Genomic DNA, 55,953 nt, shown 5'->3' with positions numbered 1-55,953 from the left:
GGTGGTACCTTCCGGCCAGGACCCCGCCGGACTTGGAGTGCCCATGGAGCCAGCCGCGCTCGACGCACCGCCGGCCACCGTGCTCGCCGCCCTCTTACAGCAACTGAGGATGCGGCCGGAGCAGCTCATCGCCCGCATCAACGAACGGCGGGCCCGCCGCGGCTGCTCTCCCCTCAACCTGAAGGCGGCCTACCCCTGGCTACGCGAGGCCCCCTCTCACCCGCAGCCTGACAACCAGGCAGACGCCCTGGCCGTGCTCACCGCCAGGGCCGGACGGTGCATCACCGCGTCCGACATCGGATGGGACCAACCTCGTCCCCGGACTCGTCACCGTCACCTTGACGCGCCCGGCGACGCACCCCTGGAGGCTCTGCTCCACGAGATCAGCCAAGGAGACATCATGGACCGCCGGAACCTCCTCATGCTCACCGGATCCGCGGCCACTGCGCCCGCCCTCGCACTGCTGCTCGGCCCCATCGCGGAGGCCACCGCCGCACCGTCCACCACGCGTCTGAACGAGCGACTGGTCAGCTCGATCGAGAACGCCGTTCGGGACCTCCGGGAGATGGACGACTCCACCGGGAGCGCCAGCGGCGACCTCACCTGGGGCCTCGGCATCTGGCAGAGCACGTCCCGGGTCGTGGCACAGGCCCGCAGCCACGGGTCTCTCGCCGACCGGCTCCATACCGCCTACATCGAGCTCAGCGAACAGGTCGGCTGGATGCTCTTCGACGCCCGCCGCCACCCTCAGGCCCAACGCGTCTACCACACGGGAATGCGACTGGCCCGCGAGGCCGGAACGTCGCTGACCAGCCGCCACGCAACCGCCAACCTTGTTGCCTCCGCCGCGTATCAGGCCGCATGGCTGGGCCACCACAACGACTCCGCAGCACTGCTCGACATCGCCGCGCGAACGCCAGAGCTCCCGTCCGCCGTGGCCGCAGTGATCGCCGACCGACGCGTCTACGCCGCAGGGCAGCGACACGACCCTGACGCGATCCTCCGCTCCCGCGACGAAGCACTGCTCCACCTCGGCTCTCCCGACCAGCGCACGCCATGGTGGGCGACCTGGCTCACGAAGGACTCCGTGGACGCCGCCACCGGCCGGGCCTGGCTCGCCTGCGACCAGCCATCACGCGCCGTGCCCTTCCTGCGCCGCCGCGTCGAGACAGCTGCGCCCGACTACCCGCGCGACCACCTCTACGCCGTGCTCGACCTGGCCGACACCCTCCACCAGTGCGGCGACGGCGACCAGGCACGGCAATTCCTCGACCAGGCCGAAGGGCTCATCGACACCGTCAGCTCTCAGCGCATGGTCTATCGGTTCGAAGCCCTGTCGTCGGCCGTCGCCAGCGTGTGACAGCCGGATTCGACACCGGCACCGCAGCACCCGGCACGCGCTCCGGGGGGCAGGTCAGACGCAACGCCCCGCCCCCCCCCACTCCGCGACGTCCACCAGCCTCCGGCGCCTCCCCGGACGCGGCCGCCAGGGCACCAAACCCAGCACCGGATGACCAAGATCGGCCTGGACGCCGAAGCTCACCTAGGACGCGGTCGGCCCCCGAGCCGGTCGGCCCCGCACACTCCGCACGCCACGGCCCCGGGCTGGCGCAACGCCTCGACGGCCTGCGCAGTGGTCAGCTCCGCCGGTCCCCGCGAGGCGGTGAAGCAGCTGCTGTGGTGGACGATGGTGCGCCGTGGGCCGGTCTGGGTGTAGGCGTAGCGCGGGTGGTCGATCTTCCAGCGGTCGGTGCCGTCCCCACGGACCTGCGGCCAGTCGGCGTCCCCGCTCTTGCCGGGCCCGGTCCCCGGCTCCGCCGGGGGCGGCGTGGTCGGCTTGCGTCCGCTCCGGGATCGGGCGATCGCCGCAGGATGGCGCCGGACCGGGACGCCCTCGTAGGAGGTGTCGGGGACGGGGGCGACGTGGGTGGCCGGTACGGAGAAGGTGATGTCGGCGGGCTCGGCGACGTCCTGGCCGTGGACGTTGGCGTGGGCCCACAGGGTGAGGGAGACCTCGTAGAACCACTGGCCGTCGGGTGCCTGCCACCTGCGCAGCAGGCGCCCGATGATCTCTTGGCCGTCGTAGGTGCGCACCCAGATCTGAGGTGTCGGAGTTCGCTCCGGTACCTGCCCGTCGCCCGCCCCGGCGCGCCCGTTCACCGTTGTCCCTGTTACGCGGCCGCCCGGTCGCCGGCGGCTTTCTCGTGGGCGTGCTTGAGCGCCATCCGCGCCTCGACGACCGATCCCTTCTCCACCGTCTCCCAGAAGGGGTCGGTGGAGATGAGGACGGACAGCTCCCGGGCGCGGCCGCGCAGTGTGTCGACTGTCTGCTGCTCTTCGTCGGTCCAGCCGGGGCTGTCGGGGCATTCGGTGCGGTACCAGCGGTGGGGCTCGTTCCAGCCCGGCAGCGGGACGACGGACCAGGGCAGCCGGTCGGTGAGCGCGGCGAGCTCTGCGGTCACCTGGTGGAGCTCGATCTGGGCCGCGCGCAGGGCGGGTGTCCTGTGACAACGCAGGTTGAGCAGTGCCATCGAAGTTTGAGTGGTTCAGGTCACTTCCCCTGGTGGCTTTATCCGCGAGTGAACTGGACCAGAGGCGGGTGCTCGGGCCGGTTGCGCGTGAGATGCCATTCACGGGAGTAGACCATGAGGGCATTGAGACGGAGAACGATGTCGTGTTCGTCGATCAGCCGCACCCAGATCTGCCTTGGTGTGAGCCCTTCCGTGAGCATGGGGTCGATGATCGGCTTGAGTGGTTTCAAGCGCAGGGGAACTTGGCGGACCAACCTGTCCGGAGGTGGGTCAGAGGCGTCAAGAGCTCTTCGGACGGTTCGCCGGGAGACTTGGTGTCGTTGTGCCAGGACTCGAACGGTCAGGCCGCGGCTGCCGGCGTCACGGCGGATCCGGAAGTACAAACGCTGCTGTGCGTGTTCCTCAACGCTTTGTCCCTCGACGGGTTTGATGTCCATGAACGGTGTACTGACCGGCAGCAAGGTCCGTTCAAGGACGTTTTCAGGGATGCCGGAGAAGAGGGCGAGCCTGTCGATCTTGGGGGCGCCGACCCAGAGAGGGGGGCCGTGGACCAGGTCGTGGAGGTAGCTCGGCTTGAGGTGGTTGGCCCGTGCCAGACGGCAGATGAAGTCGTCGGGCCGTTCCCCAGGACGGGGCCGGACCCGGATGGGGAGAGGGGTGATCCTTCGCTCGGAGAGTTGTTGGTTCACCGCGGCCTCGCAGTTGTCGTCGCGGTCGCCTGGCTTTCGGCGCTGTAGTCCAACGGGACGGCGCCGAGGCTCCGCTTTGTGATCTTCTCGGTGCCGCTCAGGATGGCGTCGATGGCTGCCCCGCGGATCTGGTGAGACAGCGTGCCGATCATGCCGCCGGTCCGGTCGTGGAGGTATCTGTCGAGGACGGCGAGTGTCCCGGGTTTGTGATCGTGCAGCAGGAGCGTCCGTTCCAGGGCTGCCACCAGCCCTTTCCACTCGGCTCCGTAGGGGAAGGGGTGAGTGGGAATGAGAGTGAACCGGCTGGCGATCTGAGCACCGCGTGTGCCGGTCAGCAGGTTGCTCCGTTCGATATCGATCCCGGCATAAACGAAAGTGGCGGGGATGCGCTCGGAGAAATACTTGAGGGTGTCGGCGACTTCGGCCCCGTGCCGGGTGGTCAAGGAGATGTTGTGGAGTTCGTCGACGATGACGAGACCTGTGCGGGCGTCGGTGCAGACCCCGACGACAGCCTCGATGATGTCGGTGATGTTGAGCCCTCTGCGGACGGGCAGACCGAGGAACCGGCCGAACTCCGCCGCGACCATGCGGGCGGTGGCTGCGGGTGGGACAGTGATGTAGACGACGGGGATGCGCTCGGCCCGGTGGGGGTGACGGGCCCGGTCCAGCAGCTCGTGGGAGCGTCCGAGCTGGGTGACGGCGATGGTCTTGCCCGTGCCGGCGGGACCGGAGACGATCAGCCCCCGGCGTGCGCTGACGGCATGGCGATTGAGTAGGACCAGGCGCCGGCCGCTGGTCACGGTGTGACGGACGGTGGACGTGGCGACGACCAGAAGCCGGGCATGGTGATCCAGACGTTCTTCGTCCGCAGCCTCCTGCTCGGCAGGGGATAGTTCGGCGTACTCATGCGCTGGCCGAAGTGTTGGAGTATCCGGTTCCGCTGTGACGAAGGCCCGCCAGCCTTCCAGCGTGGTCAAGTGCTGGCCTGCCTCTGCCTCGGCGTCTTCGAGGAAACTGCCGGGTATGGCAGCGGGATTGGTCACGTGCGTCTCCACGGATCTTCGAACGGGTCAAACAGACCCAGCGGGATCACCTCGGCCAGTGGCTCGGTGTCCTCGCCGGGCGCTTCCCTGCGGGCGGGCGTTGGTTTGGCCGCGGCGGCGGGGCTACCGGGGCCGGTGGCGCGGGTCCGGGCGGCGACCCGCTTGTCCCGGGTTGTTCGCTTCGGTTTCGCCAGCCGGTCGGGGCCCGCGTGGGCTTTGGCCAGAAGGGCGGCGGCCGCGTCGGCGATCTCCGCCTCGGTGGCCTCAGGCAGGCCCTGGGCTGCGTGGTCCCAGGCCAGTTCGCCGAAGGGGACGGGAACCCGGTGCGGGTGTTTCCAGGTGGCCTCGATCCAGCCGCTGCCCGCGTGATGATCACGGACCCAGATCCGGGAGACGTCGTAGGGATCGTGGTGGACCGCCCACAGCCCCTTCTTCTCCTTGACCCCGGAGGGCTGGCGCCGTAGCCCGGCCAGGTCCGGGCTGTCGTAGGTGCGGCGTTTGATCTTGATGCCGTAGTCATTGACCGCCCGCCAGAGTGAGGGCAACAGTTCGATGTAGTCGTCGCCGGTGAGCGCGACCGGGACGTATCCGCAGGCTTCGACGAGCGCGGCGTACTTCTCGGTCGGAGTGAACGACCTGCTGGGAGCGGCCGGGTCGCGCAGTCCGTCGTGCGGGCGGTTCTGCCACTTGGTGACGATCCACTCGTCCAGGAGTTCCTGCAGTTCCAGCAGGGACCACAGGGGCTGCTTGTCGAGATGCCTGCCGCGGTGATCAGTCGTGTTGCCAGTGAAGCCGGGCAGGAACTGGGTGAACAGAGTGCCCACGGAGGCGAGCGTCTTCTCGATCGTGCCCTTCTCGAAGGGCGAGCCCTTGTGCGCGGGCTGGAGATCGATCTGGAGGAAACGGCAGGACGCCACGAAGTTGCGGGACATGAACGCCTTGCCGTGGTCACAGACGATCATCTCGGGGACGATCACCGGCCGGGCGGCGGCATGTTCAAGGCGCTCGTCGAGGGGCAGCAGCCGCCGGTGCGGCAGCACCGAGCGGGACATCCGCAGGGCATCGACCCAGCCCGGCCGCATCAGTTCCGGGGTCACTGTGCGGGCCAGCAGCACGCTGGCGTCGACCGCTTTCGTCGTGGGCCGCAGCACCGCCGCGGTCACAGTCCTGGTCGCGACGTCAACCATGCCGGTCAGCTCAACGGTGCCGGCCACTCCGTCGTCCAGGCGGACCAGCACGTCCAGCGGGGTGGAGTCGATCTGCATCACCTCGCCCGGCGCGAACGCGGGCAGCTCACCGAACGGCACGGTCGCCCCATGCGCCCGTGACCTGCGGGTTTTTGCCGATCCGGTGGTGTGGGTGCCGGTGGTGAGCTTGCCCAGCAGCCGGTAGAGCGTGCGGCGTGAGGGCAGTTTCGCCTCTCGGCCGTCCTCGCTGGCCTTGAGGATCTGCTCGGTCCGCCAGAGCAGGAAGGTGCCAGTGCGGGTCGAGGCGTCGGTAGCCTCGCTGATCGCCTGGCGCATCGCGTCCACAACCGCGTCGTCCACCGTGCCGTACTTCGGTGTCTTGCGGACCGGCCGGTGATCGGCCAGCCCCATCACCCCGTTCTTCTCGTAACGGCGCCGGTAGTTCGCGACCGTGCCCGCGGTCACCTTGTGCCCCGCTGTGGTGAGCTCGACAGCCTTCGCACGTTCCCGCGCGGTCAGCGAGCGCGACGGGTCATACTGCGGCTTCGGCTCCGTGCCCGCATCCGCGTCCGGCGGCAGGCCGCCCAGGACCTCCAGGATGCGGCCCTCCCACCACAGGGCCTTCTCCAATGCGGCCTGTGGAAGAGTCTCCAGCAGGGACACCGGCGGCAGCGGCATCCGGCCCGAGCTGTCCACGACCTCGAAGTCGTCGTCGGCGAACAGGACAGCCGGAAGAACAGCCCGCGGTGTGCCGCCCATGTCCGACAGCGTGACCGACCGGCCCGAGACCGCCAGGACCAAGCGGACCTGCCCGGCGAACCGGACTCGTTCCCCGACAGCCAGGCCCTCCGGCCGCCCCAGCCGCCCCATCACCGCCCCCTTGCCGTGTGGACCATGGAGTCGGATCCCAGCAGCCGCGAGGCCACGTCCGTCACCAGGACGCCGGACCACAGCAGATGGAACAGCACCGGCAACACCATCAGCGGGTCCCCCGCCCCCGCGGCCCCAAGCCGCAACGGTCGCGGCTCGCTGAAGGCCTCCACCAGCCGATCGGCGACGTCCTGGCGCAGGCATCGCCGTCTGCGGTAGCGCGACAACCACCGCATGTTCGCCATCAGCACCGGATCCGGAACCCCGGCCCGGACGAACTCCCAGTCCACCGCCCGACAGGCCCGCTCCGTCGACGCGAACGCCTCCGCCGCCGCCTCATCGACACGATCAGCGGCCCGGACATCGACCACCCGCCCTCGCCCGTCCATAAGGCGCACGAAGTAGTCGGGGGCGTGCCGACGCCGGCGCTGGCCGTCATGCCAGTGCAGCCAGAACGGCTGCGACCCGACCCCCGTCACCTGCAGATCAGCGTCCAGGAGGATCAACCGGTCCCGCTCCAGCCACGATTCGTAGCCGATGTGCTCGCCCGTCGTCGCGCAGAAGTACCAGCCCGCGAAGCTCTTCCCTCCCTTGGGCCGGCGGAACGGACGCACAGGCGCAGCCCGCTCGAAACTGACATCCCAGCAGGCCGCAAGCGACCGCCGAACCTGTACGCCATCCTCGAAGAACCCCAGGTCAAAAGCCCCAAGATCCAGATCTGCATACGCATCCGCGAGCTGTCCCACCACCACCCCTCACCAGCACCCCGTACCGATCAAACATCGGTGGCACGAACTTACTGATGATCAGTCTTCGGTGGCAAAGGTCAAACTTCGATGGCACAGGACACCGGCGGCCTCGAACCCGTGCGTCCGCACGGGAAGCATTTCAATCGATCAAACGTTCCCTCCCCCGTGTCGGCCTTATTTGACATTCACATACTGAGGAGACGTGCATGGTCAGCATCAGCGCGGTAGTGGGCATCGCGGTCGTGGCGTTCGGGATGGTGATCACCCCCGGGCCCAACATGATCTATCTGGTGTCCCGTTCGGTGTCACAGGGATACCGGGCGGGGCTGATCTCCCTCGCCGGTGTCGGGGTGGGTTTCCTCATCTATCTGATGGCGGCGACCGCGGGCATCGCGGCGGTGTTCTCGCTCGTCCCGGAGATCTATCTGGCATTGAAACTGGCCGGTGCGGCGTATCTGCTCTGGCTTGCCTGGAAGGCCGTGCGGCCGGGCGGGTCGTCCGTCTTCTCGCCCCGGGAGCTGGAGGCCGACCGGCCCCGCAAGCTGTTCGGCATGGGGCTGCTGACCTGCCTGCTCAACCCGAAGATCGCCATCCTGTACGTCTCGCTGCTGCCGCAGTTCGTCGAGCCGGAGAAGGGTCATGTGGCGGCACAGAGCCTGGTGCTGGGCCTCACCCAGATCGTCGTGGGCGTCGTCATGAACGGTGTCTTCGTGGTGACCGCGGGTTCCGTCGCCTCGTTCTTCTCCGGGCGCCCGCTGTGGGCCAGGATCCACCGCTATGCGATGGGCACCGCGCTGGCCGCCTTCGCGGTGCGGATCGCCGCCGACCGCTCGCGCGCCGTGGTCGCCGCGCCCTGACGGTCGGTTCCGGGGGCGGGCGGCCACCCCGACGTGCTGTCAGTCGTCCTTCTCGATCAGCCGGATGGCCTTCAGTGCGGCAGACAGGGCGCGGCTGTCACCGTCCTCACTGGTGGCGGCCACGTCCAGGGCCGTGTCCACGAACTTGATCGCGTGCGCGTCGCCGCTCAGGGCGGCCTCCTCGAAGACCTCCTCGGGGGTCATCGAGGAGGCGTCGGGGGACGCCGGCTGCGGGGCGTCCGCGGCGTAGACGGCGGTGATGGCCGCGCTCGCCGCCCACGCCACGGCGAACGACCGGCCCCACAGCTCGTGCGGCAGCACGGGCAGGACGCGCAGTACCGCGCTCGGCGCCGTCGTGGCGTGGACCAGCATGACCGGGTCGCCGTGGCCGTACGCGCCGTAGTGGAGGGTGGTCGCCCGCACGAGCGCGGTGAGTTCGTCGCGAATGGCTTCCGGGGCCGTGGGGACGTGCAGCGATTCGGCGGTCCGCAGCCAGCCCGGGGTGCCGGGCAGCAGCTGGTACCGCTCCACCGGGGGCCCGCTCGGATCGGTGGCCCGGGGAAGGGCCGCGAGGGCCTCGGCCGGCGTGGCTCCGCCCGAGGGGCGTACGGACACCGGCAGGAGCGTGTGCCGGGCCGCCCAGTATCCGAGGGCGTGGGCCAGTTCCGCGACGCGCGGCGCGTCCTCGCCCTCCACCAGGAGGGTGCGCACGGCATGGCCCACTCGGATGACGGGGTGGGCCGCGGCACCGGCGATGCCGGGCAGCAGCCGCGGCCACCATTCGATCAGCACCTCCCGCCAGGGACGCACGGCCACCTGGCGGGAGAAGTACGCGATCCAGTCGGTGACCCGGCGCGGATCGCCCAGCGCCTCGTGCCATGTGCCGTCGGAGATACGGGCCCGCGGGCTCGGGACGTCCTCCAGCCTGGCCTCGTACGCGTCGAGCCAGCGGTGGACGGTGCCGGCCTGGCCCCGGCGGGCCAGGGCCTCCACAGCCATCGGCCCGTGGTTGCTCAGGTACCCCCGGTACTCCGGACCACGGGCGTGCAGTCGTTCCAAGGCTTCGTCGAGTGTCCCGTTCGCTGTGTCCATGGCCCGAGGCTAGATCGGCGGCCGTCCCGGCCGTAACGGGCTCGGGCCCTACACCGGTGGTCGTACGCCGCGATCGGGCGGCGGGCCCGGGTCAGTCCCGGGGCAGGAGCGGCCCCAGGGGGCCGAGGTCGATGTTCAGGTCCTCGGGCCGGAGCCCGAACCTCTCCCGCAGATCCGCCATCCGGTCCTCGAGGAGCATCAGCGTGATGCCGATGCGCTCCTCCTGGTCCGAGGCGAGGTCACCGGTCTCCACCCGGCGCAGCGCCTGACGTTCCATCAACTGACGGAGCAGTTCGAGGACGGTGAGGACCAACTGCGCCAGATCGCGCTCCACCGTGTCGGGTCCGAGTTCCACACGCCGGCTCATGCGCCCTCCTCATCGTCGTCGAACACCTCGAACGGCGAGGCGACTTCGGGCCCGATCGAGCTGATCAGCGCGTTCAGGTCGATGCGCACCAGGTCGACGTCCGCGATGCGCAGGGTCAGGTCCCCGGTGAGCACCACCCCGCCCGCCAGCAGCCGGTCGAGCAGATCCACGAGGCTCACCTCACGTTGACCGTGCGGGGCGAGGCTCATCGTCCCTCGCTCCCCTCGCGGGCCGGGTCGCTCACGTCGGCGAACGAATACGGGGCCCAGGGGCCCGTCAGCTCGACGCGGATTCCGGAGCTTCGCGCGCCGATCCGCCGGACCTCTTCGACGAACGCCTCGCTCTGCTCGCGCGGCAGGAGGTAGGCGGCGTTGAGGACGTTGCCGCGTGGCACACCGGGCAGCCGGGCGTCCTGGAGCCGGTGCACCCGGACGTCCTCCGCACACCGGGACAGCTCCTCGTGGAGCCGCCGGGACCCGGTGTCCGCCTCCGACAAGATGCTCGACCGGGCGTTGCGTTGCCGCAGCCGCTGCCGCAGATAGTCCCGGCCCGAGGCTGCCTCCTTCGGACCCGCCGACCCCGCCGACCCCACCGACCCGGTGTCGTCGCGCGGCGTTTCCGGCGCTTCTCGCGCGTAGACCTTGACGCCCCATTCGACGCGCCCGTCCAGGCGCTCCAGACAGCGTGTGAAACGCTCGCGCCCGGAGTCGAGCAGACGCCGCACTCCCCCGTCGTCGTGGCAGACCGTCGCGAGGCGGAGCGGCAGCGGGGAGGTGACCGCGGTGAGGGCTCCGATCACGGCTTCGTGGGCGCGGGCCGTCGAGGTGAGCCAGTCGAGGTCCTCCAGCCGGGCGCGGAGCGGTTCCTCGGAGAAGTCGTCGGCCGGTACGTCGCCGAGGACGGCGAGGAGCCCGTCGTGCGCCAACAGACGAGGGGGCGCCCCGGCGACCCCTGCCAGCCCCTCGGGCAGGGTGCCGTCGAACGGGCGGGTCACGGCGTAGACATAACGCAGCTCGGTCATCCGGATACCTCGCGTTCGGCCGGCCGGTCGGACGACCCCGCCTCCAGGGCCGCGATCCGCTGCTTCAACTGCTCGTTCTCCTCTGCGAGTTCACGCCGCCGGGCGCCGCTCGACAGGGCGGGGTCGGTCTCCCACCAGTCGATCCCCATTTCCTTGGCCTTGTCGACCGAGGCGACGACCAGACGGAGCTTGATGGTGAGCAGTTCGATGTCGAGGAGATTGATACGGATGTCCCCGGCGATGACGACGCCCTTGTCGAGGACGCGTTCGAGGATGTCGGCGAGGTTCGCACTCGCTCCGTCGGGGACGTAGGGATCGGGGAGTCGGCTCGGCATCGTCATCGACGGCTCTTCCGGTCGTGCCTGCCGCGGTCTTCCCCGTCGATGTCCTCCTCGACGTCCTCCTCGATGTCTTCTTCCTCGTCGCCCTGGTCGTCCTCGTACGCGTCGTCGTATTCCGCTTCCTCGACCTCGCCGACCTCGTCGTCACCCGCGTACGCCTCGTCGTCGTCCGCCGGTGTTCCGTCGTCCGCCCGGACGACCTCCCCGTCGCGGATCTCGTCGCGGCGGCCGTCCTCGGCCTCGCCGCGCAGTGCGATGTAGCGTGCGAAGTTCTTGAGGTCGAGCCGCGCACGGCGGCCCTGCGCGCGCCAGATGTTCCCGGTCCGCTCGAAGAGCCCCTTGGGGTGGTACTCGATGACCAGCAGAATCCTGGTGAGGCTTTCGGCGAGCGGATGGAAGGTGACGACGCCCTTGCCCGTGCCCTTCGCGCTGCCCGCCGTCCAGGCGATCCGCTCGTCGGGGATCTGCTCGGTGGTGTGTGCCGTCCAGTGCCGGCGGGACCAGAAGACCTTGAGGTCCCATTCCGAGCCGGTGTCGTCCACGGCCTCGGCGTCCTCGACGCCTTCGGCGAAGACCGGGAAGTCCTGGTACCGGGTCCACTGGTCGTAGGCCTCACGCACCGGCACGCCGACGTCGACGGACTCCATGACGACGGTGGGCTTCCGCCCCCGTGTGCCCTTCCGCCCGCGTGTGCCGGCCTTTCCGAGCCCCTTGGCCACGTCCTTCGCGCCGTCCTTCAGGCGCGCGGCCCCGATCTCCAGCCCGGCCCGCAGGGGACCCTTGCCCTCGGCGAGTTTGCGGCCGCCGTCGAGGGCCAGCCGGGCGAAGCCCGGGCTGCGGCCCTCCGCGATGTCGTTGAGCTTGACGGTGCTCTCGCCGAGCTTGCGGCCGAGGCCCGCCAGTACGCGTTCGGTCTGCGCGAGCGCGTAGTCGCGGAGTTCGGCGGTGAGACGGTCGGCCGTCTCCGCGTCGACGGTGCGCAGCACGCCCTTCCCGGCGCTCTTCGCGACGCTCTCGGTGTCAGTCACGGGACCGGCCTCCCCGCGACGGGGCCGTCCTTCGGGCCGCGGGTTTCTTCTTCGGACGCTGCGGAGCCTGCTTCTTCGCGGCCTGGCGGGCCGGCTTGCGTGCCCGCTGCTCCGCTTCGTCCTCCTCCACCGCGTCTTCCGGAGCGGTGTCCTCTGCCTCGTCCGCCGCCTCCTCGTCGTCGAGGGCCGGGGCGGCGCCGGACATCCGGTCCCGCACGTCGAGGGTGCGCTCGTGCAGCCGGTCCGCGATCGCGTCGATCCGGCGGTTGACGAGGGCCCCGGTGGCGGCCTTGCCCACTCCGCGCAGGTCCTCGCGCAACTGATCACCGAGCTCCTTGAACTGCGGGTTGTCCCGCAGCCGGTCGGTGACGAGCTCCGTCCACGCGCCCGGTCCAAGGTTCAGCCGTTTGCCCATCACCAAGGTTCCGGCGACGAAGGCGAGTTTCGCCTTCTTGGTACGTCCCAACAGATAGCCCGCTCCCACGGCGAGCCCCAGTGCCGTCCTGTTGTTCATGTCGACGGTGTGCCTTTCTCCAGTCTGTCGAGGAGCTCGTCCTCGCGGCGGTCGAACTCGGCCTCGTCGATCTCTCCCGCCTCCAGCCGCTCCTCGAGGAGGGCGAGCTCACGTGTCACGGCCGACGGGTCGTAGTACTGCCGCTCGGCCTCGGCGGCCACCCGCCCGAGCACCCAGAGGGTGCCGCGGACCGGTGCCGCCGGGAGCAGGAACAGTTCGCCCAGCAGGCCCATGGGAGGTCACTCCACGAAGCTGTAGGGCGGGAGCGGATCGCTGAGCCGCACCTCGAGCTGGGGGTTCTCCTTGGTCAGCCGGTCGACGGCGGCGAGGAACCGGGCCGTGTCGGCACGGGCGACCAGGCACGAGACGCTCACCAGCCAGCCGGTGGACGCGGGGCCGCGGCTGACGGCCGCGGCGATGCCCATGAGCGTGTCGTGGACCAGTTCGGCGTCGCGCGTCTCGCGCTGCTGGACGGCGGCCACGATGCGTTCGCCGAGCTGGATCTTCTGCTCGTAGGTGCCGCCTCCCGCGGCCCGGTTGGCCTCGGTCAGGGCCCGCAGCTCGGCGTTGTCGGCGAGCACCTGGTGCAGCACGACGTCTTCGTCGTGCGAGGCCTTCACGTTGTACTCGACCTTGTCGTGGAGGGCCGTGAGCCGCTCCTCGAAGTGCTCCGCGCGGTCGGCCAGCACCGACTTCACCGAGGCGTCGTCGGGCGAGACGCCGCCGAACCGCATCGGCAGTACCGGGCCCCCGGCGGCGGCGTGGGTGAGGACGCGCTGATGGGCCAGCAGGTCCCGGCGCTTGGGCCGGAGATCCTCGGGCGCGTCGCTGACCAGCGCGATGAGCTCCCCCTCGGCCAGGGTGCGGACCGGTCGCGGCGGGTCGCCGACACCGGCGAGCTCCGTGTCGGGGCGGGGGTGCGAGCGGTGGGCGATGCCGTAGACGTAGGTACTCACTCCTGCTCCTCCTTCCTGCGGTTCGAAGCGGTGCGCCGGGTGCGAGGTTTGGCTTCCGACCGGCTCCCGCCCTCGTCACGGGCCTGCTGGAAGGCGTCCGAGACGGTCTGGGCGGCGCCCGACAGCGCGCCCTTGGTCTTGCCGCGGGCCCCGGACTCGGTCATGTCGCCCACGATCTCCGGCAGCCCCGGGCTGCGGTTCGGGCCGGCTTCCAGGTCGAGTCGGTTGCACGCCTCGGCGAACCGCAGATAGGTGTCGACGCTCGCGACGACGACCCGTATGTCGATCTTCAGGATCTCGATGCCGACGAGCGAGACCCGCACGAAGGCGTCGATCACGAGACCTCGGTCGAGGACGAGTTCCAGGACGTCGTAGAGTCCACTGGTACCGCCGCCACCGCGGCCTTGCTGTGCCGGAACAACCGTCATGTCGTCCGGTCCTCCTTTGGCTGGTCGGTGTGCGCGGGACGGGCGTGACGTCCTGCGGCTGATGGGACCAAGCCGCTAGGAGGGGTCCGCTTTCCCGCGCTCGTAGCGCCGGACGCGCTGGTACGTGGTGAGCTCGCCGTCCGGCCCGAGCATGACTTCGTAGGTCGCGAGCAGGCTCATCGTGTCGGGGACCCGGGCGAGTTCGAGGACCTCGACCCGGACGACCCAGCCGTCCTCCACGCGTTCGAAGGAGGAGACCGACTCCGGCTGTGTGTCGGTGAGTTCGGCGAACTGTGCCCGGGCGAGCCGCAGGATTTCCACGGCGGACGGCGGGCGCCCCCGTTCCGGGCTCCGCTTCTTCCCCGCGCCGTTCCCCGAAGCGTCGGAGCCCTGCGCTGTGTTCGTCATATCGGCCTCGCCCACCGCGTTACCCGTCGGGGAGTGCCCAAACATGGCGTCGCGTGGTTCGGCGCCGGTGCGGGAGGAGACTTCACGTGGGTGTCCATACGCGCCGCGTACCCGCGCTCGTCGGCGGTACGCCGCTCCTCCCGGCCACCGGCGGGACCACGGCTACCGGGAAGCCCACGGGACCCAGGGGTACAACCAAGGGATTCCCCGGAAGAGCAGGAGCCCCGGCATCCGTAGTCTCGCTGGTGGCCGGTGCTCCCGGCCGCCGTGTCGCCGGGTGGCTTCGGCAGGCGCCCGGCCGTGTGTCCAGGGGGGTGATCGCTGTGGGCAGTCACGACGTGATCGCCGATGTGTCCGACATCCTGCTGAGGGTGCTGACCGAGGCCGTACGGGAGCCCGGCTCCGAGCCCACGGTGCGGTTGGTCGACCTCATCGGCAGACAGCCGGGCTCCCCTGGTGGGCTCGGATTGGAACTCTTCCTCTACGAGGTCGCCGAGGACCCCAGCGCGCGCAACCGCCCGGACCGGCACACGCTGGTGGAGGACCCGGTCACCGGCGCGGTCCGGCAGGAGCGCCGACGGGCCGCCATGGCCCTGCTGTTGCGCTATCTGCTCGTTCCGACCGGTGGCACCCCGGACGCGCAGCAACGGATGCTGGGCCGTGCCGTGCGGGCGCTCTACGACGACGCCGTTCTGCAGGGACCCTCGCTCGTCCCGGCCGCGGAGAGCAACAGCGTGGCCGCGGCCGGGGAGTCCCTGAAGCTCCGGCTGGCTCCGCTGTCGCTCGACGAGCGGGCGAAGGTGTGGTGGGCCATCGCCCAGCCGTACCGGCTCTCCCTCAACTACGAGGTCCGGGTGGTCAACCTCGACTCCCGGGACGTCTCCGACCGGTCCGCCGTCACCGAGGCGGAGGTCGGCGTCGGGCAGGGCCCGCCTCCGGTGGGGGGACGGCCGTGACGGGCGGCGGGGCGATCGACACCGTACGGGTCGTGCCGGGCCCGGTCTGCCTGGTGCCCGAGGACGCCTTCACCGGGCGTCCGCCCACCCTGCGGGTGGTGGCCGTGGTCGAACGGAGCCTCGGCGGCGGGCGGTGGGAGGCGGAGGAGGACGTACGGGTGGTGACGACGGCCACCGGTGCGATCGTGCTGCCGTCCCTGGCGGCGCCCCGCCGGACCGCGTCCGGCGGACCGCACGGCGTACGGAGGATGCGGATCCGGCTCCTGTCGCCGTATCTGCTGGACGCGGAGCACCCGGAAGGAGTGGAGTTCGACGCCCCGTCGACCACGGTGCCCCCGGTGACGCGTGTGCGGCTGTATCCGCTGCCGGCCTACCCGTTCCCGCCCGGCACCCGGCTGCTGCGCGGACGGGTACGGCGCACCTGGGGCACGGACGTGGCCGGGGCGGCGCTGACCGGCCGGGCCCGCACGGGGGACGGTTATCTGCCCCGGGTCCTGCCGCCGTGGTCGGAGTACGCGGCGACCGCGGCGGACGGCAGGTTCCGGCTGCCGCTGCGGCGCCCCGGCAGCAAGCCCCGGCCGGCCGGGCAGGCGGCGCCGGAGCCGGAGTGGTTCACCGTCACGGCGGCCGCGGAGCCCGCCCACGGTGGCGGCCCCGAGGCGACGGTCCACCTGACCGCGGCGGACATCAGCGGAACCGAGCACCTCGTCGAGATCCCGTAGTGGAGGAAGCCCGATGCCCGAATACCTCAGCCCAGGCGTCTACATCGAGGAGATCTCCACCGGCCCACGGCCCATCACCGGCGTGGCCACCAGCACCGCCGGCGTGGTCGGGGTGACGGCCCGGGGCCCGGAGACGGGCAAGCCCAAGCTGGTGACGAGCCTGCTGGACTTCCACCGGCTCTTCGGCGGCTTCCTCACCCCGCCCGCCCCCGGCACCGGCGACGGGAACGGCCTGCACTACTGGCTGCTGCCGCTGGCCGTGAAGGGGTTCTTCGACAACGGCGGGCAACGGCTGTACGTCAAGCGGGTCGTACCGGCCGGCGGCGCCAAGGCCGTCAAGGAGCTCGACGACGGAGCCACCCCGCCCGAGCCCGTCCTCAAGGCGGAAGCACGGCAGGCCGGGGAGGGCGGCAACAGTCTGCACGCCGTCCTGCGGGCCCCGCGGTCGGCTGCCTTCGCCGTGGTGGCACCGGCCACGGCCCCCACGGGCACGCCCCCGGCGACCGTGATCATCGGCGCCCCGGGCCGACTGGCCCAGGGGAACACCGTCGCCCTCCTGCCCGCCGACCCGGCCCACGAACCCAGCCTCCACACCGTCGTGTCGGTCGTCCGCGGCACCACCGAATCCACCGTCACGCTGGACCGTCCACCCGCTCACGCGGCCGTCAAGGGCGACGTCCTCGCCCTGCTCGCCGGCTTCCGGCTCGATGTCGTCGAGGCGGCGCCCGGCGCTCCCCCGTCGACCAGGACCGTGCCCCCCGCGACCGCCCCGCCCGCCGCGGGTCTCGCCGAGCTGGCGGCGGCCGTCGACGCGGACCCGGACGCGTTCGTCACGCTCACGGTCGGCGACGACCCGCTGCCGCAGACCCTGGCGAAACAGCTCTCCAGGACCGACCCCGACCGTCCGCTCGCCACCCTCCACCTCGTCGGCGGCACCAGCGCCGGCAGCGCCGGACTCACCGCCGCCGACTACATCGGCGTCGACGGGGGCAGCGGCAGCCGTACCGGCATCCAGGCGCTCGAGGACATCGACGAGGTGGCCGTCTGCGCGGTGCCCGGCGTCTCGAACCGTACGGTCCTCGACGCCCTCACCACGCACTGCGAGACCCTCGGTGACCGGTTCGCCGTCTTCGACGGGCCTCCCGACGCCACTCTGGAGGAGATCAGGGACTTCCGCGAACCCCTGTCCACCGACCGGGCCGCCCTGTACTACCCCTGGCTGCGGGTGCCGGATCCCACGGCGGCCGGCGCCACGGCCGCGCCCCCGTCGGGGCACCTGATGGGCGTCTACGCCCGGACGGACGTGGAACGGGGCGTGCACAAGGCGCCGGCCAACACGGTGGTGCGCGGCATCGTCCCCGTCGAGGGGCTGGCGGCGGACGTCACCCGGCGCGAGCAGGACACCCTCAACCCCGTCGGCATCAACGTCCTGCGGGCCTTCCCCAACCTGGGCCGACGGGTGTGGGGGGCGCGGACGCTGTCGTCCGACACCCGCTGGCGGTACGTCAACGTCCGCCGGCTGTTCCTCTTCATCGAGGAGTCGCTCGACGAGGGCCTGCAGTGGGTGGTCTTCGAGCCCAACGCCGAGCCGTTGTGGGACTCCGTACGACAGAGCGTCGGCAGCTTCCTCACCTCGGTCTGGAACACCGGCGCACTGGCCGGCACCACTCCGGAGGAGGCGTTCTACGTGATCTGCGACCGGACCACGATGACCGAGGACGACCTCGCCCAGGGCCGGCTGGTCTGCCAGGTCGGGATCGCGCCCGTCTTCCCCGCCGAGTTCGTGATCGTCCGGATCCAGCAGGCGACCCGCGAATCCATCATCACCGCCTGACCGCCGCCACCGGCGCCGGGCCCGCTCCACTCCCGTCAGCGACAGACAGGGGACGGCCATGCCACCCACCCAACGTGACGATCCGTACGGTGCCTACAACTTCCTCGTCCAGGTCGTCGGCGTCGCCCCCGAGGGCCAGGACGTCCAGGCGTCCTTCACCGAGGTCTCCGGGCTCACGGTCGACATCCAGCCGATCGACTACCGCAACGGCAGCGAGGACATCCGGGTGCGCAAGGTCCCGGGGCTGAAGAAGTTCTCCAACCTGACGCTGAAGCGGGGCATCACCGGCCACCCGGAGTTCTGGAACTGGATCAAGAAGTCGATGAACGGCCAGACGCTCCGGGCCCCGGGATCGATCCTGCTCCTGGACGAGAACCGCAAGCCGGTCATGCGCTGGAACTTCGACCGCGGCTGGCCGGTGAAGTACACCGGTCCCTCGCTCGGCGCGACCAAGAACGAGATCGCGATGGAAACCCTCGAAATCGTCGTCGAAGACCTCCAGATCGACGTCTGACCGGGAGCCGGCCATGCCCGTACCCGCCCTGGATCCGTCCCCGCCCGCCGACCCGCCGCTGCCCGGGCTCACCGCCACGGCCGCGGCGGCGGCCGAACCCGAACAGCCGCTCCGCACCGACGTGGCCGCCTTCGCGGGCCGCGCCCGGCGCGGGCCGGTCGGCGTCCCGGTCCGTGTGACGGACCCGGCCGCGTACGCCGCGGTCTTCGGCGGGCCGGTCACCGGACTCGACCTGCCGCACGGGGTGCGGGGGTTCTTCGCCAACGGCGGCACCGCCCTGTGGGTGATCCGTACGGAAGGGGCGGGCGCGCTCGCCGCGCGGTCCCCCTGGCCGGCCGGGGTGACCTCGCCGTTCGGTCCGGACGACTGCCGGATCGACGCGGCGTCCCCGGGCGGCTGGGCCGACGGCACCCGGGTGACGGTCCGGCACCGCCCGGCCCGCGCCGACCGGCGGCCGGAGGTCCTGGTACGCGTCGAGGCGCCCGAGGAGACGCCCGAGTCGTTCGGCTGGCTGCCGCTGTCGGCGCTGCCCGGTGCGGTCGGGGAGGGTTCCCGGCTGATCCGCCTGGTCCCCGTCCCACGGACCGGCCCGACCGGCCCGGACGGCCCGCCCCCGCGCTCGGGGACGCACCGGGTCACCCTGACCGGCGGCGCACCCGCCCCGGGCGGCCCGGTGGACGGCGACGCCCTCGCCGACGCCTACGCCACCGCGGTGCGGACCCTGGTGGACCTGCCCGAGCCGGCCCTGCTGGCCCTGCCCGATCTGGACCGGTCGGGCATCGCACCGGCACGTCGGGAGGCCCTGGTCGACCTACTGGTCGAGGGGTGCGCGGCGGAGCTGGACCGGCTGGCCCTGCTCGACCCGCCGCTGGGCGCCGCGGTGACCTCCGACCCCGCCACGGCGGTGGGGAGGGTCGCCGCGTGGATGGAGGCGCTGCGCCTGCGGCACGACGCGTCACGGCTCCAGGCCTGTGCCGTCCACTGGCCGCCGCTGCGGGTCCTCGACCCCTCGGCGGCGGGACGCCCGGGCCTGCGGACCGTGCCGGCCTCCGGCCACGTGGCGGGGAGCACGGCGCGGCTGGACCGTGAGCGCGGGGCGTTCGCGACACCGGCCAATGTCTCCTTGGAGGACGTGACCGATCTGGCGCTGGTGCTGCGACCCGATCTGGAAGCGGCCGTCTACGCCTCGGGGGCCAATCTGCTGCGCTGCCCGCCGGGCCGGGGACCGGTCGTCTGGGGTGGTCGTACGGCGGTGGAGCAGGCCCGGGCCGAGGGTGTGGGGCTCGGCTGGTTCATCGCCCACCGCAGGCTCGTGCACCAACTGGTGCGGGCCTTCCGGGAGGTGGCCGCGCCCCTGCTCTTCGAGCCCGACACCCCGGGTCTGCGGCTGCTGCTGGTCCAGGGGCTGACCGAGGTGCTGCTCGGGCTGTTCGAGGCGGGGGCGCTGGCCGGGGAGCGGGCGGCCGAGGCGTTCAGGGTCCGGTGCGACGACGGGCTCAACCCGCCCGCCTCCCGGGCGGCCGGAGTGGTGGTCTGTCAGGTGGAGGTGGCTCCGGCGGCCCCGATGGAGTTCATCGCGATCCGGCTGCTGCTGCGCGGGCGGGACCGGCTGGAGGTGGTGGAGGGGTGAGCGAGCCGACGCTGGAGTTCTTCACCGACCCGCTGCCGAAGTACCGCTTCCTGGTGGTGCTCGGCCCGGCCGCGGCGCATCTGCCACCCGAGCAGGCGGCGTTGCTGCCGCTGACCGCCCAGGGCGCGTTCCAGCAGGTCACCGGGTTGGGCGCGCAGCTGGAGGTGACGGCTTATCCGGAGGGCGGGGTCAACGACCGGGTCCGGCAGCTCCCGGTGCGCCACTCCTGGAACCGGCTGGTGCTGCACCGCGGGGTGGCCCGGGGGACGGCGCTGTGGTCCTGGTACCGGGCAGGGCTCGGCAATCCGCTGGGGGCGCGGCGCAGTGGTGCGGTGGTGCTCCTCGACGGGGCCGGGGTGCCCGGCGCGGTGTGGGCGTTCCGCGGGGGGCTGGCCTCCAAGTGGACGGGGCCGGATCTGCACGCGGAGCGCAGCGAGGTGGCGGTGGAGCAGTTGGAGATCGCGCACGAGGGGCTGCTGGCCGTGGACCAGGCGGTGCCGGGGCTGGGGTGAGGGGCCCGGGGGCGGGCGGCGGGGATCCAAAAAGACGTGGGATTTCGGGATCGGGTTCGGGAGCGAGCGATGTTGACCATCCATCACCTTTCCGTCGACTTCGAGGTCGGCGGCGACGACACGGCGGTCTTCGCCCGGCTCTTCGCGGAGCACATCCGGGAGTGGTCGCAGCGGCAGGAGGGCGTGCGGGCGCGCGGCCGGCTGCTGGCGCGTGAGGCGTCCCTGGTCGGCGAGGAGGCCGGACACGACCCCTCGGCCGGACACGCGCCGGCGCCCGGCTGCTGCGGGGGTGTGTGATGACCGTTCCTCCGGGGGCACCGGGCACCCTGCCCGGGCGGGACCGGGCGGCTCCGACGCTGGCGACGCTGACCGTGCGGCCGCCCGGCGCCGCGGCCGGGTCCGCGGCCCCGCTGTTGACGCTGCCGCTCAATCCGACGGAGTACGCGGTGTCCAAGGCGGTGACGTTCGCCGAGATCGGCATCCCGGGTCTGGACGCGCCGCCGTTGCAGTTCGTCCGTGGTGGTGCGCGGACGCTGAAGCTGGACGCGCTGGTCGACGCGGCGGAGGAGTCGGGCCCGGGGCGCCGCGATGTGCAGAAGCGGTGGCTGGACGACTTCCAGTCGCTGACGGTCCGGGGCGGCGCCACGCACGCGCCTCCGGTGGTGACGTTCGCGTGGGGTGCGAACCCCGCCTTCACCGGGGTGGTGGACAGTCTGTCGGTCACCTACGTGCTGTTCGACCTGGACGGCACCCCCACCCGGGCCAAGGTGTCGCTGTCGCTGAAGGAGTTCCGGACGGCGGCGGAGCAGCAGCTGACGACGGCGTTGACGTCGCCGACGGTGGAGAAGGTGTGGACGGTGCGGCGCGGTGACACGCTCTCCTCGATCGCGGCCGCGGTGTACCGGGACGCCACGCGCTGGCGGGAGCTGGCCGCGGCGAACGCCGTCACCGATCCACGGGCACTGGTTCCGGGGACGGCGCTGGTCGTGCCCGCACTGGACCGGGGGTGAGGGGCGATGGCGACCCCGTACGGCACGGTGGCGACGCCGCTGCCCGAGGACACGTACGCCCCCTGTTTCGAGGTCGCGATGGACGGGGCGGAGATCGCCCGGCAGATGCGGGAGTGCGTGCTGGACATCCAGGTGGTGCGGGAGCTGGACAAGACGGGGACGTTCTCGCTGACGCTGAGCAATTGGGACGAGGAGCACCACCGGCTGCGGTTCGACGACCCGGCGCACTTCGCCCCCGGCCAGCTGGTGGAGGTCCGGCTGGGGTACACCGCGGCGGGCCGGCCGCCGGTGGTGGCGAAGGGTCAGGTCAACACGGTTCAGCCGGATTTCCCTTCCTCCGGGCCGCCGACGCTGCAGATCGCCTGCCAGGACCGTACGACGCGGATGAAGGCCCGTAAGCCGCGGGCGGACGAGGACAAGCAGTTCGAGAACAAGGCCGACTGGCAGATCGCGGAGATCGTCGCCCAGCGGCACGACCTGCCCCTGGTGGCCGAGCGGGAGGGCGTGGTGCACCCGGTGGTGATGCAGAAGAACCAGGACGATGTGGCGTTCCTGCTGGAACGGGCGAAGGGCATCGACCGGGAGTGCTTCGTGGCACCGGACCCGGTGACCGGTCAGGAGAAGCTGTACTTCGTCTCCCCCGCCGACGGGCGGGCGGGCTCGACGGCCCGTACGACCCGTACCTTCGACCTGTGGTACGCGGTGCTGGCCCGGGGCGCCCGGTCGGGGCGGGCGGAGGTGGGCGAGGCCCCGCGGCACGCCCCCGCGCCCAATCTGATCTCGTTCCGGCCGACCCTCACCCTGTCGGGTCAGGTGGCCAAGGTGACGGTGCGCGGCTGGGACCCGCGGACGAAGAGGCCGATCGTGGGCCGGGCGACCCAGGCCGATCTGCAGGCGGAGCGGGACGCCGGGCGCAGCGGACCGGCGGCGGCCGCGGAGGAGATGGGGGACCGCGAGGAGGTCATCGTGGACCGGCCGGTGATCTCCGAGGAGGAGGCCCGGGCGCTGGCGGTGAGCGTGCTGCGCGGCAGGTCGTACGCCTTCGTCACCTGTGCCGGGCAGCTGGCCGGGGTGCCGGACCTGGTGCCGGGGGACACCCTGCGGATCGGCGGGGTCGGGTCCCGGTTCGGCGGCACCTACTACACGACCAAGGTGTCGCACTCCTTCAACTCCGCCGGCTTCCTCACCTCGTTCGAGGCGCGGCGCACGTCCGAGGGGCGGTGACACGGGATGACGACGGTGGGACCGGCGGTGGACAAGCGGTACTTCGGGGTGACCCCGGGTGTGGTGGAGAAGGTCGAGGGCGACCCGGAGAAGGAGTGCCGGGTACGGGTGAGCCTGCCCTGGTTCGACGACACGACGATCACCGACTGGGCTCCGGTGGCGCAGCCCTACGCGGGCGGCGGGTACGGCACGAGCTTCGTGCCGGAGGTGGGCGACGCGGTGCTGGTCGCCTTCTACCACGGGGACATGCGGTGCCCGGTGGTCCTCGGCAGCGTCTACAACGGCAAGGCCAAGCCGCCCACCTCCCGCGAGGCCGGACGGGACGAGAAGCTGCTGCGGACCCGGCACGGGCACCGATTGGTCCTCGACGACAGTCCGGGCAAGGAGTCGGTGCGGCTGACGTCGGCGGCGGGGCACCGCGTCGAGTTGGACGACACGGGCGGTTCGGTGGTGGTGCGTACCGCGTCCGGGGGCACGGTGAAGGTGACCGCGGACGGCGCGGTGGAGATCAGCGCGGGCCCCGGGCCGGTCACGGTCAAGGGCGGTTCGGTGACGCTGGACGCGCCGCAGGTGCGGCTGGGGACGGGGGCCGTGCAGCACGCGATCCCGTGGGAGACGTTCCTGCCCTGGTTCGTGGGGCACACCCACCCGGTCGCCACGCCGGGGGTGACCGGTCCGGCCGTTCCCGCGCCCGGCCCGCCGCCCATGTCGACGACGGTGCAGGTGGCGTTGTGAGCGGGGCGGAGGCGTTCCTCGGCCGGGGCTGGCGCTTCCCGTTGCTGCCGGACGCCTCGGGGCGGCTGCCGTACGCGGCCGGGGAGGAGAGCGTCCGGGACTGTCTGCTGGTGCTGGTGCGCACCGCGTTGGGCGAGCGGGTGATGAGGCCGTCGCTGGGCACCCGGGCGCCGGAGCTGGTGTTCGCGCCCGGCAGCGGCCGGACCCTGGGCGAGCTGGAGGACTCGGTGCGGGTGGCGATCCGCGACTTCGAGCCGCGGGCCGCCGTGGTGGAGGTGCGGGCCCGGCCGCGGCCGGGCGAGGAGTGGCGGGTGACGGTCACCGTCGACTACCGGGTCCGGGCGACGGGCCGGCACGAGAGTCTCGTCTTCCCCTACTACCTGGACGGCGGTGCGGGCCTGGTGGGCGGGACCGGCGGGGGTGAGCAGCCATGACCCTGGCGCCGCTGCGGCTGGACGACCTGACCTGGGCCGACCTGATGGACGCGGTCCGCTCGCGGATCGCCGCGGAGTCCGCGGGGCGGTGGACGCTGCACGCCCCCGTCGACCCGGGGATGACGCTGCTGGAGCTCCAGGCGTATCTGCTGGAGCAGCAGGTCTTCCGGCTCGACCGGGTGCCGGACGCGGTGACGCACGCGGTGCTGCGGCTGCTGGGCGTGCCGGGGCCCGCCCCGGCCACCGCCGCGGTGACGGTGCTTCAGGTGATCCCGGAGCGGCCGGGGGCGCGGTTGCGGGTGCGCGAGGGCGCGTCGTTCGGACGGGAGCCGGGTCGGGGTACCGATTTCTTCCTCGACGGGGACCTGGACGTCCTGCCGGTGCGGGTCACCGGGCTGTCCGTACGGGACGCGGACCGGACCGCGGACCTGGCGGCGGGCCGGCCCGTGCCGCTGGCCGGTCCCCACGGCGAACCGTCACGGGTGCGGCTGCGGCTGTCCGTGGACGGGGAGGGCTTCCCCGACGGGGGAACGCTGTCGTTGTTGCTGGTGCTCGAGCGGCCTGCCGGGCCCTGGGGCGGGGTCCCGGTGCCCGACGGGTGGGCCGCCGGAGCGAACCCGGACGTGCCGCCGCCGGCGCGGCTGGACTGGGCGTACGGGCCCGTCGGCCGGCCGCTGCGGCTGCCCGACCGGGCGGTGTCGGACGGTACCGGCGGGTTGCGCCGCTCCGGCCTGGTGCGGCTGCGGCTGCCGGGGACGGCAGCGGGCGACGAGCGGGAGCTGACGCTGTCCACGACCGCCGCCACCTTCGCCGCGCCACCCCGGCTGCTGCGGCTGGTCCCGCACTGTGTCCCCGCCCGGCACGCCGGGCGCGTGCGGCTGTCGGAGGGCGCGGGCGGGCCGGTGGTCCGTCAGCTCGCGGACACCCCGCCGCTGCCCGGCCCCGTGGTGCTGCTGCCGGGTGACGCCGCCGGGCGGCTGGTCGACGTGGAGCGGTTCACGCTGCGCGAGGCGGACGACGCCGGGACGGGGCGGCCGCGGGACTGGGCGGCGGTGCCGGACCTGGCGTTCAGCGGTCCGCTGGACCGGGTGTTCACCGTGGACCGGGCGGCCGGGGCGCTGCGCTTCGGCGACGGGCTCACCGGTCGCGTTCCCCGCCCCGACACCTCGGGAACGGGTGAGGTGCTGCGCGCGGTGTACCGGTTGGGAGGCGGGCCGCTCGGCAACGGCGGGGCGGACCCGGCCCCGGGGCCCGGCGCCCCGGCCGTCGCACCGGCGGCGCTGCTGGCCTTCCCCGCCCTGGCCGCGCTGACCCGGCCCGGGCCGCGGCGCACGGCGGGCGGGCCTGTACCGCCCGGGGACTGGGTGTTCACCGGCGACCCCTCGGACGTCGAACCCCCCGGCGCCCCGTGCACCGCGCGGGCGCTCGTGGCGGCCGAGGGCGGGGCCGAGCCCGAGAGCCCGGCGGCGGCGCGCCGCCGGGCGGCCGCCGCGCTCGCCGTCGTCACCCGGGCGGTGACCGCGGCCGACCACGAGGAACTCGCCCTGACCACGCCCGGGGTGGCCCTCGCCCGCGCCCACGCCCTGGTCGGCGCGGACCCGGCGCTGCCGGGGCGGACCGCGCCGGGAGCGGTGAGCGTCCTTGTCGTCCCCCGGGTGCCGCGCGCCCCGGCCGACGTCGACGCCCCCGACGCGGTGCCCCTGCCCGTCCCCGACCCGGGTGAACTGGCCGCGGTACGCGCCCGGTTGGCGGCGGCGCGGCTGCTGGGCGCCCGGGTGTACGCCGTCCCGCCGCGCTACCGGGCGGTCCGGGTGCGCGTGACGGTTCCGGCGGACCCGGTGCCGCTCGTACCCGGCGTCCCCGGGCGGGACGCGGCCCGGCGGCGGCTCGTGGGCGCCGCGCTGCGCCGGTATCTGGATCCGCTCGTCGGGGGCGACGAGGGCACCGGCTGGCCGTTCGGCAAGGCCCTGCGCCCCTCGACGCTGCTGCGCGCGGCGGAGCGGGCGCTGTCGGCGGCGGGCGACCGGACCCCGGTGCGGGGCGTCGCCGTGGCACTGGACGACGGCCCGTACGAAACCTGCGGCGATCTGCCGCTGCGCCCGGGTGAACTGCCCGGCCCGGTCGCCGTCCTCGTGTGCGCCGCGCCGGGCACCGGATCCGCTCCCCGGGAGGTGACCTCGTGAACACACCGGCCTCGTCTCGTGGCACTCCCCCGCCCGCCGGTCCGGCCGGCCGGGTCGCCCCCGGCGTGGACGAGCCGTGGTGGACGCTCTCCGCCGGTGCCGCCCGCGCCGCGCTGCTCGACGCGGACGGCCGGCCCGTCCTGCTCGGCGCGGACCGGGCCGCGCTGCTCGCCGCCCTCCGTGCCCGGGTCGCCGGGTTCACCCCGGAGTGGACGGGCACCGGTGCCGACGACGCCGGGGACGCCCTGCAACGGCTGTTCGCGCTGATGGCCGAGGCGGTGGCGGTGCGCGTCGACCGCCTTCCGGCCAAGCTCCTCGTCGAGCATCTGCGGATCGCCGGACTCTCGCCGCTGCCGGCCTCCCCCGCCCGGGTCCTGCTGCGGCTGACCGCGACGGCGGCCGCCGGGCCCGGTGTCCAGGTGCCCGCGGGTTTCCAGGCGGGCGCGCCCGGCCCCGAGGGTTCGGAGGTGGTCCTGGAGACCACCGACGACATGTGGGTCTCGCCCGCGGAGCTCGCCACCGTGGCCGTCGGCAGGCCCGCGACCGGCCTCCTGCCCGGCCCGGTGGACGAGGTGACACCGGGTGAGGGGGTCCACGCGGCGGGCTTCGCGCCGTTCGGCTCCCCCACCGCGCCCGGGTCCGCGCTGTGGCTGGGGTTCACCTCTCCCCAGGCTCCGGCGGGCGGGCTGTCCCTCGCCTTCGTGGCGGCCCCGCGCCCGGGCGGCCCCGCCTCCGCGGTGCGGGGGGCCGTGGCACCGTCCGAGCCGGACCCGCCGCACCTGCGGTGGTCCGTCCTGGACGGCACCTCCTTCGCGGCCGCCGACGTGCTGGTGGACGACACCGGCGGCCTCACCACCACCGGGACCGTGCATCTGCGGCTGCCGGACGGCTGGCGGCCGGGCCGCCCGCCCGGCGGCGCCCATCTGCCCGAGGCCCACTGGCTGCGGGCCCGCCTCACCGGCGGTGCGTACGCCGAGCCTCCGCGGCTCGTCGGCGTCCTGCCGCACACGGTGCTCGCGACCGCCGTGCGCACGGTGCGCGACGAGGTGCTGAGCCCCGCGCCGTCCGGTGCCCCGGGTGAGGACGAGGACGCGGGCGTGCGGCTGCGGGTGGCGGCCACGCCCGTCGTGCCGGGTTCGCTCACCGTCACGGTCGCGGACGACGCCGCGGCGCCGCTCTTCCCGCTGCCCGGCCCGGCGGTGCCGGGCGCCACGAGTCCGCTGCCCGTGTGGCGGGAGGTGCCGGACCTCCAGCGCGCCGGGCCCGCCGACCGGGTCTTCGCCCTGGACGCGGAGACCGGTGTGCTGACCTTCGGCGACGGCGTCCACGGCGTCGCGCTGCCGCCCGGCGTGGGCAACGTCCGGGCCGTCGCCTACCGCACGGGGGGCGGCCGGCAGGGTGCCGTGGCCGCCGGGGCCGCCACCGTGCTGCGCACCGCCGTGCCCGGTGTCGCGTCGGTGACCAACCCGCTGCCGGGGACGGGTGGCACGGACGGTGAGCCCTTCGCGGCGGCCGTGCGCCGGGGCACCGCCGAGATCCGCACCGCGGGGCGCGCGGTGACCCCCGCCGACCACGCCCTGCTGGCGCTGCGCGCCCCGGGGGCGCGGATCGCCCGCGCCCACGCCGTACCCGGGCACCACCCGGACCTGCCCGGTGCGCGGCTCCCCGGCGTGGTCGGCGTCTACGTGGTGCCGCCGGACGAGGACCCGGCCACCCCGGGTGCGCCCGTCCCCGCCCCGGGTGATCTGGCGGCCGTGGCGGAGCACCTCACGCGCCGGCTCGCCCCCACGGGCATCACCGTCGTCGCCGCCGCGCCCCGTTATGTGCGCGTCGACGCCCGGATCGTGCTGGAGCCCGCCACCGGTGCCGACCGGGTCGGTGCGGTCCGCCGCGCCGAGGACGGGCTGCGCCGGTTCCTGCATCCGCTGACGGGGGGCGCCGGCGACGGCTGGCCGTTCGGCGGGACGCTCGTCCACACCGACCTGGTGCGCCGCCTCCTCGCGGACGACGCGGTGGCGGCCGTGCCGCTGCTGGCGCTGACGGTGGACGGGCTGCCGGCGCCGCCCTGTACCGATACACCGCTTCCGGCGCAGGCGCTCGTCCGCGTGGGACGGGTGACGGCCTCCGTCGTCGCCGGGAACACCACGGACACAGCCACCGGAAAGGGGAGGTGACCCGTGGACACCCGCGCCGACGCACCCTCACATCTGTTGCTGGACGTGGCATCGGGCTGGCGCCCGGCACCCGGGCCCCACGGCCCGCTCCCCCCACCCGTCGTGGCCGGCGACGCGCTGGCCCTCGGCCCCGGCGTGCGGGAGGCCGCGCTCGTCACCGCCCCGCTCGACAGCGGGATCTCCCGGTGCCGCTGGCACCGGGTCCGTATCGACGCCGACGTGCCCTCGGGCAGTGCCCTGGTGACGCAGTTGGCGGTCGTCGGCGACACCCTCGATCACCCCGCGCCCGACGACTGGCAGACGGTGGCCGCCCCGGCCCGTGACGTGCTGGTGGACCAGCCCCCGGGCCGGTACCTCGTCGTGCGGCTGCTGCTCGGCCGTGAGGACGCCGCGGCGCCCGGTCCCGCCGTGCGGCAGGTCCGCCTGGACCTGCCCCGCGCCACCTCGGCGGACCTCCTTCCGGCCGTCTACCGCGAGGACCCCACCGCGGACGACTTCACCGAACGGTTCCTCGCCCTGTCCGACGCGGTGGTGGAGACCTTGGACCGGGCGACCGGGCGGGCCCCCGCCCTGCTCGACGCGGCCGGGGTGCCGGACGGCGTCCTGCCCTGGCTCGCCGGGCTGCTCGGACTCGACCTGGGACCCGACCCGGATCCCGCACCCGGTGCGAGCTTCGGTGGCGGCCCGGGCGGCCCGGAGCCGGGCGCCCCGGACCCGGGGACCGCGCGGATGTCACCGGGCGTCCTGCGGCGCCTCATCGCCGCCGCGCCCGAGCTGCGCCGCCGGCGCGGCACGCCGTGCGGGCTGGCCCTGGCGCTGGAGATCGTGCTGGGTGTGCGCCCGGCGGTCCTGGAAGGAACCGGCCCGCCGTGGGGCGCGGTCGGCCGGGACACCCGCCTGGGCGAGGTACGGCTCTTCGGCAGGGCGGCGACGCGGGTACGGCTCGGCGGCCCGGCCGTGCGCGGCTCGCTCCTGGCGGGCCCGGGCAGCGGGGGCGGGGCCGCCTTGCGTTCCCTGGGCGACCCGGACGACGACCCGCTGACGACCACGGCGTTCCGGTTCCGGGTGCTCGTCCCACCGGGGCCGGCACCGCGCACCGGACGGCCGGGCGGCGACACCGCCAGGACCGCCGTCGACCTGGTCGAGAAGCTCTCCCCCGCGCACACCGCGGCCTCGGTCTCCTTCGGCGGGCTCGGCTTCACCGTCGGCACGCACAGCGCGGTGGGCGTCGACACCCTCCTCGTCGCCCCCGCGCCCTCCCCGGCCGGCGCGGCCGTGCTCGGGACCGACACCGTGCTCGGGCCGGACCGCGTGCGGCGGCACGGCATCCGGCTGGACGGCACGTCAGGAGCGGGCGTCCGCACGGTGGCCGTCCTGGCCCCCGCGGCCGCCCCGGCGAGAAGAAAGGCAGGACCCCATGACGGCTCCCCCGACCGGGCGTGAGAACGCCCCGCGGACCGGCCGGCGGCGGCTGACGTACTTCCACGGCCAGCTGCTGTCCGCGCAGGACCTCCGCCAGGAGCAGGCGCAGTTCCTCGCCCGGCTGCGCCTGCACAATCTCGCCCTGCACGGGTACGGCGTGGCGTACGGGCTGTGGACGCAGCCGGTACGCCCGCCGGCCGGTGAGTGCCCCGACCCCGAACGCGCGGCCCCCTGGTTCGAGGTGACCGACGGTGTCGCCGTCGACCGCGACGGCGACGAGGTGATCGTGGCGTGCGGCGCACCGCCGCGGCACGACCTGTGGAAGCTCCTCGGCGAGGACTGCCGAGCGCGCGCCCTGGAGGAGATCCACGCCGGCCGGAACGGCGTCACCGTCTATCTGACGATCCATCACTGCGAGGAACCGGTCGACCGGATCCGCGCCGTGTACACCGAGGCGTGCGACGGGCTGCCGCGGACCGCCTACGCCCGCGTCCGGGAAGGGTTCGCGCTGCGGGCGACGACCCGCCCGCCCGCCCCGGACCCCTGCGACACCCCGACCCCCTGCGAGCCCTGCGACGACGAAGGGCCGGACGGGTGCGGGGACGGCAGGATCCTCGGCCCCGGGCTCCTGCTCGCCCGGGTGGAGCGCGTACGACCGGATCGCGCGCTCACCGCCGGGCAGATCCACCCCGAGGTGCGCCGGCCGCTCTCCCGCCGGCCGCCCACCGTCGTCACCGGCGTCTCCTGGCCGCACGGCGGACGGCTGACGACCCGGCAGGCACGCCGGCTGCTGGGCGGGCGCGGCCTGCGGATCCGCTTCTCCCGGCCGGTGCGCACCGGCACGCTCACGGACGGCGTCGCGGACCTGTTCCAGATCACCGGCGGGCGCGGGGTGCACGGCACGGTCATGCGCCTGGAGACCCGGCTGGAGGCGGAGTGCCCGCGCGAGGGAGCAGCGGAGTGGATCAGCATCCGGCAGACGGACTGCGAATACCTCAACAGCGGCGACCGGATCCATCTGGTGCTGCGCACCCCGTTCGTCCTCGACACGTGCGGCGACCCGGTGGACGGCACCCACGGCGGCGGGCTCGTGCCCCGGCCGGGCGGCCTCGTCGCACACCGGCCGGGGCTGCCGCCGCCCGACGGCACGGGAGCCCGTACCTCGGGGACGGTCCCGGGCGGCGCCGGGGTCTTCGAGAGCTGGATCTTCATCGACAACCACCGGCCCGACACGGACGACGACACCGACGCACCCGCCGGCCCGGCCGCCTCCCCCGACGACGACGCGGGTTCGGCGCGCGGAGACGCGGCGGACGGCGGCACGGACGACAGCGAGCTCAGGGAGAGGCGGCCATGACCACCTCGAAGACACCCACCACCCCCGGGGCGGCCCGGCAGCCGGGCCACGACTGCGGTTGCGGCTGTGGCGGCGCGGGCGGCCCCGCCCCCCACGACCACGCCGGCGGATTCCGCGCGGGCGGCCCCGTCCGCCCGGTCTTCTTCGCCGGTCAGCTCCTCACCGAGGACGATCTCGGGCAGCTCACCACCTGGATCACCGGCCGCGTCCGTACCCACAACCGGCTGCGCCACGTCTCGCCCGATGGCCTCGGAGCCGTCGTCTGCGGGCTGGCCGTCGGCTGTGACTCCTGCGCGCGCGGCGAGGTGCGCGTCGGGGAGGGCCACGCGGTGGACGGCTCGGGCAACGACATCCCGGTGGTCTGCGCCGAGGACGTCGACGTCGTGAAGCTCGTACGGGAGTTCCGCGCCGCGGGCGGCGGCTGCCCCGAACCCTGCCCGCCGCCGGGGCCCGAACGCACCTATGCCCTCTTCCTGCGCTACGACGAGGAGTTCGCCGAGCCCGTCGCCCCCTACGACCCGGGCGACGGCTGCACACCGGCCGGCTGCGTCCCCACCCGGATCCGGGAGGGGCACCGTTTCGTCGTCGGCTGTGTGCCCGACCCGCCCTCCGACCACCTCTGCGCGACCCTGCGCCGCCGGTTCGACGACGACCGGGCGTTCCTGGAGGCGTGCCGGGACGAGGCGACCCGGCCGCCCGCGAGCGTCCTGACCCCCTGGCTCCTCGCACGCCTCGATGCCAACGGCGATCTGTGCGACCGGGCGCCGGGCGAGATCCTGGGCGGTCTGCCGCCGAAGTCGTCGGGCAACGACCCGTACCTCAACCGTCTCCGCAAGGACGGCGCGTGGGAGGCGTTCGCCGCCTATCTGCGCACTGCCGTCCGCTCACTGCTCGTCGTCCCCGGTCCCGGCGGCTGCGAGCCCTTGGTGCTGGTCGCGGAGGTGACGCTGGACGGCTGTGACGTCGTACGGGCCGTTCCCGCCGGGCGGCGCGGACCCCATCTGCCCGACCCGGAGGAGCAGCGGTGGCGCGGCCGGCTGGCCCGGCTCTTCGAGGGGGAGGTGAGCACGACCGGGCTGCTGGAGTTCCTGCTGGACCTCCTCGACGTCACCGGCTGCCTCCCCCGGCGGCCCACCGACACCTAGCCAGCGCCAGCCGAAGGAGCGGAAGACCATGCCGGCACCCCTGCGGCCAGAATTCCACGAGGGCCAGGTCCTCGCCGCCGACGATCTGTCGGCGGTCGTGCGCTACGGCCGTGACGCCGCGGCCCGCCACCACCGGTATCTGCACTCCTGGGGGATCTCCTCGGGGCTGGAGGTGTCGGAGCGCGCCCGTACGGGCTCGGCCGAGTACAAGACGGTGACGGTCGGCCGGGGAACGGCCGTCGACGCCTCCGGCCGGGAGATCGTGGTCCCGGCCCCGGTGGAACTCTCCACCCCCGACCAGGGGTTCGTGATCACCGACCCCGACGACACCCGGCCGCGGCCGCTCATGCTCATGTGGAGCGACCGGCCCTCGACGGCGCCGGGCGCGGGGTCGGGCGGCTGCTCCGGGAGCGGTGCCGCCCCGCGCAGCGAGGAGGGCTTCGTCCTCGTCGTCGGCGCGCCCGGTGACGAACTCGACCTCGCCGAGCAGGCTCCGCCCGCGCCCGACACCGGTCCGGACCGGCTGGAGGGCGGCGAGCGGGGGCGGGTCCTGGTCGCCTTCGTCACCTGGGGCGGCGGGCAGGACGGCGGCTTCACCGGCGTGCTGCCCCGGGCCAACGGGGTGGGCCGCCGCTACGCGGGCGTCCTCGCCGACCGGGTGTCCGCCCGCGGCGGCACCCTGGAGCTGGCGGCCGAGCCGCGCCCGGTGGCCGGGCGGGTGGGCATGCGGATCGGTGGCGCGGACGGCAGCCTGGACGTCGGCCGGTTCAACGCCGCCGGTTCCCTCGCCCCCGCGCTGCGCGTTCTCGGCGACGGCAGCACCCGGCTGCAGGGCGACGTGACGGTCTCCGGCAGCCTGACCGTCACCGGCCCGGTCAGGAGTCCGCTGGTCAGCGGGAGCGTGCTCGCCCAGTCCGGTGTCGCGACGCACGGCGTGATCCTGCCGCTCCCCCCGCAGGTGACGGAGGATCAGGTGGCGTCGGGCGAGGTCACCGTGCACCTCCAGGTGACGGCCCGGGTGCAGACCGGTGGCGGGCCGGCCGAGGGCGGCGTCGATGCGTCCGGATTCGGCGCGCTGCCGGTGGTGCTGCGCTGCGAGGTGGATTCCCGGCGCAGGCTGACGTGCCTGATCACCTGGTACGGCGGGCTCGGCGGCGCCCGGCAGCCGGATCCGCCGCGTGTTCTGCCCGGTGCCGTCGACTACCTCGTCCTGGCCGCGGCCCGCCCGGCGCCATGACCCGTCCCCACCACCACGGCGAGCCCACGAGAGCGGCGAGGGAGAACAGCCCATGACCGATACCCAGCAGGGCCCGGCGGAGCAGCCGGCCACGGTGTCCGCGACGGTCCTCACCCTCGGACACACGGGGCACGTGGTGGCCGCGCTGACCCGTGCCGCCACCGGCCCGCCCCCGGCCGTGCGGATCCTGGCGGGGGATGCCCTGCCCCTGGCCGTTCCGGGCGGCTCCGGGCTCGTCCTGGTGCCGGTCGAACTCCTCACCGCCCAGGAACTCTCCGCGCCGGTCGGCGTCCTGGCCGCCCCCTGGCGCTGGTACCTCGCCGACACCGGCGGGCAGGGCGCCGCCGGGGCCGCCGCCGGAACGCCCCGGCTGCTGCCGCTCGCCGACCCCCCTCCCGGAGTCACCCGCGCGTCCGGCTCCCTGGACATCAGCTCGCCCGCCGACGGCGGGGCGCCGGTCCTCGCCCTGGTCCACCCGCCCGGGGGCTGGGACGGCACGGTCGTCGTCGGCCTGCGGGAATCCGGCGTGCTGGACACCGACGGGAGGGCGCGCCTGGGCAGCGGCGGTGTCAGGGACACCGACCATGCCCTGGTCTTCGTCCGGGGGCGGCCGACGGCGGTGTTCGTGCCGTCCGAGGTCCATCTACGGCGGCGTGAGCCCGGGACGGCGTGAGGGCGCCGACGTGCCCCCAAGCCGCGAGGACCCGACGAACCACCACCGGGACGGAGGTGCGAACGGAATGACGGCTGACGACGGCCTCTTCGCCGCCATGGGCGGCTGCACGGTGCTCGACTGCCGGGTGCGGGTGATCCGGACGGACGGCTGGAGCTGGGGACCCGAACCGTCCGCGCTGGCCCGTGGCGCGGTAGCGCTGCTGCCGCACGTCGTGGAGGAGTACCTCGCCGGGGCGCTCAGCGGCCCCGGAGTGCCGCTGGCCCCTGCCGCCGCCGGGGCGGCGGCCGAAGAGGGCGGCCCGCCGCGGGACGTGGAGGTGACCGGGCCCGTGCGGATCAAGACGTACACCACGCTCGGGGAGTTGACGGCCGCCGCCCCGCCCGCCCACCCGGACACGACGGCCGGGGAACCCGGCCGCGGTGGTCCGGACCCGGTGTCCCTCCCCCGCCCGGACGGTCTGCCGCCACCGCCTCCGGTGGCGATACGGGAGGCCGGGCCGGCCGCGCCCGCCCCCGACGCCGCGTCCCCGGGGGGACCGCGCGCGGCACCCGCCTCCGCGGCCGCCGACCGGGACCGGGTTCTGGTCGGTCTGCTCCTCGAAGCGTCCCGGTGCGGGGCGTTCGACACCGTGCTGGCCCGGCTTCCCCACGCCTCGCTGCTCCTGCTGCTGCGCGCGCTGGAGTCGGCCGGAAAGGGCGCGGCGGCCGGGCCGGTGGAGGGAGCGACCGGACGCACGCCCCCTCCCGGCGGGCCGGGGGAAGCGGAGCCGGGCGCGGGGCCCGGCAAGGCCGTCGGCCCCGCGCCGTCAACCCCGGCCGGACCGGAGGCGATCGCCGCCGGCCTCCTCGCGGCGCTCGGCGACGAGCCGCCCCGCTCGGCGTCACCCGTACCGGCCGGTGCCGCCCCGGACGCCACGGGGCCCGAACGCCCCCCGGGCGCACCGCCGTCCGCCATGGGCCGCCCCGGCCCGGTGCCGTCGGCCGACGGCGGTGCCCGCCCGTACGGCCCCGGCACCGGCCCCGCGTCCGGCTCGGTGACCGAGATCGACCGTGCCCTGCCGTTCCTGCTGCTGCCCCCGTTGCGTGACCGGGGCTATCTTCAGGCGGTGTCCGCGGTCCTCGCCGGTGGGGGTGCCGAGGCCCCCGACGGGGCGGCCTTCGCCACCGCCCTCGCGCACAAGGTCCTGCCTCCACCGGCGCACGGCTGGCTGCACGCACCGCGCGACGTGCACGCGGCGGCCGTCTTCGCGGGCATCACGACGGGGCCCGCGCACCCCGCCCCGGGAGCCGCCGACGTCTCGGCGGCCGATCTCGAACGCCGCCTGGGGCCTCTCCTGGCCCTGCTCGACGCCCGGCTGGGGCTCCAGGCCGCCCAGGGCCGCACCACGGGGAATCCGCTGCTGCTGCGCGCGGTGGCCGAGGACCGGCTGCTCCTGCTGGACGTCGACGGCCTCTACCCGGTGTGGGACGCGGCCCGACCGCGCGAGCTGCTCCGGTTCTGGGAACTGGCGGGCAGGCCCGTCGTACTGCTGCCCGCGCGGCCCCACGGCCCGGCGACCGCGTCCGGCGGCGGGCTGACGACGGCTCTGGACGCCCTGGGCATCACGTTCGTGACGGACCTGCCGCCGTTCCGGCACGAGGGACTGAGCCGGGTGCCCGGGCCGCGGAGGTGCTGGACCAACGGCGGCGGGCCGGGGGTCTCCCCGCACTCCGTCGGTGACGACGCGCTGATCGGGGCCGCGCGCCGGCTGACGTACGAGGCCTCCCGTGCCGCCCGCTTCACCGAGGCGCTGATCGACCTGCGCCCCGGCGTCAGGGCGGGCCGGGCTCCGGCCCTCGAACGCACGGTGACGCTGGCCGCCTCGTGCGCCCTGGCCGACCTCGCCTGGCAGCTCTGGTCGGACCGGGAGCCCACCGACCCGGTCTGCGCCCTGGACCGCTTCGCCGACCTGGGCGCCCGGGTGTTCTTCCACGACGGCACCGTCGAGGTGCGGCTCCCCCTGGGGCCCCGCCATGCCGATCTCTACCGCCACCGGCTGCTCCCCGACGTGCCGGACGTGCCGTGGCTCGGCGGGCGCACCGTCGTCTTCACAGGAGGGTGAGATGCCGACCGAACCGGCCGCCGCGGCGGCCCACCTGACCCTTCGCTACGGCGCCTTGCACCGCGCGCTGCGGGCGGCCGCGGCACGCCGCGCCCGGCGGACGGCGCTGCTCGCCGAGGCCGAGCTGTCCCCGTACTGCGTCACCGACCATCAGGCCGAGACCCTCCTGGCGCTCACGGACCCCACCGCGGCACCCCCGGTGGACGAGCAGCTGCCGCCGGCCGACCCGCGGGTGCCCCCGGCGGAGGCCGCCGCCGAGGGGCGGCTGCGGGCCCGCGCGGCGGCCGACGGCGCCCCGCTCCCGCTCGACGCGCTGGCGCTCGCCGTCGGCCTCGACCGCTTCGAGACCGACGCGCTGCTGCTGTGCCTGGCCCCCGCCCTCGTCCCCGAGCACGCCCTGCTGTTCGGCTACCTCGTCGACGACCTGGACCAGCGCCGTCCCACCGCCGAGCTGATCCTCACCGTCCTCGCACCCACCCCCGGCGAGCGGCGCGACCGGCTGCCCGCGCTCGGACCCCACGGACGGCTGCGCCGCTTCGGGCTGCTGCGCCAGGACGGGGCCGCGTACGGCCACGAGGCCTCCGGCGCCGATCTGTCGCGGCCGTTGGGCGTCCATCCCGACCTGCCCGCCTTCCTCCTCCACGGCATCGGCGACCCGGGGCTCCTCGCGTACGACGCCGGCCGGGTCACGGTGCCCCGCCCGGTGCTCGTGGACGGTCCGGCGCGCGTCCGCGCCGCACGCCTCGCGGCGCATCTGCGGGCGCACCCGGCGGGGATCGCCGCCCTCTGGGGGCTGCCGGACGGCGGTCTGCTCGACGCGGCCTGCGCCATCGCCGGACCGGCGGACCTGACGCTGCGCCGCGCCCCGGACCTGCTCGCCTGCCGCACTCTCGACGAGGTGCGCGCCTGCGTGACGGGGGCCCTGGCGGCGGCCGCGGCGCTCGGCGGCGCGCTGTGGGTGCCGTCCGACCGCTTCCACGAGGCCGACGCGCGGTGGGCCGCCGAGCCGGTGGCCGAGGCGCTGGCCCGGGCCCGCGTCCCCGTCGTCCTCACCGGGCGGGCCCCGTGGCGCCCGCTCGGGCTGCTCGCCTCCGGACGCTACGCGGAGGAGTGCGTCGACGAGCCGGGCTACCGGGAGCGCCGTTCGCTCTGGGACACCGTCACGGACGGCTCCGCCGGCTCCGATGGCTCAGTCGTGCTCGACGGCCTCGCCGCCCGCTACCGGCCGGCGCCCGATCAACTGCGGGCGGCGGCCCGGCTGGCCGTCTCCGCCGGGGTGTCCCTGGAGGACGCCGTGCCGCGCGTCCTGGCCGCGTCGGGGCGCCCCGCGGACGTCCCGGCGCCGCCGCGCGACCCGGAGGAACTCGTCCTCCCCGCCGAGCAGGCCCGGCAGGTGGACGAGATCGCCGCCGCGTTCCGGGCCTGGCCCAAGGTCTCCCAGGAGTGGGGGTTCGGCCGGCGGCACGGCGGGCCGGGGCTCAAGGCCCTCTTCACCGGTGAGCCCGGCACGGGCAAGACGCTCGCCGCCGAAGTGGTCGCCGCCAGGCTCGGGGTGGGCCTGGTCAGGGTCGATCTGGCGCAGACCGTGTCCAAGTGGGTCGGCGAGACGGAGAAGAACCTCGACGAGGCGTTCACGCACGCGGAGGCGGCCAACGCGCTGCTGCTCTTCGACGAGGCCGACGCCGTCTTCGGCAAGCGCGGCACGGTGAGCCGGGGCACCGACCGGTACGCCAACCTGGAGGTCGGCTATCTGCTGCAACGGCTGGAGCGCAGCCCGGCGCTGGTCGTCCTCACCACCAATCTGCAGGGCAACTTGGACGAGGCGTTCACCCGCCGGTTCCAGTTCGTCGTGCACTTCACCCGGCCGGGCGAGCGGGAGCGCCACCGGTTGTGGTGCTCGGCCTTTCCCGAGGCGGCCCCGCTGGACGCCGATCTGAGGCTGGACGGGCTGGCGCGGCTCGATCTCACCGGGGCGGGGATCATGTCCGCGGCGCGGGGCGCGGCGCTGCTGGCGGCGGAGAGCGGCAGCCCGGTCATCGGCCGGGAACACCTGGCCGAGGCGATCACCCGTCAGTTCCGCCAGGAGTCACGGCTGCCCCGGGCCGGCGAACTCGACCTGGCACTCGGTCCGGTGACCGCACCCGAACGCGCCGCGCGAGCGGCGGCGACGGCCTCGTACGTGCTGCCATGAGCCCCGCCAGCGGGTCCCCCGCCACGCCACCGCCCGTCGTGACCCGGGCGAGTGCCCGCCCGGGGCGGACCGCGCCCGCCAAGCTCAAGGCCGTGGCCGAGCGGCGCGCCCCGGCGCCGCTGCCGTCGCCGGACCGGCGCCCGGCGCGCGGTGCGTCGCCCGGGCCGGACACCGGCTCCAAGAGGGCGGCCGCCGGGGCCGGGCGGCCGGCCCGGCCGACCGTCGGCAACGCCGCCACGGCCGCGCTCGCCGCCCGCCGCGCCGCCGCCCCGGCCGGGCGCGTGGGCGAGGGGAAGGCGGGACGCGCCCCCACGGGCGAGAGGGGCGCGAAGGCGGCCCCCGGCCTGCGTCGGATCGCCGCCGAAGTCACTGCCGCGCAGCGTCTCCTCACCCGCCATCCCACACCCGACGCCGAGGCCGAGGCAGCCCGCTGCGCGGCCGTACCGCCGCCCGGCGAGCGGGCCGCGCTCGCCGGGCCGAACCAGGCGGACGCGATCGCCCGGGCCCAGGTGAAGCCCTTCGACCGGGCCGAGTTCATCGCCCGGTTCGAACGGCGCATCGAGAAGCAGAAGCCGGTCGACGCCCAGGCGGCCAAGGACCTGGCCGACCCGAATCGTCAGGACACCTTCACCCCGGAGCTGTCCGGCGAGGTGCGGGCCGCGGCGGACACCTCGACGGGCGAGGTCAGGGCGACCGCCGCCACCCCACCGGATCCCTCCGGGGTGCCGGAGCGGCCCCCCGTGCCGCTGGTCGCGGACCGTCCGCCGCCCGCCCCGGCCCCGCCCCGCGCGGCGGACGCCGTGCCACCGCGGCTGCCGGACCGTGCGGTCGACCTCAGCCCCCACGCGTGCGCGACCACGGCCGAGATGAACAGGGCCGGGCTCTCGGAGGAGACGCTGCGGCGGGCGAACGAACCCGCGTTCTCCGCGGCGCTGGCGTCGAAGGAGGAAGCCGAGAAGGACACCGCCTTGGCACCGGGAGCCTTCCGGGCCGGGGAGGCCCAGCAGCGAGCGGCGGCCGAACAGCGGGCGGCCGGGGTGGGCAAGACCGCCATGGCCGCCATGGCCGGGATCCGCGTGACGACCGGGAAGGCGGTGACGGGCGGCAAGGAGTCGGCCCGGGCACGGACCCAGGCGCGCCGCACCGAGATCACGGCGCGGCTCGAGGAGATCTACGCGGAGACCAAGCGGAACGTCGAGGCCGCGCTCGCCGGGCTGGACGACGTGGTCCGTACCCACTTCGACACGAAGGCGAAGGAGGCCCGGCAGCGGTTCCTCGACGCCTGTGCGCGCAGTTGGTGGGACTTCCTCACCGGTGAACCGGACTACGTGCGGCATTCCGCGCGCTACACGGCCGAGATCCGGACCGCCGTCGACGAGATCGCCGCCCTGGTGGAGCGGCGGGTCCGTGAGGCGCGGGAGAAGGCCGCCGACGGCCGGCGGCGGATGACGGAGTTCGTGAAGGGTCTGGACAGGTCGGTACAAGCCTTCGGGGAGGAGGCGGCCGCCGGGTTCGCCGCACGGTTCGACGAGTTGGAGACCTCCGTCGACGAGAGGGCCGACGCGGCCGTCGACCGGCTCGCCGAGGCGTACACGCAGGCCCAGCAGGAGACGGACGCGGCACTGACCGAGCTGAAGGAGTCCAACAAGAGCCTGTGGGAGCGGGCCCGCGACGCCGTGGCCGGCGCCGTCAAGATCCTGCTCGATCTGAAGAACCTGCTGATCGGCGTCGTGAAGCGGGCGGCGGGCGTGGCCCAGCGCATCGTCACGCGCCCGATCGACTTCCTGCGCAACCTCGGCGCCTCGGTCGAGGCCGGGCTCACGCTGTTCCTGTCGAACATCGTGACCCACCTGAAGGCGGCCCTCCAGGAATGGCTCTTCGGCAACCTGGCCGCGGCCGGGGTGGAGCTGCCGGAGCGATGGGATCTGCGCGGCATCGTCAAGACGGTGCTGTCGCTGTTCGGCATCAGCTGGGCCTTCATCCGCTCCGAACTGCTCAAGCACATGCCCGAGTCGGTGCTGAACACGGTGATCGGTGCGGTCAAGGTGCTCGGACTGATCAAGGACAAGGGCGTCGGGGCCCTGTGGGAGGAGATCAGGGAGACGATCGGCGACCTCCGGCAGCAGGCCTTCGAGATGATCAAGAGTTTCGTCGTGGAGACCGTGCTCAAGGCGGGCATCACCTGGCTGCTGTCCCTGATCACCCCGGCCGGTGCCCTGGTGAAGGCCGTCATGGCCGTGTACGACTTCCTCACCTTCCTGGTCGAGAAGGCCCGCGCCCTCGCCGAATTCGTCAACTCGATCCTGGACACGCTCGAAGACATCTGCGACGGCGTGTCCCAGAAGGTGACGACAAAGATCGAGAGTTCCCTCGCCCGCACCCTGCCGATCGCGATCGACCTCTTCGCCCGGGTCCTACGGCTCGGTGCCGTTCCGGCCAAGGTCAAGGAGGTGCTGGGCAAGGTGGGCGCCCCGGTCCGGGGGTTCGTCTCGAAGGTGATCGCGCAGGCGGCGGCCGTCGCCAAGCGGCTTCTGGCGGGTGGCGCGAGGGCGCTGGGCGGCGTCGACCGGCGCACGGACGCCGAGCGGGCGAAGGACCGGGACGCAGCCGTCGCCGCAGGGGTCAAGGCCGTCAATCTCCTCGGCCGCACGCCCCTCACAGGGCGGTTCGTGCGGATCACGCTGACCGCGATCCGCGTCAGGTTCCGGGTGCGGAAACTCTGGCTGAAGGCACACGCCGGGCACTGGTGGGTCGCCGCGGAGAACAGCGCGGAGGTCAAGGAGAAGACGGACAAGGAGCTGCTCACCAAGCAGCAGGTCACGGCCCTGGCGGACCAGGCGAAGAAGTCCTGTGCCAATGCGGCGGCGATCCATCAGAGCCTGTACAAGGGATCCAAGGGCACGGTCGTCGTGGCCGCGGGCCCCACATCGGCCGACCATGAAACCCAGGGCGCGACGGAGAGACACGCGGAGGACTTCGACAAGGGCTTGGGAAAGATGACCAAGCGGGAACGCGCCGACGCCGTCCGCACATCCGTCATGAACGAGTCCATGGCCTCCGCGTTCTCGCTCTCGCTCGACATCGCAAAGGGCCGGGACAACAAACTCAGCAAGGCGGAACGGCACCTCGCCGCGCTCAACGAGGGCGCGTTCCTGCCCCGGCCGCACGTAGGGGACCGCACGTTCCGCGGCGAGATGCGGGCAGCGGACGCGGAGATCATGTATTACCACCACCGCAATGCCGGCGGTTCGGTGAAGTTCCTGGGCGTCTCCACCCTGAGGGTCTGCCCCAGTTGCACCGACTACTTCATCACCCGGGCCAGGAAGGAGAACAAGCACATCGCCATCGGCGAGATCACCGGACATGCGAAGCTGTTCCGGCCCGAGGGGCCTCCCCTGGACAACGCGGATCAGTACGACCCGGAGAAGCTCCCCGAGTCCGGCTGATCCCGCTCAGGGCAGGATCTGCCGGTCCGCGGCCGCACTGAACGTCCGCGCCAGCTCACTACGCGACCGCACCCCCAACTTCCGGTACACGTTGCCCAGATGGAACTCCACCGTCTTCGTGCTCAGGAACAGCGCCGCCGCCGTCTCCTTGTTCGTCGCCCCGCCCGCCACGAGCGCCGCGATGCGCGCCTCCTGCTCGGTGAGCCGGGTGCCCCGGGTGAGCGTGTCCGCCCCGCCCCGGCGGGCGTACCGGCCGCCCGCCGCGCGCAGTTCGCTGCGCACCGCTTGCTCCCAGGGGACGGCGCCCAGTCGGACGAAGACCGACAGCGCCTCCTCCAGCGCCGCCCGCGCCTGCGGGCCCTGCCCCGTGCGGCGCAGCCACTGACCGTGGCACAGCACGGTCCTGGCGTGTTCGAACACCACCCGGCTGTGCGCGTGCCGCTCCAGGGCCTCGTGGAACGCCGCCTCCACCGCCCCCGGCGCGGCGGCGCCGTCCGCCTCCAGCAGCAGCGCCCGGCAGCGGACGCCGGCCGCCAGTGCCCAGGACGGGCCCGAGCGGCGCATCTCGGCGTCGAAGCGGGCGTGTTCCCGCCGCGCCTCCGCGAGCCGGCCGCTGCGGATGTACGCCTCGATCAGGTTCGCCGCCCACGGCGCGACCGACGGGTCCTCGATGCCCGCACTGCCCGCCAGGGCCCCGGCCCGCTCGTATCCGGCCACCGCCTCCTCGTACTTGCCCGCGCCCAGCGCCAGCAAGCCCTCGGCGACCGCGACCTGGCCGAGGACGATGCCGAGGCCGTGCGCCCTGGCCACGCCCACCGCGCGGGCGAGTACCGCCGCGCACTGGGTGACCCGGCCGCGCGCGGCCTCGATGCTTCCCACGACGACCAGCCCCTGGGCCAGCGCGGCGGGCTCCCGCCGCCGCTCCGCGCACTCGACCGCCTCCATCGCGTCGGTCCGGGCCCCCGTCCAGTCCCCGGTCCACAGCCGGAGCCAGGCCCGGCAGCCGAGCGCCGCCGCTTGCCGCAGCGGCTCCCCCGGCCCCTCCAGCACCCGGTCCAGCAGGGCGAAGGCCCCCTCGTACTCCTCCAGTCGGCTCAGCACCTCGGCCCGCCCGACCAGGGCCCCCACCGCCTCCCCGGCCCCCCGGGTCAGCAGCAGCTCGCGCGCCTGCGCGCGCTCCCCCCGCAGGGCCAGGACCTGCGCGAGGTGCACGGCGGCGGCTTCCGCCAGGTCGGTGCCGGTCAGCCTGGTGAGCCGGTACGCCTGCCAGGCGCTGCCCATGGCGGCCCGGCTGTCCGCGGCGTGGACCGCGGAGTCGGCGGCTTCCAGCAGGAGTTCCGCGGCGCGGGAGGGCTGTTCACCCGTCAGTTGCTCCGCCGCGTCGCGCAGCAGCCGGTGGGCGTCCCGGGGGCGGCCGGTCCGGCTCCGGTGGCGGGCCTGGAGGATGGCCAGCTCCCGGCGGAGTGCGGGAGTGCGGGCCCGGGCCAGGGCGCGGGCCAGCAGCGCGGGCACGTGCTCGACGGCCCCGCTCCGCTGCCGGCCCGCGGCCGCCAGGCCCAGCAGCCGGCCGGCCTCGTCGTCGTCGCGGGTGAACGCCGCGGCGTGTTCGTACAGTTCGGCGCAGAGGTCGGGGTCCGGGCCGGTGGCGGACCGGGCGGCGGCCTCCAGGGCCTTGGCCACGGCTTGGTTCGGTCCTGGTGTGGCGGCGGCGAGGTGACGGGCCGCCGCCGGGCCGGGCAGGATCTCCGCGAGCGCCTGGTGGGTGGCGCGTCGCCGGGCGGCGCACGCCTCGTGGTAGACGACGAGCCGGAGCCGGGGGTCGCGGAACGCCATCCGGCCGTGGTGCGTCCCGAGGACGCCGGCCTCCTCGGCCGGCGTCAGCGCGTCGGCCTGATGGCCCAGCAGCGCCAGCGCGCGCAGCACGTCCCCGACGGGCGTGTCGCCCGCGGCGGCGGGCACCAGCAGGGCGGCGCGCGCGGTCTCCGGCAGCCCGTCCAGCCACGGCAGGTGCGAGGCGCGCAGCCGCGCGCCGGGGACGAGCGGCTCCTCGATCGGCTGGCCGCCCGCGCACTGGGCGGGGGTGAGGGTTTCCGGGAGTTCGGTGAGCGCGAGCGGGTTGCCGTCCGCGACGGCGAGCAGCCGGTCGGCGACGTACCGGTGCAGGGGGTGCGGCGCCGAGCGCCGGAGCAGTTCCCGGGCGTCGGCCGGGGCGAGCGGGCCCAGCGTCAGCTCGGGGATCCCGGTCGCCGCCGGCCCCGCGCCCACACCGGATGTCCCGGCGCGGCGGGGCCCGGCGGTCAGGAGCATGGCGACGGGCTCGTCGGCCATGCGCCGGGCCGCGAAGAGCAGGGCGTCGGCGGACGGCGGGTCGAGCAGATGCGCGTCGTCGACCGCGAGCAGCAGCGGCCTGCGGGCGGCGGCCCCGCCGAGCAGTCCGAGGACCGCGGCACGGACCGCCGGTTCGGTGTCCCCGGGCCGGGGCGCGCAGGTGGCGAGGAGATGCCCGAGCGGCGCGCGCTGTGCCGCGGGCAGCTCGGGCAGGTGTCCGCGCAGGGCCTGGACGACCTGGTGCAGGCCCGCGTAGGGGAGGTCCGACTCGGCGGCGGTACCGGTGAGGTGGACCGCGCGTGCGGCACCGTCGAGGGTGAGGGCCCGGCGCAGCAGGGTGGTCCGGCCGCTGCCGGGCTCTCCGACGACGATCAGGGCGCCGCCGTGGCCTGAGGCGGCGCCCTGGAGCAGGCGGAGCAGTGCGGATATCTCGGTGGCTCTCCCCAGCATCGTGTGCGCGGCGGCCCGGGAATCGGGCACGCCCCGCGTGCCTCCGGGTCCGCTCCCCCCTTTCCCGATACAGCATGGTCGCGCCGTCGGGCGACCGCAGTCACCGGTCGGGCTCGATATACAGCGATTTACCACCCGCATGGACGAACCCCGGTCGTATCGCCCAGCGGCACGACCGGCCTTTTCATGGCTTTGCGCGGGAAACAGCGGCAACAGACCGTATTCGATGCCCTGGCGGAAATTCCGGCAGGTACGGGCCGGTGGCGCCGGGACGGCGCGTTGACCGAATGCCCCGCCCGCTCACCGGTAACTGCCTTTCCGTGGGCGGGATTTCCACAACCTCGCCCTCTTGTCCCGGAGAAGCATGGATAAGGGCAGGCCGGGAAGGGCTGAGGAAGGACGGGGAAGGATCAGGGAGGCGACCATCGAACGGGACCGGCGTCCGGATCGTGTGGCCTCGGCCCTGAAGTGGACGTTCGGGTACTCCGATTCGTCGTAACGTGTGATCATGTCACGTCATTCATTGCGGTCGGTCGCCGCATGCTTCGCCCTCTTGTCGGCCTTGCTGGGGGGAATGCCGTCCGCCGCGGCGGCGCCCCCACCGACCGCCCCGGTGCTGCCTTCCCCCACCGGGAAACAGCTGATCGGTACCAAGTCCCTGCACCTGGTGGACACCACCCGGACCGACCCGTGGAAGCCGGAAGCGGGCCACCGTCAGCTGATGGCGTCCCTGTGGTACCCGGCGCTGCGGCCCTCCGCCCGGCCGGCCCCGTACGCGTCCGCCGCGCTGTCCACCGCCGTGTTCGGCACGGACGCGCTCGCCGCGATACGCACCCATGCCACCGTGAACGCCCCCGCGGCGCCCGGCGCCCGCCCGCTGGTGGTGCTGTCCCCCGGTTTCGGCATGAGCCGTCTCACGCTGACCACTCTGGCCGAGGAACTGGCCGGCCGCGGCTACGCGGTGGCCACGCTGGACCACACCTACGAGGCGGCGGTGGAGTTCCCCGGCGGCCGGATCGAACCGTGCCTGATCTGTGAGCACCCGGACACCGGCCGCGTCGTGCGCAACCGGGTCAAGGACATCGGCTTCCTGCTCGACCGGCTGACCCGCCCGGGCACCGGCGTCCCCGTCGACGCCTCCCGCATCGCCGTGGCCGGGCACTCCATCGGCGGCGCGAGCGCCGTCGAGGCCCTGGGCACGGACCCCCGCGTCGACGCCGCGGTCAATATGGACGGCGACTTCTTCACCGCCGCACCGGCACGAGCGCTGAACCGCCCGGTGCTGCTGTTCGGTGCCCAACGGTCCGGGGGACCCGTGCCCAACGCCAACTGGAACGAACGGCGGCGGCACTTCTCCGGCTGGCAGCGCTGGCTCGACGTGCCCACGGGCGGCCACATGACCTTCACCGATGTCCCGTGGATCAGCGGCCGGTTCGACCTCGGCGGGCGGATCCCGGCGGACCAGAGGGGCCAGGCCTTCGGCACCCTCCCCGGGGACCGGGCGACCCCCATCACCCGGGCGTACGTGACCGCCTTCATGGACCGGCATCTGCGCGGCCGGCCGAGCCCCCTCCTGGACCGGCCCTCGGCCGCCTACCCCGAGGTCCGTTTCGTCAAGTAGTTCATCGAGACGGCACGTCGGCCGTTCCGTCGGGCGGGGCCGCACCCGGCCCCGCCCGACGGGGACTCACCGGCCGATGGCCCTGGGCACATCCCGCGCGACGTCGGCCACCGGCCGCCCGTCCGTCGGCACCCGCACGACAACCCCTGGCGCCCCGCGGACGAGCCCATGAGCGGAGGAGTCGCCCGCGTCGCCGCGGCCGGTTCACGGCGGTACGCGTCCCTCCCCGCTCCGCGATACTGCCTGCCATGCGACTTCTGATCGCGACCGGCGGGTCCCGCGGCGACGTGGCCCCTTACACCGGGCTCGGGGTCCGTCTGCGCGAGGCCGGTCACGAGGTGACGATCGCCACGCACGACGGCTTCGCCGACCTGGTCCGGCAGGCCGGGCTCGGCTTCCGCTCCCTGCCCGTGGATCCGCGCGCCCAGCTCGCCTCCGCCGCCGGGCAGCGCATACTCCGCGCCGGAACCGGGGCGACGGCCGTCGTGGAGCTGCTGCGCATGGGCCGCGCCGTCATGCCCGCCCTGGGGCGGGGCCTGCTCGACGCGGCCGGGCAGGGCACCGACCTGCTCCTGCTGTCGACCACCACCGCGTCTCTGGGGCAGGTCGTCGCCGAAGCGCTCGACCTGCCCACGATGGGCCTCTTCCTCCAGCCGCTCGCCCCCACCGGGGAGTTCCCGCACGTGCTCACCGGGACCCGCTCCCTGGGCCGCCGGGGCGACCTGCTCGTGAGCCACGCCGTCCAGGCGGCCGTCGACCGGCTCGTCACACCCCCTGTCCGCGGGCTGCGCGAACAGCTCGGGCTCCCCGTCCGCGGCGCCGGGGCCGAACGGCGGCAGGCCGTCCGGCAGGGTGTACCCCTCCTGCACGGCTTCTCCCCGTGTGTGGTGCCCCGGCCGTCCGACTGGCCGCCGTGCATGGAGGTGACGGGCTATTGGTGGCCGTCATCTCCCCCGGACTGGCGGCCCCCGCCTCGGCTGGTCGACTTCCTCACGTCGGGGCCGCCGCCGGTGTACGTGGGCTTCGGCAGCCTGGTCGTCGCGGACGCCGAACGGCTCGGCGCCGTCATCGGGTCCGCCCTGCGGGCGGCCGGAGTCCGCGCGGTCGTCCAGACCGGCTGGTCGGACCTGTCGGTGACCGGTGACGACGTCCTGGCCGTCGACGACATCCCGCACCACTGGCTCTTCCCACGGATGGCGGCGGTCGTTCACCACGCGGGCGCCGGCACCACCGCGGCCGGGCTGCGGGCCGGCGTGCCCGCGGTCCCCGTACCGGCCCAGTTGGACGCCCCGTTCTGGGCGCGGCGGCTGACGGCTCTGGGCGTCGGCCCCGGGCCCGTCCCGCTGGCCGAGCTGTCCGCCGACCGGCTGGCGGCGGCACTGCGACGGGCCGTCGAGGAGCCCGCCTACCGCCACCGGGCCCGGGCACTCGCCGCCCGGATCGACGCCGAGGACGGCGCGGCGAAGGTCGTGGCGGCCGTGGAGCGGCTGCCGGTCACCTCGTGACGCACCCGGCCGCCGCGCCGGGCCCCGGCCGCCGAAGCATCGTCCGCGCGCGCCGTCACGTCTCCCGGCGGTCCGTGTGCTCCGGCTTCCGATGATTCCCGGGAGGCTGCCCCGGGGCCGGGCGGTCCCACTCCCCCGCCGGCTCCCCGGCGGGATCGGCGGGGTGGAGGAGGTCCTGCGCGGCGGCCAGATCGTCCGCGACGGTCACGGGGGTCCACTCGTAGCCGTCCCACTGCTCGATGACGCGCGGAGCCTGCGGGTGCACGTGGAATCCTCGATGCCGCCCCGGACCCAGCGGCACCGCGCGCAGTCGGCCCTTCTTGCGTTCCCGGTCCGCCTCGCGCCGCTGCGCCCAGTCCTTCAGGGGTTCCTCGTCCATCGCGCCAGCATGGCGCAGCCGCCCTCGCTCCCGCCACCGTTTGCCCGACGTCACGGGTGCCGGTCGCGAGGGACGGCCCCTCGGTGAGCGGGGGGCATGAACCGTGTCCCGTGCATCTGTTGATCGTTGACATCAGCGCCCGATTCATCCAGTTTTCCATCGAGCGGAGGAGACACCTTGCCCACCGACGAGCCTCAGACAGCCGGAACGGAAATCTTCCTGGTCGGAGGGCCTGCGGAGCTGCCCCCGACCTGGCGGCTGCCACCGGGCCAGGAGGATTCGACCGAGGTGACGGTGCCCCACCTCAACAAGAACGAGCACTTCGCCCGGACGACGACGACCCAGCGTGTGGCGGGCGGCCGCGAGCTCGCGGTGTTCGAGTGGTCCTATTCGACCGCCATCGCCGAATAGGACGCTCGGGGGCGTTTCCCCACCTCGCGAGGGTCCCTATTCCTCGAGCAGCCGCACCTCGTAGTGCAAGGTGCGGTCCCGCTTCAGCCGGTGCGTCAGCGGAACCAGCACCCCGTGCAGGACCGGGTATTTGCGGGCGAGGCACTTCGCGGCGCGCTTGTCCTCCTCGCCGCCCTGCTCCAGCAGCCGCGCCCGCGCCTTCCTCGCCGGACCGGTCGGCTTCCCCCGAAGGGTGGAGGGGCAGATCTCCACCTCGGGGGTGTGGCGCATCCGCTTGGCCTTCCACGCCTGTCCGAAGGTACGGACATAGGCGTGGTCGCCGTCGACCGCGATGTTGACGGGAGTACCCACGGGTGTGCCGTCGCGCTTGTGGGTGGTGAGCAGGATCGTCCCCTGCTTGACGAAAGGCTTGAGGCCAGGACTCGTCGGCTGCGTCATGCCGACCATCCTGCACGGTCCGGTACGGGGTCCGGGGGTGTTGACGCGTGGTCGGCGTGTGCGGCGTACCGCCGCCCGTCGCCCCCGCCTCGCCGGTGGTTTCCCCGCGGGCCGAACGGTCATCGGCCCGGAGAGCGCCGACCGTCTCCCCAGCGGCTTCGCCCGCCACCCCGCCTTGTCACCGGAACGTCATCACCGCGTCCCAGGAATACCCCTTCATGATCAGATAGGTGTTTTCCACGGGGAACCAGAAGGTATGTCCGCCCGTCTTGTACGCCGACGGGGCGTGCGCGGGAGCCACCACGACCGCCGGGCCCCGGGACGCGGATCCTCATCAACAACACAGGCAAGGCAGTGCGGCGTATGAAAGAGCTGTCGGTGACGAGCGAGTCCCCCGACGAGTCGAAGCAGGGCCAGTCCTCGACCGGACACGCGCAGGCACCGTCCGCCCCGAAGGCACCGGAGCCGGCGCCCGAGCGCGCGGACGAGGGGGACGACGCGCCGGAGGCCGGGACCGGGACGTCACCCGTCCGGAGCGCATCACCGCGCCCGTCGACGGATGAGGACGCCCCTACCGACGGCGACGGCATACGCACCGACCCCCGGCGCTCGCTGTCGGCAGGCGCGGACCCGCGGGAGGCCCCGTCGGACGGCGCGAAGGCACCCGCCGAGTCCCGGCAGACACCCCGCTGGGCGGCGGGCGGGGCAGCCTCCGCCGCGCAGGCGACGGCGGTGCTCCCGGCCGTCGGCACGGGAGAAGACGCCGCAGAGGACACCGCCCGTACGCCGGAGGCCGATGAAAAGCGCCCGGCACCCGCCGCCACCCCGAGCGGAGACGCCCCTAGGCCGGCCGTGGAGAAGTCCGACCGGCCCGCGGCCGCGAAGTCGGCACAGGCACCACCACCGGTGCGGCGGCCCGAGCCGGTCCCGCCGGTCGCCCCGCCGCGGCCTCCGGCGGCCGACACCCCCGGCCCGAAGGCAGGCGAACGGCCGGCCGGCGTGCCCGGCCCCGTCACCACCGCACGACCGGGCACGCAGCCGGGCCCGCCGCCCGGGGCCGGGCAGCCGGAGCAGCGGCCGAGACCGCCGCTCGACCTGCTGGCGCAGCTGACCAACACCCCGGCCCCGCCGCAGACACCGATGCGCTCGGTCGCGCGGCGGTTCAAGATCTGGGGCCCCGTGGTGGTGGTGCTCGCGGTCGGTGTGGTGACCGCGCAGATGGTGCGGCCGCTGCCGAAGCCGACGCTCGCACTCGAGGGTTCGGCGTCCTACACGTTCCAGGGCGGTTTCTCCGTGCCGTGGCCCGACCACGGGCAGTCCGCGGCGAAGGTCGTGGGCGCGGGGAGCCTGGGGACGTCCGGTGAGCAGAAACCCGTACCGACCGCGAGCGTCGCCAAGGTGATGACGGCGTACGTGATCCTCAAGGAGCACCCGCTCAAGAAGGGCGAGAGCGGGGAACAGATCACGCTCGACGCGCAGGCGGAGGCGGATTCCGCGAAGAAGGACGAGTCGAGGGTGCCGCTCAAGACGGGCCAGCGGTTCACGCAGGAGCAGATGCTCCAGATGCTGATGATCCCCTCCGGCAACAACGTCGCCAGGCAGTTGGCGCGCTGGGACGCGGGGTCGGAGGACGCCTTCGCCGAGAAGATGAACAAGGTCGCCCGGGAACTGGGCATGAAGGACACGGTCTACACCGACCCCAGCGGCTTCCTGGAGTCGACCAAGAGCACCGCCGCCGACCAGCTCAAGCTGGCCGAGGCCGTGATGCAGAACGATGTCTTCCGGCAGGTCGTCCGGATGCCCAGCGCCACGATCCCCGGCCTGGAGAAGCCGATCTACAACAACAACGCACTCCTGACGACGCAGCCGGGCACGGCCGGCATCAAGACCGGTTCGACCACGCCGGCCGGTGGTGCGCTGATGTGGGCCGCCTACCGGACCGTCGACGGCAAGGACCAGTTGATCCTCGGTGTGACGATGGATCAGCGCACGTCCGGCGGGGATTCCAACGCCCACCTCAAGCGCGCGCTGGACAACACCCAGAAGGTGATCGCGGGGATCCGGGACGGTCTCGTCTCCGCGACCGTGGTGAAGAAGGGCCAGGTCGTCGGCTATGTCGACGACGGGCTGGACGGCAGGACCCCGCTGGTGGCCACCGCCGACCTCAAGAGCGCCGGCTGGCCGGGGCTGAAGCCCGTCTTCAAGCTCGCCGACGGCGGCCGGGCCGTACCGCACGAGGCCAAGGCCGGTACGGAGGTCGGTGTGCTGACGGTGGGCGACGGGCCGAGCGCGGCGAAGGTGCCGGTGGCCCTGCAGAAGGACCTGAGCGAACCGGGCTTCGGCTCGAAGCTCGTCCGGATCGGGTAGCTCTCCGGCCCTCCGGTCGTCTCCTGTGGCTCCGATCGTGATCGGAGCCACAGGAGCGGGCGTTTCAGACCCGCTCGGCGGTCAGCGGGCCGCCGGAGCCGAAGGCCAGGGCGGCGAAGCGTTCGCCGATGCGGCGGTGGGTGGCGGCATCGGGGTGGAGCTGGTCGGGCAGCGGCAGTTCGGCGAAGTCCGCCTCGCCGTAGAGGTCGCGGCCGTCGAGGTAGTGCAGGTTCGGGTCGTCGGCTGCCCGGTGCTCCACGATGCGGGCCAGTTCGTCCCGGATGACGTTGAGGGTCAGCTTCCCGGCGGCCCGCTCCGCGGGGTCGCCCGCGGCCCGGAACTGAAGCCTTCCCGCACGGACGTTGCTGAAGTCCGGGGCGCTGGGGCCGGGGGTGTCCTCGTGGATGGGGCACAGGACGGGCGAGACGACCAGGAGCGGAGCCGTGGGGTGCCCCTCACGGACGGTGTCGAGGAAGCCGTGCACCGCGGGGCCGAAGGCGCGCAGGCGCATCAGATCGGTGTTGACGAGGTTGATGCCGATCTTGACGCTGATCAGGTCGGCGGGGGTGTCGCGCAGGGCGCGGGCGGTGAACGGGTCGAGCAGGGCGCTGCCGCCCAGACCCAGATTGGTCAGCTCCACGCCGCCGAGGGAGCCGGCCAGCGCGGGCCAGGTCGTGCTGGGGCTCGCGGCGTCGGAGCCGTGGCTGATCGAACTGCCGTGGTGCAGCCACTTCTTGCGGCCCCTGTCCGCAAGGGGGTCGACGGGGGCGTCGGTGCGCAGGGCGACCAGCTCGGTGATCTCGTTGTACGGCAGCCAGATCTCGACGTCCTTGACGCGGTCGGAAAGGCCGGAGAACCGGACGGTGCCGACCGGGCCGGTCCGGGTTTCCACGGACCCGGTGGTCATGTCCACCAGCCGGACGTTGCCCCCGGTCACACCGGCCTGCCCGGCCAGCCGGCCGTCGACGAGCAGGTCGTACACGCCGTCGGGGCGGGGCGGGGCGCCCTGGTAGGCGTTCTTCGTGCGGAGTGCGTCCAGTTCGACGACGGTGGCACGGGTGCGGAACGCCAGCCGTACGCCGGAGGGCTGGGCCTCCGCCATGGCCAGCTGTCCGTCGGCGCACTGGGCACGGGCGCGGGCGGGCAGCCGGTGCGGCAGCACCCCGTGTTCAGTGCGCTCCAGGTCCAGAGCGCCGCGCAGGAGCTCCGTGGTGATGGGTGTGGTGATCCAGTCCGTCGCCCGGGCCGCCGTGGGGGCGCCGGGGACGTCGTCGAGCCGGTCGTTCATGGTGGCATTGTGCCGGTCGGATACGTGGCCAGCCCAATCATTTTCGGTCCGCCCTGGCCGGTGGCCGACGGGCGCCGATCCCTCGATGGGCGACGGCGAGGACACCGATGCGCTGTGGCGCCTGCATGAGGCCTCGCGGAAGTCTGCGCCATCCGTCGCATGTGGCAACGCCCGGGATGCTGCGCACCCTTCACGCCGGCAGCGCCCGCTTGAAATAGGCCACAAGCTGCCCCGGGTCGTTCGGGTTCACGACGACCTGAACGAGCTCCCAGCCGTCCGCGCCCCAACTGTCCAGAATCTGCTTGGCTGCCCCCGGGAGGAGCGCCGCGGTCGAGTATTCCCACGTGTCCTGTGGCACGGCCGCCACCGTGGCCTGGGCGGGCGCGGGCGCGGCCACGGCCTGCGGTGTCACAGCCGGCGAGAACGCCAGGGCCGCGGCGGCAGCGACGGAGCTTGCCAGCAGCGTGAGGGATCGCATCGAACGCATCGTTCTCCCCTTCCGGAGACAGCACGAGAGTGTGCCGCGGATCAGCCGACGGACCGCCCTCCGCCGCGGGTGGGCCCCCGGGCTTCGGGACGTCGGCCGGAGGCAGGGCGCGGCCCGCCGTGAAGGCGAGCATCCACAGGCGCCGCCCCCGCCACGACCGGCGCGACGCCTCGCACCGCACCCCGGCGCGTCAGCGCCCACCACCCGGCCGCCGCCGAAACGGCCAGGCCCGCGAGCCCCACGGCAACCAGCCCCACGCTCCGAAGCCCCGCCACGGACAGCAGGAACAATCCCCGCGCCGACGGCCGCCACGACCGCCAGGCGCGCCGTCCAGCGCTGCCCCACCCCACGCACGATGACGGATCCCATGGAACCTCCCGGCCTCGCGGCCTTGGCTCTCGTCTCATGTTCACCGCCGGTGGGGGCATCGCCGTCACCCGGAACGGGTGAGGTAGGCCCGGGTGTGCCGGGCCCACAGTGGAGGGCCACCGGTACGGGCCGGACGGCCGGTGAAGGAGAACCGTTCCGAGAAGGGCGACCGGATGAACGGCAGCGGACGTACCACCGGTGGGCCGCGGCCGGGCCGCCCGGACGAGTGGGCGACGGTGGAGGCCCAGGCGCTGCTGCCGATGATCTGGGCCGATCCGCAGCACATGCCGGAGCAACTGTCCTTCTTCGCGGTGCGGAGGTTCGGACCCCGGGCCGCTGCCTCCGTTTCCCGCCGGAAAGAGCGCAAGCCGTCGGCCGGGGACGACGAACTCCGCAGGGAGGCCATCGCCCACGGAACGCGCATGACGATCGCCGACGGCGCCGTGCTGGGCGGCCCGTTCGTGATCCTCATGCCCGTAAGCTTCGTGGCAGCCCTGCTCTCCCAGGCCCGCATGGTGCTGGAACTGGCCGTCCTCGCCGGGCGCGACGCCCGAAGCGAACGACGGGTGGCGGACCTGCTGGTCCTCCAGGACGTGTACCCGACGATCGAGGCCGCCGCCCAGGCCCTGAGCGAGGTGAGGCGTCATCCCTCCGGAGGATGGGGCCGGATCCCCCACCGGACACGATGGTCGCTGATCGTCAGGATGGCGGCGATCCTCGGCATCGTGGGCGGGGGCGAGAAGCGCGGCCGACTCCGACAGGTGATCTCGACGGTCCCGATCGTGGCCGTGTTCCTCGTGGGCATGGTGCTGCCGTTGATCTGGATGCCCGCACTCGCGGTGATCTACCGGAGGAGCACGCTGCGGCTCGGAGCGAAAGCCGTGCGGTTCTACACCCCGGGCGCCGCGGGTGAGCCGCTCGGACACCATGGACGCCTTCCCCGCGTCCCCCGGGCGGCCGGCCTCGCCGCCGTTCTGCGGGTCCTCGCCCTCGCCGTAGTACCCTTCGCGACCGCCGCCGCGCTCGCCGTGGCGGACGTCCGGCTCGTCGGCGGGTTCTGGGGCACCAGCCTGATCGTCCTGGTCACGGTCTCCCTCCTCGCGGCGGGCGTCTGGCACGTGCGCCATCGATCGCACCGGCGGTGAGAAGCGAAGGAGACGGCCTTGAGCACCCAGGAGCCCGTCCGGCGCCGGACGGGCTCCTGGGGTGAGGGTCGACATCCGCCGGTAGGCATGTGCGGGCCCCGGGGATTCAGCAACCCCGGGGCCCGCAGGTCCTCGATGCCGACGGCAGCCCCTCTGAGTCCCTTCGCCAGGACTCCGCTCAGTGCCGACCTGTGCTTCTCACGGAGCCGGGGGGAGCGGATGTCGGGGCAGCCCATGGCGGGCCGGCTGTCACCAGCTGGTGATGGGCTCTCCGTTGTGCCGGCCGCCGACGCACATGTACATCGGGGGGATCCAGAAGATCTGCCGGATGCGGCCACCGCCGTCGACGCACTGCTGGGTGCTGACCAGTACCTGCGGACTGTCGTCGGTGCTGTCGGCGTGGGCGGGCGAGGCGAGCGCGGTGCCTGCCCCGCTGAGCAGGATGGTTGCTGCGAGCGTACTTAAGGTGCGGCGGAACCGGTTCATGGCTGAGCCTCCCCAGTGGAAGAACGTCACCACGGCGGGCGCCCGGTGACGGGATCCACGGGCGGCCCAGCGCGCATCCGCACCGAAGATCCGGAAGGTACCTTTCCGAATCGTGATCAGGCGAACACCCGGCAACCAGCGCACTGATGCGTGATGCACCCCGCGCCCTCTCCGGCACGCTCCCCAACATGCCCCCGCGCCCTGTTGCTCCGTCGACGGCCGTGCGCAATTCCCACCGCCGGGGCCGGCTGCTGGTCCCCGGACCCCGCAGTCAGTTCCTGTCTCGCACGGGACCGGTCACAGGGCAATCGGCCGGTAGGCAAGGGCCTGATCGACTACCTCCTCCGCCGAAAGCTCCTGCCCCGGCGGCCAGAAGACCAGGCCACACACGTACCCGGCGGCATCCGGTAACGGTGAACATCCGCCGGTCGCGAGCCCCGGGGCGTTCCGCACCGTGCACATCCGGAGCGCGAACCCGAGCTGGTGATGCTGCGTACGCCGCAGCGCGATCAGATCCCGGTCACGTCGTCCAGGAAGAAGAACCGCTCCGGCTCGGGCCGCGTCGGCTCCTCGGCGAACTTCCCGTACGCATCAGCCTGCTCATCGGTCAAAAATTCGGCAGGCTCGGGTTCCGGCCCATCAGCGCGGCGAAGGATTCCGGGTCGGCGTCGAATCCGCGAACGGCCTTGCGGAACACCCATTCCCCCGAGGCGCCCCGGGTGAACTCCGCGACGGTCGCCGCCGTGGCGTCGAAGACACCGACGAAGTCGTCGTTCACCAGCTCCGTGCGGTCCTCACGGACCCGGACTGCGGTGTTCGGCACCTCGCCGAACGTCTTCCGTCCCTCGCCCTGCTGGATGACCACGCCCACCACGACACGGGTGTACCGGGAGGACAACCGGTCGAGCTCCAGCGTCATGGCCTCGTCGGTACCGAAGCCTTGACCGGTACGGCTGTCCCTGTTGAGGGTGATGGTGCCGTCGGGTGACCGGCTGCCGAAGTGCACGACGTACTCGGGCTTGCCGTACGGATCGCCCTCGGAGAAGGTCGCGGCGACGATGTCGAGGTCGTTGGCCGGTGTGCCCGAGGGACTGG

Annotated in this window: 52 protein-coding genes and 2 pseudogenes (1 of these 54 running past the window's edge); 28 read left to right on the top strand and 26 right to left on the bottom strand. The window is 73.8% G+C overall.

Annotated features, from left to right (window positions below; genetic code table 11):
- The first annotated feature begins 43 nt into the window (after positions 1-43).
- Entirely contained in the window at positions 44-1,360 is a 1,317-nt protein-coding gene (locus tag FHS38_RS07790) for an NsdA family TPR-like regulatory protein (protein WP_184732155.1), read from the top strand.
- 179 nt (positions 1,361-1,539) lie between these two features.
- Here the strand turns inward: FHS38_RS07790 and FHS38_RS07785 are convergent, their stop codons facing one another.
- From FHS38_RS07785 to FHS38_RS07760, 6 genes are all read right to left on the bottom strand, one after another.
- A complete protein-coding gene (locus FHS38_RS07785) occupies positions 1,540-2,094 on the bottom strand; it encodes a DUF6233 domain-containing protein (protein WP_221494678.1) in 555 nt (184 codons plus the stop codon).
- Between the two features lie 77 nt (positions 2,095-2,171).
- Positions 2,172-2,531: a DUF8825 domain-containing protein gene (locus FHS38_RS07780; protein ID WP_184732151.1), complete on the bottom strand. Its 360-nt coding sequence runs from the start codon at positions 2,529-2,531 to the stop codon at positions 2,172-2,174.
- A gap of 38 nt (positions 2,532-2,569) precedes the next feature.
- Positions 2,570-3,220, bottom strand: a complete 651-nt coding sequence (locus tag FHS38_RS07775; RefSeq protein ID WP_184732149.1) for a hypothetical protein — start codon at positions 3,218-3,220, stop codon at positions 2,570-2,572.
- Positions 3,217-4,263 carry a TniB family NTP-binding protein gene (locus FHS38_RS07770; RefSeq protein WP_229822763.1) on the bottom strand — a complete coding sequence of 349 codons (1,047 nt, stop codon included), beginning with the start codon at positions 4,261-4,263 and terminating at the stop codon, positions 3,217-3,219. The genes FHS38_RS07775 and FHS38_RS07770 overlap by 4 nt, the downstream gene beginning before the upstream one ends.
- Entirely contained in the window at positions 4,260-6,209 is a 1,950-nt protein-coding gene (locus FHS38_RS07765) for a Mu transposase C-terminal domain-containing protein (RefSeq protein ID WP_506417200.1), read from the bottom strand. Before FHS38_RS07765 ends, FHS38_RS07770 begins: the two co-directional genes overlap by 4 nt.
- Positions 6,210-6,319: 110 nt before the next feature.
- Positions 6,320-7,072 carry a TnsA-like heteromeric transposase endonuclease subunit gene (locus FHS38_RS07760; protein ID WP_184732143.1) on the bottom strand — a complete coding sequence of 251 codons (753 nt, stop codon included), beginning with the start codon at positions 7,070-7,072 and terminating at the stop codon, positions 6,320-6,322.
- A 203-nt stretch (positions 7,073-7,275) separates the two neighbouring features.
- On the opposite strand from FHS38_RS07760, the gene FHS38_RS07755 reads away from it, so the two are divergent.
- Complete coding sequence (locus FHS38_RS07755) at positions 7,276-7,926, top strand: LysE family translocator (RefSeq protein WP_184732141.1); 651 nt, start codon at positions 7,276-7,278, stop codon at positions 7,924-7,926.
- A gap of 39 nt (positions 7,927-7,965) precedes the next feature.
- Here FHS38_RS07755 and FHS38_RS07750 read toward each other — a convergent pair whose 3' ends face one another.
- From FHS38_RS07750 to FHS38_RS07700, 11 genes are all read right to left on the bottom strand, one after another.
- Positions 7,966-9,018, bottom strand: a complete 1,053-nt coding sequence (locus FHS38_RS07750) for a questin oxidase family protein (protein WP_184732139.1) — start codon at positions 9,016-9,018, stop codon at positions 7,966-7,968.
- A gap of 91 nt (positions 9,019-9,109) precedes the next feature.
- Complete coding sequence (locus FHS38_RS07745) at positions 9,110-9,385, bottom strand: gas vesicle protein K (protein ID WP_184732137.1); 276 nt, start codon at positions 9,383-9,385, stop codon at positions 9,110-9,112.
- Complete coding sequence (locus FHS38_RS07740) at positions 9,382-9,594, bottom strand: gas vesicle protein (RefSeq protein ID WP_184732135.1); 213 nt, start codon at positions 9,592-9,594, stop codon at positions 9,382-9,384. Before FHS38_RS07740 ends, FHS38_RS07745 begins: the two co-directional genes overlap by 4 nt.
- A complete protein-coding gene (locus tag FHS38_RS07735) occupies positions 9,591-10,406 on the bottom strand; it encodes a GvpL/GvpF family gas vesicle protein (RefSeq protein ID WP_184732133.1) in 816 nt (271 codons plus the stop codon). Before FHS38_RS07735 ends, FHS38_RS07740 begins: the two co-directional genes overlap by 4 nt.
- Entirely contained in the window at positions 10,403-10,747 is a 345-nt protein-coding gene (locus FHS38_RS07730) for a gas vesicle protein (protein ID WP_184732131.1), read from the bottom strand. Before FHS38_RS07730 ends, FHS38_RS07735 begins: the two co-directional genes overlap by 4 nt.
- Complete coding sequence (locus FHS38_RS07725; protein ID WP_184732129.1) at positions 10,744-11,775, bottom strand: SRPBCC family protein; 1,032 nt, start codon at positions 11,773-11,775, stop codon at positions 10,744-10,746. Before FHS38_RS07725 ends, FHS38_RS07730 begins: the two co-directional genes overlap by 4 nt.
- On the bottom strand, positions 11,768-12,289 hold the full coding sequence (locus FHS38_RS07720; protein ID WP_184732127.1) for a DNA primase: 522 nt from the start codon (positions 12,287-12,289) through the stop codon (positions 11,768-11,770). The genes FHS38_RS07725 and FHS38_RS07720 overlap by 8 nt, the downstream gene beginning before the upstream one ends.
- A complete protein-coding gene (locus FHS38_RS07715) occupies positions 12,286-12,522 on the bottom strand; it encodes a gas vesicle protein GvpG (RefSeq protein ID WP_130880468.1) in 237 nt (78 codons plus the stop codon). The genes FHS38_RS07720 and FHS38_RS07715 overlap by 4 nt, the downstream gene beginning before the upstream one ends.
- Before the next feature lie 6 nt (positions 12,523-12,528).
- Positions 12,529-13,245: a GvpL/GvpF family gas vesicle protein gene (locus tag FHS38_RS07710; protein ID WP_184732125.1), complete on the bottom strand. Its 717-nt coding sequence runs from the start codon at positions 13,243-13,245 to the stop codon at positions 12,529-12,531.
- On the bottom strand, positions 13,242-13,673 hold the full coding sequence (locus FHS38_RS07705; protein ID WP_184732123.1) for a gas vesicle structural protein GvpA: 432 nt from the start codon (positions 13,671-13,673) through the stop codon (positions 13,242-13,244). Before FHS38_RS07705 ends, FHS38_RS07710 begins: the two co-directional genes overlap by 4 nt.
- A gap of 75 nt (positions 13,674-13,748) precedes the next feature.
- Positions 13,749-14,081: a gas vesicle protein GvpO gene (locus FHS38_RS07700; RefSeq protein ID WP_184732121.1), complete on the bottom strand. Its 333-nt coding sequence runs from the start codon at positions 14,079-14,081 to the stop codon at positions 13,749-13,751.
- A 323-nt stretch (positions 14,082-14,404) separates the two neighbouring features.
- On the opposite strand from FHS38_RS07700, the gene FHS38_RS07695 reads away from it, so the two are divergent.
- From FHS38_RS07695 to FHS38_RS07595, 21 genes are all read left to right on the top strand, one after another.
- A complete protein-coding gene (locus FHS38_RS07695; RefSeq protein WP_184732120.1) occupies positions 14,405-15,037 on the top strand; it encodes a Pvc16 family protein in 633 nt (210 codons plus the stop codon).
- Complete coding sequence (locus FHS38_RS07690; RefSeq protein ID WP_184732116.1) at positions 15,034-15,759, top strand: hypothetical protein; 726 nt, start codon at positions 15,034-15,036, stop codon at positions 15,757-15,759. Before FHS38_RS07695 ends, FHS38_RS07690 begins: the two co-directional genes overlap by 4 nt.
- A 13-nt stretch (positions 15,760-15,772) precedes the next feature.
- The gene (locus tag FHS38_RS07685; protein WP_229822762.1) at positions 15,773-17,593 is read left to right on the top strand and encodes a phage tail sheath family protein; all 1,821 of its coding nucleotides are present in this window, start codon (positions 15,773-15,775) and stop codon (positions 17,591-17,593) included.
- Between the two features lie 58 nt (positions 17,594-17,651).
- Positions 17,652-18,107 carry a phage tail protein gene (locus tag FHS38_RS07680; protein WP_184732114.1) on the top strand — a complete coding sequence of 152 codons (456 nt, stop codon included), beginning with the start codon at positions 17,652-17,654 and terminating at the stop codon, positions 18,105-18,107.
- A 13-nt stretch (positions 18,108-18,120) separates the two neighbouring features.
- Positions 18,121-19,737, top strand: a complete 1,617-nt coding sequence (locus FHS38_RS34810; RefSeq protein ID WP_221494677.1) for a phage tail sheath subtilisin-like domain-containing protein — start codon at positions 18,121-18,123, stop codon at positions 19,735-19,737.
- Positions 19,734-20,249 (top strand): phage tail protein, encoded by a 516-nt coding sequence (locus tag FHS38_RS07670; RefSeq protein ID WP_268246228.1) that lies wholly within the window; start codon positions 19,734-19,736, stop codon positions 20,247-20,249. The genes FHS38_RS34810 and FHS38_RS07670 overlap by 4 nt, the downstream gene beginning before the upstream one ends.
- Before the next feature lie 69 nt (positions 20,250-20,318).
- Positions 20,319-20,546, top strand: a complete 228-nt coding sequence (locus FHS38_RS07665; RefSeq protein WP_184732111.1) for a putative phage tail protein — start codon at positions 20,319-20,321, stop codon at positions 20,544-20,546.
- A complete protein-coding gene (locus tag FHS38_RS07660) occupies positions 20,546-21,259 on the top strand; it encodes a CIS tube protein (RefSeq protein ID WP_221494676.1) in 714 nt (237 codons plus the stop codon). The genes FHS38_RS07665 and FHS38_RS07660 overlap by 1 nt, the downstream gene beginning before the upstream one ends.
- 6 nt (positions 21,260-21,265) lie before the next feature.
- Positions 21,266-22,483 (top strand): phage late control D family protein, encoded by a 1,218-nt coding sequence (locus FHS38_RS07655; protein WP_184732109.1) that lies wholly within the window; start codon positions 21,266-21,268, stop codon positions 22,481-22,483.
- 6 nt (positions 22,484-22,489) lie between these two features.
- Complete coding sequence (locus FHS38_RS07650; RefSeq protein WP_184732106.1) at positions 22,490-23,218, top strand: phage baseplate assembly protein V; 729 nt, start codon at positions 22,490-22,492, stop codon at positions 23,216-23,218.
- Positions 23,215-23,652, top strand: a complete 438-nt coding sequence (locus FHS38_RS07645) for a GPW/gp25 family protein (RefSeq protein ID WP_184732104.1) — start codon at positions 23,215-23,217, stop codon at positions 23,650-23,652. Before FHS38_RS07650 ends, FHS38_RS07645 begins: the two co-directional genes overlap by 4 nt.
- On the top strand, positions 23,649-25,835 hold the full coding sequence (locus tag FHS38_RS07640) for a baseplate J/gp47 family protein (protein WP_184732102.1): 2,187 nt from the start codon (positions 23,649-23,651) through the stop codon (positions 25,833-25,835). The genes FHS38_RS07645 and FHS38_RS07640 overlap by 4 nt, the downstream gene beginning before the upstream one ends.
- Complete coding sequence (locus tag FHS38_RS07635; RefSeq protein ID WP_221494675.1) at positions 25,832-28,009, top strand: putative baseplate assembly protein; 2,178 nt, start codon at positions 25,832-25,834, stop codon at positions 28,007-28,009. The genes FHS38_RS07640 and FHS38_RS07635 overlap by 4 nt, the downstream gene beginning before the upstream one ends.
- 3 nt (positions 28,010-28,012) lie before the next feature.
- Complete coding sequence (locus tag FHS38_RS07630; RefSeq protein ID WP_184732100.1) at positions 28,013-29,452, top strand: hypothetical protein; 1,440 nt, start codon at positions 28,013-28,015, stop codon at positions 29,450-29,452.
- Positions 29,427-30,788: a hypothetical protein gene (locus FHS38_RS07625; protein WP_184732098.1), complete on the top strand. Its 1,362-nt coding sequence runs from the start codon at positions 29,427-29,429 to the stop codon at positions 30,786-30,788. Before FHS38_RS07630 ends, FHS38_RS07625 begins: the two co-directional genes overlap by 26 nt.
- Positions 30,785-31,933 (top strand): hypothetical protein, encoded by a 1,149-nt coding sequence (locus FHS38_RS07620; protein ID WP_184732096.1) that lies wholly within the window; start codon positions 30,785-30,787, stop codon positions 31,931-31,933. The genes FHS38_RS07625 and FHS38_RS07620 overlap by 4 nt, the downstream gene beginning before the upstream one ends.
- A 28-nt stretch (positions 31,934-31,961) precedes the next feature.
- Positions 31,962-33,170, top strand: a complete 1,209-nt coding sequence (locus FHS38_RS07615) for a hypothetical protein (RefSeq protein ID WP_184732094.1) — start codon at positions 31,962-31,964, stop codon at positions 33,168-33,170.
- Positions 33,171-33,222: 52 nt separating this feature from the next.
- Positions 33,223-33,843, top strand: coding sequence for a hypothetical protein (locus FHS38_RS07610; RefSeq protein WP_184732093.1), 621 nt, complete (start codon positions 33,223-33,225; stop codon positions 33,841-33,843).
- A 67-nt stretch (positions 33,844-33,910) separates the two neighbouring features.
- Complete coding sequence (locus tag FHS38_RS07605) at positions 33,911-35,947, top strand: hypothetical protein (RefSeq protein WP_184732091.1); 2,037 nt, start codon at positions 33,911-33,913, stop codon at positions 35,945-35,947.
- A gap of 1 nt (position 35,948) precedes the next feature.
- The gene (locus FHS38_RS07600; protein WP_184732089.1) at positions 35,949-38,138 is read left to right on the top strand and encodes an ATP-binding protein; all 2,190 of its coding nucleotides are present in this window, start codon (positions 35,949-35,951) and stop codon (positions 38,136-38,138) included.
- Positions 38,135-41,584, top strand: a complete 3,450-nt coding sequence (locus FHS38_RS07595; RefSeq protein WP_184732088.1) for a hypothetical protein — start codon at positions 38,135-38,137, stop codon at positions 41,582-41,584. The genes FHS38_RS07600 and FHS38_RS07595 overlap by 4 nt, the downstream gene beginning before the upstream one ends.
- Before the next feature lie 6 nt (positions 41,585-41,590).
- On the opposite strand, the gene FHS38_RS36020 is transcribed toward FHS38_RS07595, so the two are convergent.
- On the bottom strand, positions 41,591-44,392 hold the full coding sequence (locus FHS38_RS36020; protein ID WP_184732086.1) for an AAA family ATPase: 2,802 nt from the start codon (positions 44,390-44,392) through the stop codon (positions 41,591-41,593).
- A 478-nt stretch (positions 44,393-44,870) separates the two neighbouring features.
- Between FHS38_RS36020 and FHS38_RS07585 the strand changes: the two genes are divergently transcribed.
- Both FHS38_RS07585 and FHS38_RS07580 read left to right on the top strand, forming a co-directional pair.
- On the top strand, positions 44,871-45,983 hold the full coding sequence (locus tag FHS38_RS07585) for an alpha/beta hydrolase family protein (protein WP_184732084.1): 1,113 nt from the start codon (positions 44,871-44,873) through the stop codon (positions 45,981-45,983).
- 248 nt (positions 45,984-46,231) lie between these two features.
- Entirely contained in the window at positions 46,232-47,488 is a 1,257-nt protein-coding gene (locus FHS38_RS07580; protein WP_184732082.1) for a glycosyltransferase, read from the top strand.
- 55 nt (positions 47,489-47,543) lie between these two features.
- Here the strand turns inward: FHS38_RS07580 and FHS38_RS07575 are convergent, their stop codons facing one another.
- Positions 47,544-47,867 (bottom strand): DUF6087 family protein, encoded by a 324-nt coding sequence (locus FHS38_RS07575; RefSeq protein WP_184732080.1) that lies wholly within the window; start codon positions 47,865-47,867, stop codon positions 47,544-47,546.
- A 177-nt stretch (positions 47,868-48,044) separates the two neighbouring features.
- Between FHS38_RS07575 and FHS38_RS07570 the strand changes: the two genes are divergently transcribed.
- Complete coding sequence (locus FHS38_RS07570; RefSeq protein ID WP_184732078.1) at positions 48,045-48,278, top strand: DUF5988 family protein; 234 nt, start codon at positions 48,045-48,047, stop codon at positions 48,276-48,278.
- Between the two features lie 36 nt (positions 48,279-48,314).
- On the opposite strand, the gene FHS38_RS07565 is transcribed toward FHS38_RS07570, so the two are convergent.
- A complete protein-coding gene (locus FHS38_RS07565) occupies positions 48,315-48,716 on the bottom strand; it encodes a PPOX class F420-dependent oxidoreductase (protein ID WP_184732076.1) in 402 nt (133 codons plus the stop codon).
- Between the two features lie 378 nt (positions 48,717-49,094).
- Here FHS38_RS07565 and FHS38_RS36015 point away from each other — a divergent pair, with 378 nt between their 5' ends.
- Entirely contained in the window at positions 49,095-51,083 is a 1,989-nt protein-coding gene (locus FHS38_RS36015; protein WP_229822761.1) for a D-alanyl-D-alanine carboxypeptidase family protein, read from the top strand.
- Positions 51,084-51,147: 64 nt separating this feature from the next.
- Here FHS38_RS36015 and FHS38_RS07555 read toward each other — a convergent pair whose 3' ends face one another.
- Positions 51,148-52,371 carry a GDSL-type esterase/lipase family protein gene (locus FHS38_RS07555; RefSeq protein ID WP_184732074.1) on the bottom strand — a complete coding sequence of 408 codons (1,224 nt, stop codon included), beginning with the start codon at positions 52,369-52,371 and terminating at the stop codon, positions 51,148-51,150.
- A 190-nt stretch (positions 52,372-52,561) separates the two neighbouring features.
- Positions 52,562-52,729, bottom strand: coding sequence for a Sp36 family protein (gene sp36, locus FHS38_RS35155; RefSeq protein ID WP_229822767.1), 168 nt, complete (start codon positions 52,727-52,729; stop codon positions 52,562-52,564).
- Positions 52,730-53,367: 638 nt separating this feature from the next.
- On the opposite strand from sp36, the gene FHS38_RS07545 reads away from it, so the two are divergent.
- Positions 53,368-54,372: a hypothetical protein gene (locus FHS38_RS07545; RefSeq protein WP_184732072.1), complete on the top strand. Its 1,005-nt coding sequence runs from the start codon at positions 53,368-53,370 to the stop codon at positions 54,370-54,372.
- 249 nt (positions 54,373-54,621) lie between these two features.
- Here the strand turns inward: FHS38_RS07545 and FHS38_RS07540 are convergent, their stop codons facing one another.
- The 4 genes and pseudogenes from FHS38_RS07540 to FHS38_RS07530 all read right to left on the bottom strand — a co-directional run.
- Positions 54,622-54,858, bottom strand: a complete 237-nt coding sequence (locus FHS38_RS07540) for a hypothetical protein (RefSeq protein WP_184732070.1) — start codon at positions 54,856-54,858, stop codon at positions 54,622-54,624.
- A gap of 297 nt (positions 54,859-55,155) precedes the next feature.
- A pseudogene (locus FHS38_RS35150) lies at positions 55,156-55,257 on the bottom strand (e9imm peptide); the annotation flags it as partial.
- Between the two features lie 48 nt (positions 55,258-55,305).
- A pseudogene (locus FHS38_RS36295) lies at positions 55,306-55,514 on the bottom strand (DUF4158 domain-containing protein); the annotation flags it as partial.
- Positions 55,466-55,953, bottom strand: partial view of a TerD family protein gene (locus FHS38_RS07530; RefSeq protein ID WP_184732068.1) — the 3' portion only. The gene runs 55 nt beyond the window's last position; 488 of the gene's 543 nt are visible here — the last part of the coding sequence; its start codon lies beyond the right edge, outside the window — the gene reads right to left on this strand; it ends in the stop codon at positions 55,466-55,468. The pseudogene FHS38_RS36295 and the gene FHS38_RS07530, both read right to left, overlap by 49 nt.

This window comes from Streptomyces netropsis (assembly GCF_014203545.1).
GTDB lineage: Bacteria > Actinomycetota > Actinomycetes > Streptomycetales > Streptomycetaceae > Streptomyces > Streptomyces netropsis.
Note: the sequence above shows the minus strand (reverse complement) of the source record. Positions and strands in the feature narration are given on the sequence as shown.

Excerpts from the sequence above, each read along its gene's own strand:
- FHS38_RS07720 (WP_184732127.1), bottom strand. The coding sequence starts at position 12,289 with ATGAACAACAGGACGGCACTGGGGCTCGCCGTGGGAGCGGGCTATCTG.
- FHS38_RS07575 (WP_184732080.1), bottom strand. The coding sequence starts at position 47,867 with ATGGACGAGGAACCCCTGAAGGACTGGGCGCAGCGGCGCGAGGCGGAC.
- FHS38_RS07655 (WP_184732109.1), top strand. The coding sequence starts at position 21,266 with ATGGCGACCCCGTACGGCACGGTGGCGACGCCGCTGCCCGAGGACACG.
- FHS38_RS07600 (WP_184732089.1), top strand. The coding sequence starts at position 35,949 with ATGCCGACCGAACCGGCCGCCGCGGCGGCCCACCTGACCCTTCGCTAC.
- FHS38_RS07595 (WP_184732088.1), top strand. The coding sequence starts at position 38,135 with ATGAGCCCCGCCAGCGGGTCCCCCGCCACGCCACCGCCCGTCGTGACC.
- FHS38_RS07620 (WP_184732096.1), top strand. The coding sequence starts at position 30,785 with ATGACCACCTCGAAGACACCCACCACCCCCGGGGCGGCCCGGCAGCCG.
- FHS38_RS07740 (WP_184732135.1), bottom strand. The coding sequence starts at position 9,594 with ATGAGCCTCGCCCCGCACGGTCAACGTGAGGTGAGCCTCGTGGATCTG.
- FHS38_RS07585 (WP_184732084.1), top strand. The coding sequence starts at position 44,871 with ATGTCACGTCATTCATTGCGGTCGGTCGCCGCATGCTTCGCCCTCTTG.
- FHS38_RS07640 (WP_184732102.1), top strand. The coding sequence starts at position 23,649 with ATGACCCTGGCGCCGCTGCGGCTGGACGACCTGACCTGGGCCGACCTG.
- FHS38_RS07580 (WP_184732082.1), top strand. The coding sequence starts at position 46,232 with ATGCGACTTCTGATCGCGACCGGCGGGTCCCGCGGCGACGTGGCCCCT.
- FHS38_RS07610 (WP_184732093.1), top strand. The coding sequence starts at position 33,223 with ATGACCGATACCCAGCAGGGCCCGGCGGAGCAGCCGGCCACGGTGTCC.
- FHS38_RS07730 (WP_184732131.1), bottom strand. The coding sequence starts at position 10,747 with ATGACGATGCCGAGCCGACTCCCCGATCCCTACGTCCCCGACGGAGCG.
- FHS38_RS07625 (WP_184732098.1), top strand. The coding sequence starts at position 29,427 with ATGACGGCTCCCCCGACCGGGCGTGAGAACGCCCCGCGGACCGGCCGG.
- FHS38_RS07780 (WP_184732151.1), bottom strand. The coding sequence starts at position 2,531 with ATGGCACTGCTCAACCTGCGTTGTCACAGGACACCCGCCCTGCGCGCG.
- FHS38_RS07790 (WP_184732155.1), top strand. The coding sequence starts at position 44 with ATGGAGCCAGCCGCGCTCGACGCACCGCCGGCCACCGTGCTCGCCGCC.
- FHS38_RS07660 (WP_221494676.1), top strand. The coding sequence starts at position 20,546 with ATGACCGTTCCTCCGGGGGCACCGGGCACCCTGCCCGGGCGGGACCGG.
- FHS38_RS07715 (WP_130880468.1), bottom strand. The coding sequence starts at position 12,522 with ATGGGCCTGCTGGGCGAACTGTTCCTGCTCCCGGCGGCACCGGTCCGC.
- FHS38_RS07755 (WP_184732141.1), top strand. The coding sequence starts at position 7,276 with ATGGTCAGCATCAGCGCGGTAGTGGGCATCGCGGTCGTGGCGTTCGGG.
- FHS38_RS34810 (WP_221494677.1), top strand. The coding sequence starts at position 18,121 with ATGCCCGTACCCGCCCTGGATCCGTCCCCGCCCGCCGACCCGCCGCTG.
- FHS38_RS07665 (WP_184732111.1), top strand. The coding sequence starts at position 20,319 with ATGTTGACCATCCATCACCTTTCCGTCGACTTCGAGGTCGGCGGCGAC.
- FHS38_RS07765 (WP_506417200.1), bottom strand. The coding sequence starts at position 6,209 with ATGGGCGGCACACCGCGGGCTGTTCTTCCGGCTGTCCTGTTCGCCGAC.
- FHS38_RS07540 (WP_184732070.1), bottom strand. The coding sequence starts at position 54,858 with ATGAACCGGTTCCGCCGCACCTTAAGTACGCTCGCAGCAACCATCCTG.
- FHS38_RS07750 (WP_184732139.1), bottom strand. The coding sequence starts at position 9,018 with ATGGACACAGCGAACGGGACACTCGACGAAGCCTTGGAACGACTGCAC.
- FHS38_RS07650 (WP_184732106.1), top strand. The coding sequence starts at position 22,490 with ATGACGACGGTGGGACCGGCGGTGGACAAGCGGTACTTCGGGGTGACC.
- FHS38_RS07705 (WP_184732123.1), bottom strand. The coding sequence starts at position 13,673 with ATGACGGTTGTTCCGGCACAGCAAGGCCGCGGTGGCGGCGGTACCAGT.
- FHS38_RS07745 (WP_184732137.1), bottom strand. The coding sequence starts at position 9,385 with ATGAGCCGGCGTGTGGAACTCGGACCCGACACGGTGGAGCGCGATCTG.
- FHS38_RS07555 (WP_184732074.1), bottom strand. The coding sequence starts at position 52,371 with ATGAACGACCGGCTCGACGACGTCCCCGGCGCCCCCACGGCGGCCCGG.
- FHS38_RS07565 (WP_184732076.1), bottom strand. The coding sequence starts at position 48,716 with ATGACGCAGCCGACGAGTCCTGGCCTCAAGCCTTTCGTCAAGCAGGGG.
- FHS38_RS07605 (WP_184732091.1), top strand. The coding sequence starts at position 33,911 with ATGACGGCTGACGACGGCCTCTTCGCCGCCATGGGCGGCTGCACGGTG.
- FHS38_RS07700 (WP_184732121.1), bottom strand. The coding sequence starts at position 14,081 with ATGACGAACACAGCGCAGGGCTCCGACGCTTCGGGGAACGGCGCGGGG.
- FHS38_RS07680 (WP_184732114.1), top strand. The coding sequence starts at position 17,652 with ATGCCACCCACCCAACGTGACGATCCGTACGGTGCCTACAACTTCCTC.
- FHS38_RS07615 (WP_184732094.1), top strand. The coding sequence starts at position 31,962 with ATGCCGGCACCCCTGCGGCCAGAATTCCACGAGGGCCAGGTCCTCGCC.
- FHS38_RS07685 (WP_229822762.1), top strand. The coding sequence starts at position 15,773 with ATGCCCGAATACCTCAGCCCAGGCGTCTACATCGAGGAGATCTCCACC.
- FHS38_RS07735 (WP_184732133.1), bottom strand. The coding sequence starts at position 10,406 with ATGACCGAGCTGCGTTATGTCTACGCCGTGACCCGCCCGTTCGACGGC.